This window comes from Paenibacillus rubinfantis, assembly GCF_001486505.1.
GTDB classification, from domain to species: Bacteria; Bacillota; Bacilli; order Paenibacillales; family Paenibacillaceae; genus Fontibacillus; species Fontibacillus rubinfantis.
Map to the genome: position 1 here is coordinate 1 of NZ_LN909065.1, position 57225 is coordinate 57225.

Sequence of the window (57225 nt, forward strand, 5' to 3'; positions counted from 1 at the left end):
GGATAAAAGCTACCCTGGGGATAACAGGCTTATCTCCCCCAAGAGTCCACATCGACGGGGAGGTTTGGCACCTCGATGTCGGCTCATCGCATCCTGGGGCTGAAGTAGGTCCCAAGGGTTGGGCTGTTCGCCCATTAAAGCGGTACGCGAGCTGGGTTCAGAACGTCGTGAGACAGTTCGGTCCCTATCTGTCGTGGGCGTAGGAAATTTGAGAGGAGCTGTCCTTAGTACGAGAGGACCGGGATGGACGCACCGCTGGTGCACCAGTTGTTCCGCCAGGAGCACAGCTGGGTAGCTAAGTGCGGACGGGATAAGCGCTGAAAGCATCTAAGCGTGAAGCCCCCCTCAAGATGAGATTTCCCAATTTAGTAAGACCCCTTGAAGACGACGAGGTTGATAGGCCTGAGGTGGAAGTGCAGCAATGTATGGAGCTGACAGGTACTAATCGGTCGAGGGCTTATCCAAACAACACCCCAAAAAGTGACGCGAGGCTTCGAAGGTAATTCCGATTACTTTTCGGGGACCCCGGGAACAAGTAGGGGCTAACACGCAAATCAAGTTTCGTATCCAGTTTTCAGGGAGCAAGTATGGATCTGATGTAACCCAAGAGGTTATTTCAGTGAAGTAGGCTCACAGCATTTGGCGATGCTGTTTCCTGTTACATATTTGATGAATCAAAACCCGTTTGGTGGCGATGGCGGAGGGGTTCCACACGTTCCCATCCCGAACACGACTGTTAAGCCCTCCAGCGCCGATGGTACTTGGACCGAAGGGTCCTGGGAGAGTAGGACGCCGCCAAGCAAAAGGAAAAGAGCATTACCGTTGATTCGGTAGTGCTCTTTTTGTGTTTCTGTGTAAAAAACTGCATTTTTACAGGTATTTCAATCAATCTGTGGATCGATGCTCAAAAAGCTGTATTTTTGCAGGAATGTTCCTTGGACCGATGCGACCGTTAGTAAAATAAGTGTGTATATGCAGTTATTTTCGGAGTATTCGCCGATTTTGGGGAAATAGATGCTACAGTGCATTTATTTTCGGCGATTCCAACGAATTCCGGCCCAATGTGCTAAATTAAGTGCATTATTGCAGCTATTGAGCCTAAATTGCCGGAAATGCGCAAAAATAGATGCACTGGTGCAACTATTTCAGTGCTAATGCAGCCAAGGTCAGCCATCGCTCCGAAGGAAAAGAAATTTGGAGGAAAAGAAACATGACTTCATTTCAAAAACTAGGTATGATGAGAATCGTGAAATGGAGGTTCGGCTATACTTTCATCTCCTGGGAAGCCATTCGTGATCTTCAGCGGAACGGCTTGACCTAAGCTACTATGGAACATCAAAGCACCTAATGCGGCACGCTTGCGCAACAAACGATAGAGAAGAAGCGTCTAACTTTATACATCGACAACTAGAGAGGTAGACAGATGAAAACAAAAGGAATGATGATTTTGGGAGCTGTTCTTGGCTCCTTTCTTATTTCAGCAGGAGGTGCGGCTGCGGCCGAACGGTTTTCGGATCTCCAACATGTGAAGTGGGCGGAAGACAGAATAAACTATATGGCTGACAGGGGGACTGTTGCCGGATATGGGGATGGGAAGTTTGCGCCAGACAAGCCAGTGACTCGAGCGCAAGCCGTAACTTTTATGGTGCGGGAGCTTTATCCAGAGCAACTGCAATCCGGAGCGGTTCGCACGAGCTATTCTGATGTTCCAACCACACATCCTTTTTATCGCGAAATTAGTGTTGCGGAGAAAAATGGACTGGCCAGCGGATTTCCCGACGGCACATTCCACCCCGATACGGCGATGAGCCGCGCGGAGACGGCTGCCTTTTTAACTCGCGCCTATGCACTTGTGAGTGGCAAGCAACCTGTAAACTTAACAGATGTCCATGATCATTGGGCCGCCGCGCCGATCCATGTCATGAGCTCTAACGGACTCCTTGGTGGATATCCAGATGGCACGTATCGTCCGGATCGAACCGTCACGCGGGCGGAGTTTTCCGTCTTTCTATCACGGGTGATTCGATTCGAACGCCAAACCGCCATCGTGGCGCAGGATTGGGACAAGCTGATCTCCTATATGACCATCAGCGAGCAAGTAGGCCAAATGCTAATGCCAGACATCAGGCAATGGAATGGCCAAGCGACAACAACAGTCAACGAAGGATTGAAGGACCGCATTCACGGTCAGGACCTCGGAGGACTTATTCTTTTTGATAAAAATATTATCGACGCACGTCAGATCGTAAAGCTCACCCATGATATACAACAAGAAGCAGGGGATATTCCTCTCTTTCTCGGCATTGATCAAGAAGGAGGCGTGATTAAGCGTATCCCAGGGGGAACCAATCTGCCGGGGCAAATGGCGCTTGGGGCAACCGGAGACGCGGCGCTGGCCGAAGCGGCCGGAAAGCTTACGGGAGAGGAGTTGAAGGCGCTGGGGCTACAGGTCAATTTTGCTCCGGTGCTCGATGTGAACAGCAATCCGGATAACCCCATCATCGGAATGCGTTCTTTTAGCTCGGATGCGGACCTGGTATCACGCCTTGGCCTTGCAACGATCCAAGGGCTGCGACAATCCGGGGTGATCGCGGCGGTGAAGCATTTTCCGGGGCATGGAGATACGACGGTTGACTCGCATTTGGGATTGCCTGTACTGACGCATAGTCGAGATCGGCTAGATGCGGTGGAACTCAAGCCATTTCGAGCGGCTATCGACGGTGGGGTGGAGATGATCATGACCGCCCATATCGCCTTCCCTTCGGTAGATCATGAACTTGTGACATCACTTAAGGACGGAAGCAGCGTACCGATTCCAGCGACTTTATCGAAGAAGGTGCTAACCGGCCTGCTCCGGGAGGAGCTTGGTTATCAAGGAATCATCATATCGGATGCCTTCACGATGAATGGGATCGCGGAGCATTTTGGGGAGAATCAAGCGGTAGAACGAGCCGTCAACGCCGGTGTCGATATCATCCTGATGCCGCAGGACCCAGCAGCGGCCCATCAAACGCTGGTTCAAGCGGTGAAGAAGGGAACGATTCCGGCCGAAACCATCCACGAGTCAGTGAAGCGTATCTTGGAGCTGAAATCGAAATACGGGTTGTTTGATCAAAAAGCAAGCCTCACGCAGAAGCTAGGCGCACTGAAAACTATCGGCTCTGAAGCGCACCGCGCGGTGGGAAGAGAAATTGCGGAACGTGCGGCTACCGTTTTGGCCAGCCGTGACGGTGCCCAGCCGGATCCGATTCGATCAGGAGACCGGGTCGTTATTGCCGCAGTCGATCAGGAGCAGGCGGAGCAGCTTCAGCGACAGTTGGCGAAAGCCAGCAGCAACCTTTCGCTAACAACAGAAATTTCCATCTTTGGTCAAGGCAAAATATCAGAGACCCTTCAAAGGATGGAGAAGGCGGATTACGTTATTTTGGCCTCCTATCAATTCCGTAATGTAGCTAGTCAATTCGGTTGGGCCGAGGTTCAGACGATGATTAATGACCTAAACAAGCAAAATACGCGGTACACGTTATTATCGCTTGGCAATCCGTACGAGATGATCTATGTGCAGAACATCAGGTCAGGGCTTGCCGTTTACGGAAAGCAAGAGCCTAATACCCATGCCGGGATCCAAGTGTTGCTCGGTCAGTTGAAAGCCAACGGGAGATTGCCCGTGAGTACGAAATAAATAGAAGCATCAAGGATAAGCCGCGCTTAGCGCGGCTTTATTTTATTACAGGGAAGGAAAAGGTCGGATGATGTGGAAATGGATTAGGTAGTCGCAAAGATGCTTCCGTTAACGATGGTATTTAAAGCGAGGAAATGCAGCGAGTGAGGGATGTAGCTTGAAAAGAAAAGTATTATATATCGAAGATAATGAGAAAATCGGCGGTTGGGTCAAAGAAGAACTGGAGCAGCGTGGATTCTTAGTGCAGTGGCTGCTGTCCGGGGAAGCTGCTGAACGAGAAGTGAGCCAGCATGACGTCGTCATTTTGGATATTATGTTGCCGGGATTAGACGGATTTACGGTGGGAAAACGATTAAAAAAGGCGGCTCCTGCCGTTCCTATTTTGCTGTTATCTGCTCGAACCTCGATAGAAGACAAGGTGGACGGGTTACAATTTGCGGATGACTATTTAACGAAACCTTTCCACACGGAGGAACTGGTGGCTAGATTGGAAGTATTAATTCGTCGAATGGGTGGAACCCCTTCCGAACGCATCTCATTAGGAAATCAGATTGAAGTTGACCCAGAAGGCCAGATGGTATATGACAAACACACCGGAGAGGAAATTATCTTAACCGGGAAGCAACATCAGATCTTGATGTACTTTTTGCGGCACCCCAATCAAGTTTTGCCCAAAGAACAGATCTATGAAGCCATTTGGCAAGAACCTTATATCACAGGGGATAAAACGATTATGGTGCATATCCATCGATTGCGTCAAAAGCTGGAGCGTTATCCGGATTCCCCGGAGATCATTGAAACGTTAAAAGGAATAGGGTATCGGGTGAAGTTATGAAGCAGAATGGATCCTTATTTCGTCGTTTTCTCAAATTACATTTTCTGTTTATCTTTCTTCCTCCAATCATTCTTATTAGCTTCAGCGCGTTTTTTGGGGTTTCCGGTATTCAAGTCCAAGAAATAAATACCTTAAACCTTTTTCACCTTACTGTACTGTTGTTTGGTTTTATTATTGTTGCCTTTGTGATCTTATCCTGGCGATTCTTCTTAAACCTGCAGCGACGTCTCGCCGATTTACAAGGAGTCATGTCACTTTCAGCTAGAAACAATGTGTTCCCTAGCCCCATTCCTGTTCTAGCGGATCGGATGGATGAGATCGACCAGTTAGGGAGTTCTTTTAATTGGATGATTCAACAGCTTGAAGATAGTCGCCGGCAAGCCCAGGAAGAGGAAGTATTGCGCCATCGACTGATTGCGAATCTATCCCACGACTTACGAACGCCACTGACCATTTTGAGAGGACATGTCACCCGATTAAATAAAGAAGTTGTAAGTATAGAAGGTCAGCTCTCATTAACCGAAATGAATCAGACGATTACCAGAGTCGGGGATTTAATGGATGATTTACTTTCCTATACCTTGCTAACCTCAGGGAAACATCCATTTGAACCCGTTTCCACCGACATGGCACGTTTAGTAAGAGCAGCGGTTGCTTCGTGGTATCCTGTTTTTGAAGACAACCAAATCCAGCTTGATGCTGATTTACCGGCGGAGGAGACTTTTTATTGGGAAGTTGATCCGAAATGGATGATCCGGGTCTTGGATAATTTATTTCAGAATATTGTTCGGCATGCAGCAGAGGGGAAATATGCGAACATTGGTGTTAATGTTGAAAATGAACAAATCATTGTTGCCGACAAAGGTCCAGGTATGGACAACACCTCCGATGAACGTGGAGCAGGCATCGGCTTATCCATTTGTCATACCATGTTGAAGAGAATGGGCCTGCAAGCCAACTTTACCTCTAATGAAAAAGGCACAAGAGTCGTTATTATTCGTGTTTAACCTAAAGGTAATCCAGAAGTAAACCTCACGATAGCCGCGATGTAACTTTGCTTCCTTATAATGGCAACCATAACAGGAAAGGAAGTGTTAGGGTTGATAGAAATTGAGAACTTAGTCAAACGTCGCGGAACACAAGAAATCTTATCTGGGATCAGTTTTAAAGCTAGACCAGGCAGAGTGACTGGTTTTTTAGGGCCAAATGGGGCTGGCAAAAGTTCTACCCTACGCATATTGCTTGGATTAGATCGTGCCACTTCAGGGACTGCGCTCATTCATGGCAAGCCGTTCGCTCAATTACATAATCCTCTAACTGCAGTAGGTGCTGCATTGGACGGATCTGGAGCCCATCGCAGCCGAACAGGGCGGGCCCACTTGCGTTGGATGGCTCATGCCGCAGGATTGCCTCGCGTCCGTGTCGAGGAAGTTCTGGAAATCGCAAGTCTTACGAAGGTAGCGAATCAAAGAGTGGGGAAATATTCCCTTGGAATGGGGAAGAGACTCGGAATCGCAGCTGCACTGCTGGGAGATCCCGAGATCTTGATTCTAGATGAACCGGTAAACGGGCTTGACCCGGAAGGCATCCGTTGGATCCGAACGTTTCTGCGTGAACGTGCGGCAGCCGGGAATACCGTGTTACTATCCAGCCATCTCATGGGAGAACTTGCGGAGACGGTTGATGACGTGGTTATCATCAAGCATGGAGTCATCGTTGCAGATGGAACGTTGGAGGAGGTCACCGCCAATTATTCCTCGTTGGAGGAAGCTTTTTTTGCGCTGACATCTGACAAAACAGGTGACGGTGTATGAGAGCATTTCACGCAGAAGTATCTAAATTGCTCTCCTTGCCGGGCATTTGGCTTGCCTTTCTGATTGGGGTTGTTGCTCCTGCATTTATTGCTGCCATGGACGGTCATGCCCAAAAAGAAGAGATTATCGCGGGAATCAGCACGCGGCTGTCGGAAGTGGGTTATATTGGACTAGCTCTTGGTGTGCAAGGTGTCATTATTCTCGGTGTGCTTGCTGTCAGCAGTGAATATTTGACCGAAAGCAGTGAATCCGGTGGAGGACAGCAAATTCGAACGAGTTTAACGGTAGTTTCATCTAGGTTACATTTCATTCTAGCCAAAGCAGCTGCGGTAGCTCTCATCAGCCTATTAATGAGTGTTATTGCGATTTCGACCACTTTGGCAGCCACTCATTTTATCCTTGGGGAATTTACCCCTGTGTTCGAATACTCCAAGCTGTTTGGGGTGGTTTGTTACTGGGTATTTACGGCTCTCTTGGCATTGGGTATCACGGTACTCACAAAGAATGGTATGATTCCGCTTGCGGTCCTCATCATGAATACCTCGTTTGTATCCTTTAGTTTCTTGCTTTCCAAGCTTACCAAGCTGGCGTTATATTTGCCCGACCGAGTTGGAATCGAAATGTTTATGGTAACGGGCGATAGCTTTCTTCCTCCGTTTATGGGAGGCTTAGTGATGTTCACCTGGGTATTGATCCTTTTCATTGTTGCTTCTATTGTCTTCAGTAGGAGGGATATTGCCTCATGAGGAAGCTGACGCGAATCCTGCATGCTGAACTAGCCAAACTCATATCATTACCTTCGGTATGGCTTACACTTATAGGTACATTTATTCTGAATTTAGGGATAATTGCAGCTTATGTTTCGCTTAGTCTTAAAGAGCCAGGAGGATCGAGAAATATACTGAATCTTGGGATTTCCTCTATGGGGTATCTTCAAGTAGGATTCATGATTCTTGGGATCTTGGTAGCTTGTTCGGAGTACAACGGGGGACAGATTCGAACGACCTTAGCGGCGATGCCATGGCGGGGGCTTCAATTTACCAGCAAGCATATAGCGGTAGCCATAATTACGATTCCCGCAGCGTTTTTGATGGTTGCCTCAAGTATGCTATATACATGGATCAGAGTGAGAGAAGGAGCCGCAGGGTTTGAAATCGATGCAATGATCGAGGTATTAGCAGGTGCAACAGGTTATCTGACATTATCTACATTACTCAGTGCAGCTATAGGTGCTTTACTCAGACGAACCACTCCAGCTTTAGTGATCTTGCTTGGCTATGATTTCATCATCAGTCCGTTGTTGAGGAATTCTCAGTTTAAGTCTAAAAACGTTCTACCGGATGCGGCCGGATCTTACATGTATAGGGTGCCTTCCCCTGTGGAGCTGAACGCTCTTACACCGTTGCAGGGGACAGGGGTGTTCTTGATATGGACACTTGTCTTTGTTGTGGTGGCTTTGGTGGTTTATCGTAAGATGGATGCGTAGGTGAAGTGATGAGCTCGGTTATTTGTCCTGGGGTCAAGGAACAATTCGGATTTTGAATAGAATTTTGTACAAAAACTTGTATTACCGGGAAGCAGCTTGTAAAGTTAAATAGATTGTTTTATTCTGTAGAAATGCTTATTTATTTGAAGAGAACGTTTGTGAACGAGGATCAAGATTGAGCCTTACGCGCAAGAAAGCAGAGGTATATGATAACGTGAAGCCGTACCCTTTTACCTATAACCCTGGCATCCCGTTTATTCAGCAAGTAGCGGATTGGGTAGCAGACGTATTTTATGAGCTGCTGCCTGCAGCCGGCTTTGAAGTGCGGGATGAGCAGATTTACATGGCGTTTCAACTAGAGAAAGCATTTGCCGACAAACAAACGATTTTCGCCGAAGCGGGAGTAGGTACAGGGAAAACACTGGTCTATCTTCTTTATGCGGTATGTTACGCGCGCTATACACGCAAACCAGCGGTCATTGCCTGCGCGGACGAGTCCCTGATTGAACAGTTGGTCAAACCTGAAGGCGATATCGCCAAGCTAGCCAGACATTTGGATTTGATCATTGATGCGCGGCTCGGTAAATCGCCGGATCAATATTTGTGTCTCCAGAAGCTGGATCAGGCGAGAGTTCAAGCGAATACGGATGTTGATTGGGAAGAAATCATGACAGGTTTGCCCAGCTTCGTTTATTCTTCTGCGCCCATGCAGTCGTTTCATGCATACGGTGACCGGAGAAACTATCCGCAGCTTACCGACGAACAATGGAATGCCGTTAATTGGGATCCTTTCCAGGACTGCTTCACCTGTGATCGCCGTCACCGTTGTGGACAGACGTTATCCAGGGACCATTACCGGCGAGCTGCCGACATTATCATTTGTTCGCATGATTATTATTTGGAGCATGTATGGACTTACGATGGACGTAAACGGGAGGGTCAACTGCCGCTCCTGCCTGAGCATTCCTCCGTCGTGTTCGACGAGGGACATTTGTTGGAATCGGCAGCCATGAAGGCGTTTGGCTATAAGATGAAGCATGTGATCTTTGAACAATTAATTACACGCCTCTTGCAAAATGAAATCCGAGAATCCCTGGCTGTATTGATTGATGAGGCCATTGTACAGAGCGAAGAGATGTTTAACGCGTTTGGACGATATAACCTTGCCATTGCAGGGTCTGAACGTAGAGAAATCGTCTTGACCGAGACACTGCTCAGCGAGGTGCGCCGGTTCCGAGGTTTGATATCTGCGATTGAAGAGGAACTCGTTTTTGAAGGGGAACTCTATACGTTGGATCACTATCAGCTTCGGATCGTCGAGGAGCATATGGAGATGATGCAACAAGCGCTCCTTCTGTTCGAGCATTCGGAATCGACGGTCATCAGCTGGGTGGAGGACAGCCCGGAAGGGCTTACGCTTACGGTCATGCCGGGTACGGTGAAAGAAATACTCGAAAAACAGGTGTTCCAGTTGCGTATGCCCATTGTATTCTCGTCAGCAACGATGTCGGTGGAGAGCTCTTTCCATTATCTCGCGGACAGTCTTGGTATTGATCATTATCTGTCCTTTTCGGTTGATTCACCCTATGCGTATCAGGAACAGATGGAGGTTATAGCACCACAATGGCCTCTGGCTGAAGGTTTTGAGGGCAAAATGAAAGAAGCGGCGCGCATGCTCCATCGCACCGGTGGCAGAGCGCTGATTCTGTTCCGGACTCGAAATGAGCTGCGTCAATTCAAGGAACAGGTGAAGGCTGAGCCCCTGCTTGACGGGATGTCGTTCTATTATGAAGGTGACGGAGAAATTAGCCACCTGATTTCAGCATTCCAGCAGGAGGAGGAAAGCGTGTTGTGTGCGGTCAGTCTATGGGAAGGACTTGATGTACCGGGACCATCGCTCAAGAATGTCATGGTTTGGTCGCTGCCTTTTCCACCGCTGGACCCTGTATTTAATGCCCGACGAAAAGCGGTTACTGACCCTTATCAAGAGATCGATATGCCGTATATGCTTCTGCGACTTCGCCAGGGGATTGGCCGGCTGATCCGTTCTCGGGAGGATTCCGGCATCATCGTATTGCTGGGGGAAGAGTTGCAAACCAATCCCGTGGTGATGCATAAAGTGATATCCGTACTTCCAAAAGGTGTTGAATTAAAGTCACATTGAAACATCGACCAGTCGAGAGCACGACCTTACTGAAGCTTTTTCCGTCTGAGTTACTTCCCATGATTTGATTGAGGGTATAGATATACGATAGAATTGACTTCATCAGTAGGTGAAACCCGAGGTGATTCGCGTGAGCATTTTAAGATATAGTTATCCTACGCTGTTAAAAAGAAGCAAAAGCTTGTCTTATCGACAGCAAGTTACTTCAATGACAACGGTACTCATGAACTTTTTAGTAGAGCACAAGTTGATTCTAGTAGAACCGTTCCATGAGGATGGTTCGCTCAAGGACGATTTGGTCCTGCACAGCACGGATTTAACGGATGTAGGAAATGAATTCTTCAAAGAGGTCTTCCCCAAATGGTCAGCATATATTGATCGTGGGGGAGATATTCAAAAAACAACTTTGCTACTACAGGGATTGAACAAGTTGCAAAGTAGCGATTAAGCACAAAGAAAAGCCGCTAATTTAGCGGCTTTCTTTGTGCTCATTTATCTTTTATCATTCCGTATGCCGATGTCTTTCATTAAGATATTTCCTTTGGGGGTCTGATCAAAAATAAAACTAATCTTGCGAATCTGTTCGGGCACTAGATGGGTGTTGGCTTTCATGAAATCATTCATATCGAACGCAAAGTTTTGAAAAATCGGTTCCTTTATCGTTTGAAAGAATCCTAACGGCCGCTTGGCAAGAACACCTTCGAACATGGGGAGAAGGGGGGAATATTGGCTAAGTGGCAAGTGACTCACGTTTCCATGTTTATCTTCAACGGAGATCGTTAGGTCGACCAAAGTGTCTGCTGCACGTGCTTCCGGCTTGGCGTCATGGTTAGCAATGGAAAAAACAAGAGTACTTGTGTCAGATATATCGATCCCCGAATCCGGAAGGATGACCTGATAGACCGGAATGGAGGAACCCGATGTGTTATCCCATTCTAAGAAAACCGCGCTAAACTGTTCATCTGACATTTCCATCTTTACTTTGTCTTCTTTCCAGGCTTTGAGGGAGTCTCCTTCCAAATGCCCGCCGGGTAACGTGGTTGTTCCTGGATCGGAATCTTCTTCATAATTCGCGAGGGGGGTAGTGTTTCCGTCCGAATAATTGCTGATGTACATGGTTTCGGGCAACCATTCCTTGCCATACCCAAGATCTTGAAATACCATCCGATAGGAATCATTATTCTTCAATGTGGCCTCTAAAAAAGATGATATCAATACTTCTGCAGCTTGAATTTGTTGTTCGCCAGGAAGGATCTCTGAGTTATTAAACAACAGGTTTCCGATCCCGGCAGCATCGGTTCTACCCCAAACCGTATTGAATTGTCCATGGTTTGCACCATAAATGTACACATAGGTTTTGAAATAGTTACGATCTTCAGTAAAGTGTGTACGATAATACTGATTCGCTCCAAGGAACGAATTGACGTCCATATCATGAGAGCCATGGAGAGACAAATAGTTGATATCTTTGAGCTCAATGGGTTGTCCACCTGGTTTGTATTGCATGTCGGTACCTGCGATCGAGACAAGGGATTGAATATTAAAATGGTAATCAAACTTGATGGTTGCATCTTCAGGATAGGTTGTCATTTGGTTGTATGCGGCTGCTGTCGTGATGGCCTCACCCCCACGGGAATGCCCCATCAGTGCGATATGCTGCATATCTACTTTGTCGTAGAACGGATTTCCTTTCGAAGCGTTCCATGACTCCCACGTTTTTAAATGTTCGAGTAATAACCAACCACGTGCACGATTTTCACCCTTCAATCCATCTAAAATGAACAGATCATCGTAAGGAGAAATGTTCAGAAAGTTCTCGTCGATCGAAGCGAAGATATATCCGCGACTGGCCAGCAATTTTCCCAGATAAGCATATCCGGGATCAGAGAACTCCGTCGCAAGATGGTTCCCATGGACAATAAGGACAAGCGGGAAGGGGCCGTCGCCTTCCGGATACCAAACCGTGCCATTCAGCGGCATTGCCTCTGGACCAAATCCAAAGGTGTTCGTACGTCGGGAAGACCAATTTCCTACAAATGCCGATCCATCCACAGTCTCTGTCATGAGATGGCCTGGGGTGCTAAGATCTTTGCGATACGTTGGATTGCTAGCATAGGTTATGGATTTTACCGGATAGGGCCCCGGTTCAGCCGGATTAGCCACGGAGGTTGAGTAATTGTCCGCAGTCTTGATAGATTGTAAAGGATGAGGAACTTCTAACTCAGCAAACCCGCGACTCGTAAGCCAATATCCGAGTGCACAAATGAAGATGATCGTCACAGCAATCCCCGTACTTGCCGCTACCTTTACCCACCTTGCAGCTTCGCGATACGAACCCTTTATGAATCGATATAACAAGGCTCCAAGTAAAGAAAAGGAGAAGAGCATGCATAAAAGAATGGATAGCGTGAACGGTAGGGGGCCTAAAAAACTAAGATACAATAAACAAATAGAAGCCAGCAGGACCCAAACATACCGAGAAGGCATTTTTCTAGCCCAATGCAACACGCCTGCAATCAGACCCGTGAGTCCAAGTACGGTCAGAATCGATAAGATTGTACCCACGAAGTAGTCCTGAATACCTCGTGACCCAAGGTAATAGAAAGCTTGCACGAAACAAATGAACAACGTAACGATAGAAACTCCCCAAATCGCTCCTTTCCATCCTGACGGAAGGGGAGAAGTACGTGGAAGAGGAAACTTCGACAGCCGTGTTCTGATTGTCTTCTTGTCATTTTTTAAATTAACGTTAAGCATAGGTTACCGCCTTTCAAGTTATCACCAGTCCGCTCACAGATGACTTTTAGCTAGATAAATACATGATAAAGATATTAACGGAGCTTCGTTCAGCTGTACAAGAAAGTATAATATCATGCAGTACTGAATAAAGCAAGGTAGTGAATGAAAAACCACACTTCTTACGGTATTGAGAAGCTTATCAAATGAGGTAAAGGAGAAGGGCTTCAGGATGAATAGAATTCTAACTAATCTCTTTCGGAGGATGGGGGAAGAAAGGATATGTAAAAGCAGATGTGCACGAGGGAGTAGAGGCTGTAATCACCAATGAAAAAATTCTTGTCCTTAAAGGAACAATGTTTTGTCCTCAGACAATCGAGCACAATAAATGTCAGAGGACAAGAACATAGTCACATATTAGCAGTTATCCTTGCGATCAGATGTTCTGACCACCCGAGACTTCGATTCTCTGTGCATTAACCCAGCGATTGTCGGATCCAAGCAGGTTGGCGACTACCGGACCGATATCCTCAGGCACGCCAACTCGGCCAAGGGCAGTCATCGAGGCGAACGCATCATTGTAAGCAGGGATGTCGCGTACAGAACCTCCTAAAAAATCGGTTTCGATTGCTCCAGGTGCAATGGTATTAGCGGTAATACCTCGGTGACCAAGTTCTTTGGCCATATAAATGGTTAGAATTTCAACCGCACCTTTCGCTGCAGAGTAAGCAGAGAATCCGGGATAGGATACACGAGTGAGACCCGTTGAAAAATTCACTATACGACCACCATCAGCAAGAAGCGGCAGAAGGGCCTGAGTCAAGAAAAACACGCCCTTGACATGCACATTGAACAAGCTATCGAACTGAGCCTCTGTTGTTTCTGCGAAATCTACCATTTCCCCGTGGCCGGCATTGTTCACCAGATGATTGAAAGTTGGGCGATCCCAAGTAGATTGCAAAGCCGAACGGACTGTGTTAGCAAAGGACGCAAAGCTAGCGATATTTCGAACACACAGATTACTGAGACTGGCATAAAAATTTGACTTCATCCATCTGAAACGCATTGGGTATACAGAATCTGAACAAAACGCAGAATCATCGGATGACAATAGGTCGATTAGGATATGTGAACAAAATACGGGTTTTGTGAAAAAGTCGATACGGAAAGACCGCAGGAACCTACATTTGAGGCTTTCCAGCGGTCTGATCGCTCCATGCTCTACTTGTCCATATTAATAACGGCTTTGCGCATTTCCTCATCCGTTAAGTGTGTGTAGATCATCGTTGTTTGGATTGACGAGTGACCTAGTTGGTTCTTCAGTCGTGGCACATCGTTGTTCTCCTGATGATAACGCGTCGCGAAGGAATGTCTTAACGAGTGTACCGTTAATGCGGGTTTACCATAAGCTGTCGCGTATTTCTCGATCAGCTTTTCAATAGATCTTGGTGTTAATCGCCGGCTTTTTCCTTTTCTGCCGATCGGCGCAGCCATAAACAAGTAGGTTTCTGATTTTTCCGGTTTATACCGGGCTTCACGAACCTTTATATAGTTGTCCAGATCCGCTTTGGCCTGTTCGCTAAAATACACGTATTGTTCCTTGTTGCCTTTGCGGATGACCCGCACCAAACCCTTGTTCATGTCGAGATCTTCCAGGTTGATGCCGGCGACTTCTGATAAACGCAATCCGGATCCGAGGATCAAAGAAACGATCGCCGTATCGCGTTCCCGGTTAAACTCGTGAAACTGATATAGCCGCTTATTGTCGCGGTTTTGCGCACCATAATCGTATGCGACAAACTGACGGAACAGTTCAAAATCATCCACGCGCAGAATTTTACCTTCAATCCGATTCGCGATCGTTTCTTGGGTTTCCTTCATGGCATTAAATTCTATTTTGGCCATGACATTACGCTCTAGATATGGCTTGAGTTCAGCAGTTTCGGCCTTATTCTGCAGGTAATCAAACAACGACTTTAGCGCCGACAGCTTCCGGTTGATCGTCAATTTGGAGTTACCTAATTGATATTCCAGGAACGTTAAGAAGCTTTCAATTTCACGAACCGTCAGTTTCTCAAGAACCGAGAGTTCGACGTCTTTACGGTTAGGAGCTGCAAAACGTTCGGCCACGAGCCAATCAAAAAAGATGATGTAATCGTGACAGTAATTCAATAACGTCGTATGCGACAGCTTGCGTTTACGCGTATCGATGTATTCGGCAACGTACCAAGGCAAATCCGTTAATTTCTCATCGATGCGGCTCATATATTGTGATTTCATCGTTTTATCCATTTCGAACGCGCACCTCCTGAACCTAGAATAATCCAATTATATAATTTCGTCAAATTATTATTTTACGTAATAATAATACATAAGAGTTATCCGAAGATTCTCTGTCCTCTATTGATTGAAAGCAAATATCCACTTTTTCTGGCGCGTCTCTTGAACGTTATATTCTTCTTCAGTACAGTATAATTTTGTCTTCTTTTTAGTGTATCACTGCTGCCATCTAAAGCTAAAAGTGAAACAATGGTTTCCTCCTTGTGGTTGTGTTACGCGACTTTTAAGCATCTATAGTCTTGTTACCCATATTCAAGAGTCGCCTCGTGAATTGAAATGGCAGAAAAAATGCAAATATTCCAGGAAATACTACATCAGTTACTGTCTATACAAAGTGGCTAGATTAATAAAAAAGCCCGATCGGTAAAGCAGCAAGAACCGCGCTATAGGATTGGTTATCGCGGACACTTCCCCCGTCCAGATGCACTTGTTGAGGAGCGACCTTTATGGTAAGAGTAGGTTTGATGAAGACAAATGATACAAGACGCAGACTAATAACCATGCCTAAAAGCTATTTTCAGCGTATAGGTAGATCACGGAATGGTATCGGAAATTATTATGGTTTAATTGCTTTAATGACAGCCGACAATGTATAATCCTCAATATTCGCACCTGGTACCCAGTCTTTAATAAATTCACGAGATTCGTCTTTAAGTTCGACAACTATATCTGTAAATCCGCTTAGATTTAACATTCCACTGATTTCATCAACCGTAGATGCACCGGATATACAGCTGGCCAGAGAATTAAGATCACCCTTAATTTCTTTCGGAAACTCTGCAGTCGCCACGACATCAGAAATGGCTAAACGACCACCCGGCTTTAACACACGAAATGCTTCACGGAAAACTTGAGGTTTATCCGGAGACAAATTAATCACGCAGTTTGAAATGATTACATCTACTGAGTTATCAGGCATAGGCAGATGTTCAATTTCGCCAAGTCGGAACTCAACATTCTTGTATCCATTAGTCTGAGCATTACTTCGTGCACGGCTCACCATTTCCGGTGTCATATCAACCCCATAAACTTTACCTGACTCCCCCACTTGCTTGGATGCCAAAAAGCAATCAAAGCCGGCCCCACTACCTAAATCGAGAACGACCTCCCCTGGCTTCAGTGACGCAATGGCCTGTGGATTTCCGCAACCAAGGCCAAGATTCGATCCTAGTGGAACGGCCGCTAGTTCTTCATCCGAGTATCCTAGTTTCGAAGATACTTCATTCGGAGTACCGCAGCAACCCGTTTCTGAAGAACTTGGTGTACAACAACTGGATGTAGAAGCACTTTCAAGCACAATCTGTTTGTAACGGTTACGTACATGCTGACGAACTTCATCATCTCTCGTTTGGCTCATCTCATATCTCTCCTTTAATAAATCAAGTTATTTTAATAAATCAATATCACGAAATGAAACCCACGATGTGGGATCATGAACAACAACCACCGCTTGGTCGATCGTCTATTTTCCGGAATATACAACACAGTTCAGGAGACAATAATCGATTTACTTCAGTATGATTTAACTCGTAATAACTCCATGTCCCTCTCGTCTCTCGAGTAATTAAACCCGCATCAAGTAAAATCTTTAAATGATAAGACAGTTTAGACTGAGGCATATTTACGATATCGACCAAGTCGCAGACACATACACTCCCCTTTTGAGTGAGCTCATACATAATCTGTAAACGCTTTTGATCAGCTAAGGCTTTGAACTTGGCTTCATACCCAGCAAAATCAACAGTATCTTGAGTCTGTGAAAGAGTTGGGATTTCTTTAATCACGCAATTACCTCCATTTAGCAGCAAGCTGGACAACACAGTTTACATACCGTTGTGTGTTTTTCGCTGAGGGATGCTTACATCAAATTATTTTGATGAAGGAATCTTAACATAATAATTTGGTAAATTCAAGTATTCATCAAATATATTTGATGAATTGCTTCTCTGGTCTTTCCCTTGCTCTGCGATCACAATTAGTTTTATCTATTTTCCAGGAACATTTTCAAATGTGTTCTCGTTAGTAGAATTAAGAATACAAAAAAAGACAAGCACGAATCATTAAGTGCTGGACCTAGGAGGAGGATTCATCATGAAGAAAAAGCCATCTGCTAAAAATATAACTGCCGCAGTTTTAATCTCAGGCGCAGCAGCTCTTGGATTTACTGGGGTAACGACGTACACGATGCCCCCGGTCTCTGCAGCAACCCATGCCCCAACCACAACAGCAGCTCAATCTAAAGCCAAAGCGGCTCAATCCGTGAACACATTCTTGAACAGCTTTTATAAACCGGCTCTGAAAGGTCAATTCCCGGATGATCTAAACAAGCTCTCCAAAGGACTCACCCTTGGAAAAACGAAACGGGATGAGGTGATCGATATCTTCGGTCAACCCTATGCATCGGGTACCGGGGCTAACGCATTTGATGAATACGAAAGCTCGATGGGCCAACCGGGTTTTGCCTTTTCTTATAAGAAGAACAAACTTCAAGAAATGCGCTATTTCGGTACGGGCGTAGAACGACAAACCAATCTGGGGAGCATCACTCAACACATGTTGATGAAGCAATGGGGAATGCCCAACTCGACTTCAACGATCAAAGCCGGTAAGATCACTCAGAAGAAAATGGTTTATATCCGCGGGAAGTACCAACTGGAATTTATTTTTAACAGCAGCACGGACCTGAATCATGTGAATCTGACTTTTAAAGGTGCGAAATAACCCTTATCACCACCAAAAAAGGAGAGGCCGTCATTGGCTTCTCCTTTTTGCTTCTTAGGATTCGCTTTGAACTGTCGCTAGCGAAACCATGACCGGGCCGGCAAACTCGGGGGCCTCTTCCCCTTTGGGATTGTGAAGAAGGAACCGGAAGGCTTCCCCCGTCGTGGACTTCCACACGATATAATCCTGGATGCCTTTCTCGCTGGAGGCTTGTAGATAAATCTCAGCAAAGCCCAACGGGTGCTCGATCAGCTCGCCGCTGTAGTCGGATACTTCGCCGAATGCCGCGAGCTCATCTCTGGCTTGGGGGATCAGCTGCGATAAGTCCTGATCAGCGGATAACTTTTCAATTTGAACATGGTATTCTGGATTGCTGTTCAGATATAGACGTCCTTCGTCCGCATCAAAACCGAAATGTTCAAAAACGTATAAGCTAAAGCCATCCCCTTGATGCAAGTTAGCCGTTAACGTCTGGTTCCCCTCCCCGGTCAGCAGTTCAAAAGTTTCGACTTCTGGGCGCGTGGATTCCGGGGCACTGCCGCCCTGTTCCGCGTTGCCATTCCCCTCCTCTGGGGCTGGAGTCGTAACCTCTTCTTGGATTGGCGGCGGATCTTCCACATTGGCCGAAGGTTTCGGCGTTCCTTCGGTACATGCTGTAAGCGATAAAATCATCACGAACAACCAAGGTTTCATACGTGTGATATACTTTTGAAGCATGATTAGTCTCCTCCTCCTCTTCATTCGTATCTTTCTAGCGTCTTATCTTCCCTTTCCCCAATACTCTATTCGATGTAACAGGCATTGATCAATAAATGTGCGTTATTTCCGTCCAATATATAAAAAGTGCTCCACTTCACGCATTCCTGCCCCTACAAATATCGCATTCCTGCCCTCGCTCCATCATGCATATTTCGTCCGGACGCGTCCCACACTATCGCGAAAGAACGTTTACGTTCTTCAAACCGCACTCATGAAAGGGGAATAAAGCTCCATGACCAAATCCAATCGAACCAAAGTTAATGCCATGAAAAGCCGCAAACAAGCGCAAAATCCGCATGGTCCCATCAAATCATTGGAGGAATTAGCGGAGGAATACGAACAGAATCCACCAAAAAAATAATCATCACACAACGGGATAAAAAACACCGCCTAACCAAAAAAATGCTGGCTGGGCGGTGTTTGAATTTCGTTCAATTATTTAAGTTTCAATGCAGTTTGAAGGAGTAACACCAGGCTGCTGCGAGTGACCTGGGCATTGACGTCAAGTCCAGCCCGATCCACTTCTTGACCAGAGAGTCTGGCGATCACTTCGGCGGCCTCTTTGACCGATACCGTGTTTTTAGGGAGGAAGGTTTGATCTACCAAGCCTTCAAGGGCGCCGGCCGACTTTAGCGCTTTTACCGCTGGCAAAGCCCAGTTCGGGACATCTGAAATGTCGGTGTATCCGGTAGACTCAGTGGACTCCGGGACATGAAAAGCACGGCTCAGCATAACTGCGAGTTCAGCACGTGTCACCTCTGCCGTTGGACGGAACGTGCCGTCCCCATACCCCTGAACGATCCCGGCTGCAGCTGCTTCTTCGATTAAAGCGGCATGGGGATCGGACGAAATATCACTGAATGTGACTGCCCCCGTTTCCGGAGTGGAGCCTAGATCTGCAGGTGCAGCACCGCCAGCTTCCGCAGGAAGCGCAGCGCCTTTCAGGTCCGTAATCCGGCTTTGAGCAGTTGCCTTCACCGTACCTACTTGATCCAGGTATTCGTGGAATACCTCATAATCCACCAAATTAAGTTCATAGAACCGACCATCGTCTTTCGCTTGTTTCATGGACTCGTAGAAATCCCCGCCCCCTGCCATAAACGAATTGGTCGCTACAATATAATATGCCTTAGGATCGAGATCCGAATAAGTGCCGTCATCGTTTTGGATTTGGATTTTGACGATGCGTTGACCGTTTTGTGTTTTCTTGCCCGTCACGTCATCGATGATTTCGCCCGGCTTCGTCGAATCGTAGTAGAAGCGCAGGCCCGAAACTTGCGGGAACCGCCCTTCCCCATTCTCGACGCCGCTGACGCCATTTTCAAGTGCCGCGGTAATCTCTGCCCCGGTCATCTTCAAGGCAGTCAAATTGTTGCCAAATGGCATTGTCGTCAGTAGATCCCCTAACGTGATGTCACCGGCTTGGATTGAAGCACGGATCCCTCCACCGTTTTGGATCGTGACATATCCTTGAACCCCGGTTTCCTTCACAATGCTCATGACTTTCGAACGCATCCCGTCCGCAATCAGGTCACCCAAATTGGTTTCCTGTTTACGGACGTTGCCTCGTTCGCCATCCAGAATTACTTCCGATTTGCCGATAACGGTTTTCTTCAGCTCTTCCAGCGGAGCGGCGTATTCCTTCAATTTAGCTTCCGCTCCGGCATCGCTCTTGATCACGAAATTGCCGGCGTCATCTTTGGTGTCCAACGCAATCAGCTGACCCTTCCAGGTTGTAAGTTTCCCGGTGGAGTCAAACGTGACATCCAGTTGGCCCAAATTTTGATTATATTCGCCCGTCTGCACAATCAGCGTGGGCTCTTGTTCGGCGTGGTGCACCTCCGGTGCAGCAAGCAGCGTATGGGAGTGACCGCCTACGATGATATCGATCCCATCGACGGCTTCCGCCAGGTCTTGATCCACGGTGTAGCCCAGGTGAGACAAGACGATGATTTTGTTTACGCCCTCCGCTTCCAGAGCATCCACTTGCTTCTGTGCACTTTCGACTTCATCGGCGAATTTGATGTCGGGACCCGGTGAAGATAATACGGAGGTTTCCGGCGTGGTTAAGCCGATAATCCCTACCTTCTCACCCGCGATTTCCTTGATGACGGCCGGATAAATCTGACCTTGCTCTCCCGGCTTGCCTAACCCGGAATGACTTAAGCCCTTCAGGTCAACATCGGCTGTAAAGTCCAGATTGGCGCTGACGAACGGGAATTTTGCCTGTTTGATGAACTCGGCCAAGACCTTGGGGCCTTTATCAAACTCGTGATTGCCAAACGTCATGGCATCATACTTTAGCTCGTTCATGAAGAACAGATCGGCCAATCCGCTAAACTGATTGAAATACAACGTTCCGGAAAAAACGTCCCCCGCATCCAGCAACAGCGCTTGATCGTTTCTGGCCGCGTTGATGGCCGTCACCCTGCGAGCAATGTTATCCAGGTGGGCATGCGTGTCATTCGTATGTAGGACGCGCAACTCGAAGTCTTTTGCCCCTGTGTTCACAGGATCGGCGGCGTTTGCCGGCAACCCGACCGCACCGGAAGCCAATCCCGCTACGATCGTACTGATCGCCAGAAGCTTGCCGAAAGCTTTGTTTCTCCAATTCATCAATCCCATTCCTCCTCTACCATTTATTGATGCACTACTCTATTAAATATAAGTAGTTGAGATTTGAAAGTAAATCATTCAAACCAAATTCATGATGAAATTTTACATTCCCGTGCATTTCACGGTGCATAGAGAATAAAAACGCCAAGAACCGGGTATTTTAGGATCGGCAGAAGAACAGAAACCTATTACGTACAGGAGGTTAGCCTATGAACAGTCAACGGGCAAAAGAGATTGTTGAATCCCCTTCCATGGTAGACGTGACTTGCGATGGCGTACCGATTTACATTCAACACGTTGACGAGAAGAATGACACCGCACGGATTTTTCCGTTGGGTCAACCGGAGAACGAAAAAGAAGTCGCATTATCTCAACTGAACGAGCAGTAAAAAACAATGGCAGAAGCTCAGGTCTTGGACCTCTCTTCTGCCATTCTTCTATCGCTCACGTTATTTAGTTTACATAACATTTGTTATGTCGTTATGATGCTCGCCAGCCAATATCATCGCATTAATTCCGTTTACAAAAGCTTGCCCGCTCGCTTTGATGATATCGGTATCCATGGCGCGCCCCGAATAGGTTTTGCCTCCCGCTTCAAGCTGAATGTTTACGCGTCCGACGGCTTCTTTGCCATGAGAGATGCTATTGATTTTATACGAAGTCAACTTGGCGTCAATCCCGGTTAACGACCGGATCACGCTATATAATGCGTCGATAGGGCCGTCTCCGATGGCGCTGCCTTTTCGCTCTTCCCCATGGATCGTTAAGACGACAGTTGCAGTTGGGCATACCTCGTTGGTGATCACCTGGAACGAAGTTAGTTCAAACAACGGATAGCCGGTGTTGTTCCGTTCTTCATGTTCGCTCAACAGATAGTATAGGTCATGGTCGTACACTTCTTTTTTGGCATCCGCCAAAGTCAAGAATCGCTGAAATAGCCGCTCAAATCCCACCGCATCGGAAGTATCGAAGCCCAGCTTCTCCACCGCATGCTTAACAGCATGCCGTCCGGAGCGAGCGGTTAGGATCAACTCCATGCTTTCGGCCCCCACTTCTTCCGGGGACATAATCTCATAAACCTGCTTATCTTTCAGTAAGCCGTCTTGGTGAATGCCGGAGGAATGGGCAAAGGCGTTGTCGCCGGTGATCGCCTTGTTGACCTGCACATCCAGACCCGTCAAATGAGTGAGCAGCCGCGACGTACGAGTCAGCTCCTTCGTATCGATGTTGGTGCGGCAGCCGTACAACGCCTCGCGGACTTTTAAGGCCATCACCGCCTCTTCCAGCGATGCGTTGCCTGCTCGTTCCCCAAGCCCATTGATGGTGCACTCGATTTTCTCCGCTCCGTTCTTGATGGCACTTAACGTATTAGCCGTGGCCAATCCCAGATCATTATGACAATGCACGCTTAAAATAACGCGATCGTCGAGGTTCTTAAGCCGCTCGTGAATACGCCGGATCAAGTGGCCAAACTCCTCCGGCTCTGCGTAACCCACGGTATCGGGAACGTTGATCATTGTAGCGCCGGCCTTCACCACGGCCTCAATGGTTTTCCACAAATATTCGAAATCCGCGCGGGAGGCGTCTTCCGTGGAATACTGGACATGCGGCAGCAGCGTTTTGGCAAATCTCACCGCATCCACGCCCATCTGCAGCACGGCATCTTGAGATCGGTTGAATTTCTTCTCCACATGGACATTGGATGCCCCCAGCACAATATGAATCAGCGGCTGTTCCGCCTCGCGGATACTTTCGTACACGGCTTCGATGTCGGATTTCACCGCTCGAGCCAACGCCGTAATGCCCACGCTATCCCCTACGCTACGGGCAATTTGCTGCACCGCCTCAAAGTCTCCTTGCGAGGAGGCGGGAAAACCCGCTTCAATGATATCGACGCGGAGGCGCTTCAGTTGCTGGGCGAACTCCAGCTTTTGCCGTACGTTTAACTTGGCACCGGGAACTTGCTCCCCATCACGTAACGTTGTGTCCAATACGATAATGTTGCGGTAACGGTCCATCTGTGCATTCCTCCTGCTTAATATGAGTTGATTGTGTTGAAGCCTTCACACTTGATTGCGACTAAGGATCTATATCAAGCGGGGTTGATTAAACCCGGAATTTAACCAACAAAAAAACCCCGTCTCTGTTATAGAGACGAGGTTGAACCCGCGGTACCACTCTAATTCATTTCATGGCATGAAATGATCTCCTTCGATGGCAAACACCATCTATCCTTGTAACGGCGGAATCCCGGCTTACCCTACATTTCAGGCAGCTGTTCATAGACGAGTTCAACATGACGGACGCTGCCGCTTCGCACCACCCAGCGGCTCTCTGAAAGGTCAAATCACATTTACTATTTCTAATCAACACATTTGGCAATATGGAATTATTGGTTATTATATGCACCTAGGGCTGAAATGTCAACAGGCAGCTTAATTCTCCAGTACGCCTTGCAGTTCCTTGATTTTTATGAGGGCTTGCTGTAATTGCTCTTCGTAATCCGCCCTGTTCTGTTCATCCTTCAGGTAGCTTGACGGGACGTTCAGATCTTGGCACAGCCGGATGACATCAATCATTAATTCCTGGTTATCTTTTGCAACCGTCCATTTTTTATGCGTATCGATCTCCCGGCTAACCCCATCCATGACACTGTTAGTTAATGTGATTAAATCATAGATGGAAGATCGAAGTTCAGCCGGAACGGCCAGATCCAGGGAAGGGCTATCTCCTCGATTTAGGGCGTAAAAAACAAACCAAGTATTTTCAGAGTACCCCTCGATTTTCCCTTGAATATAAGCCAATTCGGCTTCATTGAGCGGCTCTTTCATTAGGCTGCTTAAAATATCTGAAAAGAGATGAAGTTGATTCGAATACTGGTGGAATCATCGAGACTTATTGTAAATGATCTGTTGATACGTGCATGTAGCTCCTTGCTTCTTCCCACGGTACCGAATACGCTTGCCCCTTCGCGCAAAAAATCGAAGCCGAGGTATAGGCTGGATCCGCGTCCTTGTTGTAGTTCTTGCGCTCGATTACGATTTCAGCTTGATGACAAGGCTCGTAGCCGCCGGATTTCAACGTGATGGCCCCTTTCCCATGCGTCATGGAGGCTAGCTCAACGCCGTAATCCATAAAGGTGGCTACCGGGACGATGCCGGTGATGACCGCCGTCTCTGCTGCGGTTTCCGGTGGATCGAACCGGCCATGGGCTTGCTGGATATCGGTCAGCACTTTCCCCAACTGCTTCAAACCTACCTTGATTTTAAATTGATACACCGGCTCCAGCAGCACGTTCTCCGCTTGCTCCAGCGCTTGCCGCAGCGCACGGTGGGTGGCTTCGCGGAAATCCCCGCCGCTGGTGTGCTTGTTATGCGATCGGCCGGTTAGCAGCGTGACGCGGACGTCCGTGAGAGGCGAGCCGGTTAATAGGCCGTGATGCTCCCGTTCTAATACGTGCTGGCCAATCAGGTTCTGATAGCCAACGGACAAATCGTCGGCATGACAGGCGTTGACGAAGGTGACGCCACTTCCCTGTTCTCCCGGTTCCAATCGCAGGTGCACTTCGGCATAGTGCCCTAATGGCTCGAAATGTCCACAACCTACAACCGGAGCGGCGATCGTTTCCTTGTACAAAATCTCCGGCGTACCAAATGTGATGTTCATCTGAAACCGCTCGCGCAGCACCTGCTGCAAAATTTCCAGCTGGATTTTGCCCATTACGTGGATATGCAGCTCCTGCAAGGCTTCATTCCAGCGGGTCCCCAAAGTGGGATCTTCGGCATCCAGCAGCCGAAAGACACGAAGCACTTCCTTCAGGTGTAAGGGCGGTTCAAACTGCACCTTGGATTGCAACGTAGGCGTGAGTTCCGTGCGGATCGGGTCATTTAGCGCCCCAACCGCTTCGCCGGAACCCGCCTCGGTCAGCCCTGTCACCGCAAACAGCTCGCCTGCGCTGACTTGATCCGTTGGAACGAAGCGCTGACCGTTATATTTGCGAAGGCCGGTTACTTTTTCCGTACGCCGAACGCCTTCCTTTTCCGGACCATACGCCATTTCGTCCCGAACCCTTAACTCCCCCTGCAGCGCTTTGATAAACGTCACCCGGGTTCCTTGCTCGTCATGGCGGATTTTGTAGACACGTCCGGCAAACGGAAGCATGGGATCATAGGTGGTATGCGTTAAACGTTCCAACGTGCTGAGGAAGGTATCAATACCGATATCCAGCAGCGCCGAGCCCTGCAAGCAAGGAAAGACCCGTCCCTCTTGAACGAGCCGGGCCAGTTGCGTATCCCATTCCTCATCTGATCCAGATCCGTCCAGATAAGACTCCAGCAGCGCTTCTTCCCGTTCGGATAACCAAGCCTTGTGCGTATCCTCCCATTGGCCGCTCTCTGCCCAGCCGGATAACTCCAGGACATCGCCACTCAGCTCGGAGCGGATATCTTCCAGAACCCGGTCCGGGTCTGCTCCGGTTCGATCCGTCTTATTGATAAAGAAAAACGTCGGTATCCCATAAGCCCGTAGCAACTGCCAGACCGTCTCCGTATGGCCTTCCACGCCTTCCACCGCGCTGACGATGATTACCGCGTAATCGAGCACCTGAAGCGCGCGTTCCATTTCAGCGGAGAAATCGACGTGGCCGGGCGTATCCAGCAAAAAGTACGTAGATGCCCCGTACCTCATTTCCGCTTGATCGGCGAATACTGTGATGCCTCGAGCCTTCTCGATTTCATGGCTATCGAGGAAGGCATCGCGATGATCAACCCGGCCGCGGCTGCGAATCGTTTGCGTATGATAGAGCAGCGCTTCGGCGAAGGTCGTTTTGCCGGCATCGACATGCGCCAGCAGTCCAATCGTCTTGAACATAGCCGCGTCCCCCGCCGCTTAGTTCTTAAAGCTATGGATCGGCGCCGGAATCCGGCCACCCCGCTCGATAAACGGTGCGCAGTTGAAGGCGTTAACCGGCATAATCGGCGCGTAGCCCAGCAAACCGCCAAACTCCACAATCTCGCCGACATCCTTGCCGATCACCGGGATAATCCGAACGGCGGTCGTCTTGTTGTTGACCATGCCGATCGCCGCTTCGTCGGCGATGATGCCGGAAATGGTCGCGGCACTGGTGCTCCCCGGAATCGCGATCATATCGAGGCCGACAGAGCACACGCACGTCATCGCTTCCAGCTTCTCCAGTGTCAACGCGCCGCGCTGCACCGCTTCAATCATCCCGTGGTCCTCGCTGACCGGGATGAATGCGCCGCTCAGGCCGCCAACGTAGGAGGAGGCCATGACGCCGCCTTTTTTCACGTTGTCGTTCAAGATCGCCAGTGCCGCTGTCGTTCCCGGTGCCCCCGCTTCCTCCAAGCCCATCACCTGGAAGATCTCCGCGATCGAATCGCCGATTTCCGGCGTTGGGGCCAGCGACAGGTCGATAATACCAAACGGGACGCCAAGGCGTTTAGACGCTTCCTGTGCGACCAATTGACCTACCCGGGTTACCTTAAACGCTGTTCGCTTGATCGTTTCGCATAATGTCTCAAAATCCTTGCCCTTGACTTCCTCCAGCGCACGCTTCACCACGCCGGGACCGCTGACGCCCACATTGATGACGCACTCCTGCTCCCCAACGCCGTGGAACGCTCCCGCCATAAACGGGTTATCTTCCACCGCATTGCAGAATACGACCAGCTTGGCGCAGCCGATCGAACCCCGATCCGCCGTCCGTTCCGCGGTACGGAGGAGAATGTCACCCATCATTTTTACCGCGTCCATATTAATCCCGCTGCGCGAGGAGCCCACATTCACCGAGGAGCAAACGCGGTCCGTGACGGCCAGCGCTTCTGGAATGCTGTCGATCAGCACCCGGTCGCCGTTCGTAAAGCCTTTTTGCACAAGGGCCGAGAACCCGCCGATAAAGTTGACGCCCACTTCCTTGGCGGCCCGGTCCAGCGCTTCAGCCACCGGTACAAAGGTATTGGTCTTCACCCCGCCGGCGGCGATCGAAATCGGCGTCACCGAAATTCGTTTATTCACGATCGGCACGCCAAACTGCTTCTCCAAATCCTCTCCGGTTTTGACGAGATGCTCGGCCGTTCGGGTGATTTTGTCATAGATGTTCCGGTTAAAGACGTTCATATCCTCGTGGGCGCAGTCCATCAGGCTGATGCCCATCGTAATCGTGCGCACATCGAGGTTCATCTCGCGGATCATCGAATTGGTTTCTTGTACTTCCACGCGTGAGATCATGGTGTCCCCTCCCTTCCTTAGATCCGGTGCATCGTATTAAAAATATCTTCGTGCTGCAGCTTAATTTCGACCCCAATGGAGAGCCCCAGTTCCTGCAGTTCTTCCACCAACGTCTCGAAGTTCTTGGCAGGCGCAGAAATATCGACGATCATCATCATGTTGAAATAACCCTGAATAATCGTCTGCGAAATATCAAGAATGTTCACGTTGTTATCGGCCAAATACGTGCAAACCTTGGCGATAATGCCCACTTTGTCCTTACCCAGTACGGTGATAATCCCCTTCAACCCAAGCTCCCCCTTTAATTTAAAGACTCTCCGCAACGGCGGACGAGCCATCTGCTTCGCTTATTATGGCAAAAGAACGGAAAATCTTCAATAACGGCTTTCACTCGGTGACGCAGAAAAATAGCGTAATTCCGCCGGCGACATCGGTTTGGCCGAAGATCCGCCTATCCCGCTGTCCGTACGGGAGCTTTTTACGCCTTCGATCTCGCAATCCGTGGCACGGTATTTGCCCTGCTGCAGCTTCAGGTCGATAAAATCAACCACCTGCTGCAGCGAAGCGATTTGCTCGACGATGTTAGCCCGGTGCTGGACCATCTGTTCCACCAACTCCGGGTAATCCGCGGGATCGGCATCAGAGGACACCTTTAAGAAAGGCCGCATTTCATCCAGGGGCATTCCGGTTTTTTTCAGACAATTCACCAGCCGGATCGTATCCAGGTCCTCCTTGCGATAAACGCGGTGCCCGTTCTCCTTCCGCTTGGCTCGAGGTAAGAGTGCAATCTTCTCATAATAACGGATCGTATCCTCAGTAATGCCGGTGAGCTCGGCCGCTTGCTTAATCGTGAAGCTGTCTAGCTTGATGGATTGTGTTGCCATGGCTGGATCCCTCCGTATATCGTCTTTTTTGCATTATATAACTTGGAGTCAGCTCCAAGTCAAATCTTCACTGGGACCCCAAATAGAGGCTTGACTTGGAGTCGACACCAAGATCTAGAATCGGCCTGAATACAGGTAAGGCATCAACACCAATCAGGAGGGATCACAACTATGAACCAAGAAAGACAACAAATCGCATTAATTACGGGGGCCAGCTCTGGCATCGGACTGGAGTTAACACGGAGACTGATCAACGAAGGGTGGCAAGTCATCGGTTTGAACCGTTCCGACTGGCCGAAAGAGGATCAAACGCTCCAAATGGCGGCTCAAAGCCGACAGCTAAGAACGTACAAGACCTCGGATTTATCCGACTTTGCCAGCCTGCGGCAAGCACTGGAGCAGATCAAGGCCAATGAGGCGTGGATTGACGTGCTGTTCAACAATGCTGGCGGCAGCTTCCCGGAATTGGATTATTCGAAGCAAGGCCGCGAGCTCCACTATGAGCTAATGACGGTCGTGCCGTATATCATCACGATGGAACTTAAGGATTTGGTCAAGCGGGGCCATCTCAAAACCATCATTCAAACTTCATCCGCAGTCATTAGTAGAGTCAAAACGTTTGATCCGGAGCGGCTGGAGCGTCCGACCCAATTTCGCAAGCTGTTTGGTCCCTATGCCACCTCCAAGCTGGCGCTGTCGTTGTGGACAGAAGCCATCGCCCCGCAGCTTGCGGCGGAGGGCATTGAGATCCGCAGTGTGGATCCCGGGGGGAACAACACCTTGCGCAAAGGCAAACGCTCGGGTCTCCCCATCTTGCTGAAACCTATTATGAAACTGTTCTTCTCCCCGCCAACCCACGGGGCCGGATTGCTGTACGCCGGTGCTTTGGGCAAATATCGCGGGCAAACCGGTATCTTGTTGATCAAAGATCAGATCGTGGAGCCGAAGTTCCGGGAGCATGCCCAGACGGTGTTAAACCGGGTCCACACCCTTTATCAAGTTGAATTTCTTCAGGGGCGCCGCTAAATCCGCGGTGGTCCTTGAAGGGTTACCCCTTGGACGGGGATGGATCCATTTGCTCTTTGGTCCGTAACCGTTCAATAAACTGTCTAGTTTGCCGTTCCTTGCGCTTTCGTTCCTTATCTTCTCCATTAAGGGCCTTGAGCAAGGAGACGCACATCCCCAGCATAATAACGGCAAAAGGCAGCGCCGCAACGATTGAAGCGGTTTGCAACCCGTTAAGGCCTCCACTGATCAGCAGGGTTAAGGCAATTAAGGACTGCATGATCCCCCAGGTCAATTTGACCTTATTGCTGGGATTTAACGTTCCTTTAGAGGATAACATCCCTAAGACGAAGGTGGCCGAATCCGCAGAGGTAACAAAGAAGGTGATGATTAACAAGGTCGCGACCGCTGCGATCAACGTACCTAACGGCAGCTGCTCCAACATGAGGAACAAAGCGGTGGTCACGTCCTCCTGTACCGCTTGGGCCAAGCCGGCTTGCTTGAACATTTCCATATTCAGTCCGGTCCCGCCGAAGACAGCAAACCAAACGAACCCAAAGGCACTGGGAACAAGGAGCACCCCAAGCACAAATTCCTTAATGGTCCGTCCGCGAGAGACCCGGGCGATAAAAGTTCCAACAAACGGCGCCCACGCGATCCACCATGACCAGTAGAATAACGTCCAGTTGCCCACCCAGGTGCCTTGGGTGAACGGCGTCATACGTAAGCTCATGACCACTAGGTTTTGCAAATAGGCCCCCAGCGTTGAAGTAAAGGTATCGAAAATAAAAGAGGTGGGCCCGGCCACTAAGACGAACACCAGCAAGGTAACGGCAATGATCAGGTTGGTGTTGCTTAACAGTTTGATGCCTTTGTCCAGCCCAGATGTCGCGGACAACAAAAACAGGACGGTCACAGACGCGATGATGATGGCTTGCGTGATTAACGTATTGGGGATTCCGAATAAATGTTGAAGTCCCCCGCTGATCTGCAAGGTCCCCAATCCTAACGAGGTCGCTACGCCAAAGGCCGTTGCGATGACGGCAAGCACATCGATGGTTTTCCCCAGGAAGCCTTGGACTCTCTTCTCGCCCAATAAAGGAATGAAGGTCATGCTAATGAGACCGCGATACCCTTTGCGGAATTGGAAGTAAGCGAGGGCAAGCGAAATGAGCGTATATACGCCCCAGGGATGCAGTCCCCAATGAAAAAAAGAATACCGCATCGCCAACCTGGCGGCTTGCGCTGTCCCTCCTTCTGCCCCCTCGGGTGGCGTCAAATAATGCGACAAAGGTTCTGCGGCTCCCCAAAAGACTAGCCCGATTCCCATCCCCGCGCTAAAGAGCATCGCAAACCACGATAAGTTCGAATATTCCGGCTCATCGTCGTCATCGCCTAGTTTAATCTGGCCATGCTTGCTAAACGCCAAATAAAACGAAAAAACAAGAAGTCCCAGCGTGGTCATTAAATAAAACCAGCCGAAACTTCCGATGGAAAATCCTAATACCCGATCCGCCGTCGCTGCCAATTGGTCCGGAGCTAACGCCCCCCAAAGGACAAACAACAGGATGATCAGAAAGGAAATGATAAATACCATTGTGAACCCCCCAGCCTCAGTCAAATTCATATCCTTTTACAGTGTTTGTCGAGACTGGGGAATTATGCATGAATTGCTTTACCGGAACATTCGGTTCCGTTTCGCTTCATATTGCTTCTTCAACAGCGCAAAGAGGACAGCATCCACGAATTGATTCTTCTCGAAGAAGGTTTCCTTCAAATACCCTTCCTCATAAAAACCGATCTTCTCCAGCAAATACCTGGACCGAATATTATCCGGGTCGATAAACGCTTCGATCCGGTTCAGTCCCAAATCCTCGAACCCGAACCGCAGGATCTCCTGCAGCACTTCGGTCATGACGCCTTGACGCCAATAGTCCGGGCTGAGCTCATACCCGACCTCGGCTTTAAAGTGATCCTTTGACCAATTGTGAAACCCGCACGTACCGATGACCCGGTCGCTTTCGGCCTTCACCGTGATCGCCCAGCGAAAGCCCCGTTTCTCCAAATAGCGGCTGTTCCATTTTTGGATCAGCTCCTCGGCTTCCCGAAGCTCCACAAAACGATCCAGATCGTAATATTTCGTCACTTCGTCGTTGGAAAAATAATGGAACAAGTCGGCGGCGTCCTCCGTCGTCAGCCGTCTCAACACAAACCGTTCCGTTTCCAATTGAGGGAACAATTTCATAACGACCGGTCCTTTCCTAAAATATACGTAAATCTATTATAGGTGAAGGACCACGCCGAAAGGAAGAGTCAATTCCAGAGGAGCTGCCACTCTACGTTAAGTTTAGTTGGTAACCGTCAATCGAATGCCGATACCAAACGGATCGCTTAGCCGGAGTTCATTCCCCTCCCGCACATAAGTCACCTTGGCTTCGGCTAGTCGACTTTCGACAGCTTCCAGGGCAGGGACGTCCGGCAGCTCCGTCGTAAAGTAACGAATGCCGACCGCATCCTCCGGCGCTGGCGGCGCGCCTTTGCCGGCCCACAGGTTCAAGCCGATATGGTGGTGGTAACCGCCAGCTGAGATAAATAAGGCCGATGCCCCGAAGTGAAGAGTGACCTCAAACCCCAAAATACCGCAATAGAACTGTTCCGCCTGCTGCAAATCGCCGACATGAAAATGCACGTGACCGATGCGGGTTCCTTCCGGCAAACCGTGCCACTCCGCCTGCTCGGATAACGTCAGGAGGTTTTCGATGTCCACGGGGTCCGTCGTCATACGAATTTCACCAGATGTAGTTTTCTCCCAGGTTTCCCGCGGACGATCCGCGTAGATCTCGATGCCGTTCTGATCCGGATCGCTTAGATACAACGCTTCGCTGACCAGGTGATCCCCCTGTCCCACCGGGATTTGGTGGCGGATCAAATTGCGCAGCGCAAGGCCCAGCGTCACTTGATTCGGTACCAAGATCGCAAAATGATATAACCCGGACACAGACTGCTCGGGTAAAACACGATAACGGGCATCCGCCTCCAGAATCAGCAAGGGATGTTGGCCGTCCGCGGTTAATTCGGCAATGGAACCGCTCTGCCGCAGCACTCGGAAGCCGATCACTTCCTGATAGAAGGCGAGCGAACGGTCGAGATCCCGAACTTTGAGATGAACCACACCGATTTGAGCAGCGGGATGAATCGGTAAAGGATGGGCCATAATTTGATTTTTCCTCCTTCGGATAAAAGCATGATCTATGGATAAATTACGCAATAAAAGCCAGGTGTAACAAACGTTGTTACATTCAAACCATTGTAATCAGTATAGTTACAGGTATGGGAATTGTCAATTCAGCATCCAAAAAAGCCCCCTGCGATAGGGGGCTTATCTCCGCTTCTTGCCTAGGTTCACTTGCGTTACATGGATGGAGTGTTGGCTGAGATCTCATCCACAACATCCTGCAGCGTTACGGCTGCCAGCGTATTCTCCATCGCTTTTTGCGCCGAGGAGAAAATCGGTTCGATGGCCGATTGAATATTTTTGCCCACTGGACAATCCGGGTTGGGATGATCATGGACGGCAAACAAACCGTCTTCCTCCACGACATGCACCGCGCGGTAAACGTCAAGCAGCGTGATCTGATCCAGCTGCCGCGACAGCTTGGCTCCGGCCACCCCTGTACGGACTTCCACCAGGCCCGCTTTGTTTAGCATGCCCATGATCCGGCGGATCACCACCGGGTTCGTGTTGACGCTGCCGGAAATATATTCCGAGGTACTGACCCCGTCCTTGTTGATTTCAAGCAGGGACAAAATATGAATGGCCACGGAAAATCTGGAGCTGATCGTCATGTTAAGCCGATCCCCCTTTCCATCATCTTGTAACCATATTAGTTACTTAAGGAGGGGGATGTCAACCGCCTTTCTCACAAGAGGAGGATGGAATACCTTCCTCCCCTTCTATCTGCCGTCGAGCAAGTTGCCCAGACCACCTAACAAGCTGCCTTCATCCTTACGGCCCGAATACCGCGATGCGGACAACACCCGATCCGCCAAGCGACTGAACGGCAGCGATTGCACCCACACTTTGCCGGGGCCGCGCAGCGTGGCGAAGAACAGGCCTTCCCCGCCGAATAAGGCGGTCTTCACGCCTTTGACAAATTCGATGTCATAGTCGACCGAAGCCGACATGGCGACAAGACAGCCGGTATCGAGACGCAGCACCTCGCCAGGCGCTAAGTCTCGCTCGATCACCAAGCCGCCGGAATGCACAAACGCCAGCCCGTCGCCTTCGATTTTTTGCATGATGAAGCCTTCGCCGCCGAAGAAGCCGGTGCCCAGCTTGCGCTGGAACTCAATGCCGACGGACACCCCTTTGGCTGCGCAGAGGAAAGCGTCTTTTTGACAGATGATTTTTCCGCCGAGCATTTGCAGGTCCAGCGGGACGATTTTTCCGGGATACGGAGAAGCAAAGGTGACACCCTGCCGGTTGTATCCGGCGTTGGTGAATACGGTCATAAACAAGCCCTCGCCGGTCAGCAGCCGTTTACCTGCTCCCATGAGTTTGCCCATAATTCCGCCGCCGCCTTGATTGCTGCCGTCGCCAAAAATCGTCTCCATCCGGATATCCGGGTCCATCATCATAAAGCTGCCGGCTTCGGCAATGACGCTTTCTCCTTGATCCAGGTGAACCTCCACACACTGCATTTCGCTTCCGATAATCCGATAATCGATTTCATGTGCATTCATGGAACGAGTCGCCTCCAATGATTAATTTCTGATCATTTTATTATGTACGCTCAAGAACTACGCTTGTTTCAAAAGCGCCCGAATCACCGAATAGCTGATCAGGCTGCGATCCCGGTATACCGCCGCCACCGACTCGGAATGCTCGCCGAGGATGCCTTTTTGCAAAATGGCTGCGCCAAATTCGCGCTCCACCGCCCCGTTAAACGTGAACGTGACACAGTGTTCGGCGGCAAACCCGCAAACGACCACAAAATCGGTATCTCGTTCGCGCAGCAGCTGCTCCAGGTCGGTTTTCCAAAACGAATTGTTCCATGCCTTGGAAACCCGCAGGTCGGATTCGGTCACCTTCACCTCAGGAATAACCTCGTAGCCCGGCGTTCCGACGCCCCCATCCTGATCCTGGACCACAACGACAGGCCGTCCCACCTCTCTGAACAGGTCAGCGACAGCATTAATGTACTCGCAAACGCCCGGGATTTCACTTTGAATTCGCGGATGGTTCAAAAAGGCTTGCTGCATATCGATGATCAATAAAGCCGGTTTCATGCCTGCTCCTCCTCTATCGCCCGCATTCAGGCGCCCAATTTCTTACATTATACACGATCCGCAGACCCGTCGTCGTAATCGCTGCAGAAGAATTTTTTGCGATTCGGGAAAAAACGGTTGACCCTCACATTAATGTCAGGGTTTATAATGAGTCCAAGAAGGAAGGTGATTTGAACGCGATGAGAATCGGTGAACTGTCCAAAGCCACCGGGGTTAGCATCCGCTCCCTTCGGTATTACGAAGAGCAAGGGTTGATCTCCTCGCAGCGGATGGCCAACGGATACCGCGATTACCACAGCTTTTCGGCCGAACAGGTGAAGACGATTCAGTTCTATTTGAGCCTGGGGCTCACGACGGAGCAAATCGCCGGCTTTCTGCAATGTGTGATGACCAGCAAAGAGGCGTTCTGCCGCGAGATTATGCCCGTTTACCGCAGCAAGCTGAAGGAAGTGAATGACCAAATCGAGCTGCTGCAGGCGATCAAGGCTAATCTGGAGGAGCGGATCAGCCATATTTTAAGCGAGAATCCCGAAATGGAGATGAATGAGAATGGCAACGAAGCGGATTAAAGATGAACAAGAGTTTATGGAGGCGTTACAAGCACCGGGGCTTACGCTGGTTGACTTCGATGCGACATGGTGTCCGCCATGCAAAGTGCTGTCCCCGATCTTAGACGAGCTGCACGACGAGTACGGCGGTGCGGTGAATCTGCTGAAGGTCGACTGTGACGAGCAGCCGGCTTTGGCCGCCCAATTTGGGGTGATGTCGATGCCAACCGTGATCTTCTTCCATCAAGGCCAACCGGTGGAGAAGCTGATCGGGCTGCGGCCGAGAGAGGCCTACAGAAATCTGATCGCGAAATATCCTTCGCCAACCCAACCCGCCTAAATTAACAAGGAACGAACGAAAACCAGCCAGCCGCTGAAAGATCGATCAGCGAACTGGCTGGTTGATTTGTAAGCTTCTTCTCATTCATAGACATGAATATCACGGAGTTGCTTGGCCTGCTCGATATACGGCCCCTCCGACAAGTTATTAAATGCCAGATGGGTCGCCCGCAAACTCAGCAGTTGATCGCCCGGTTTGAGACCAAATTGCCGCCAAGTCGGCAACGGCAGCGTAAAATACCCTTTGCTGTTCAAGTACACCCAGCAGAACGAGCGTTCCTTGAAAGTAATGGCCTCCCCCTCCGGGGTGGCGAATTGCTGTAGCTGAGGAATGCTGGCGAATATGGTGGCAAGCGGTGAGTTGGCGATCTTCTCTTTGCATACGACACTAAAACCTCTGGCCGTATTCCGGCCCGTCATCAAAATAATGTTGGAGTCCGGGCGAATCTGGTACTCATGCAGGGCTTGATCCGGAAGGTAAAACGATCCGTCGGGAAGAATCTTGCTCCATGCGTAAAAGTACTTCCCGCCTTTGGCATGAACTGCCATGTATATCATCCCCCGAGCGTAATGAATATCGATCTAGCGGACATTCAGCAATCCTGATTCCGGCTTATTGAATGTCTACTTAATAGAATAATCATCGCCCAATAACAGGGGCCTGAGATATGATTTTAATCACCTTGGAAATCAATTGGAAAATCTTATTCGGTTAACTCCTCGATTTTTTCCGCAAAATACAGCTTATGCGCTTTGAGCACAATAATCTTCAGCATCATATAGACCGGAATCGCCAAAATCATCCCCAGGATGCCGCCAAAGTCCCCAGCCACCAGCAATAGGACAATGGTTGTTAAGGGGTGAATATTGATCGTCTTCCCATATATGTAGGGGGAGATCAAGTTGCCCTCCACCTGTTGCGCCAAAACCACAATCAGGATGACCCATACCACCATGGACGGGGATACGGTAAACGCCACGATCACACAAGGAATCGCTCCCAGTAAGGCGCCGAAATACGGGATGAAGTTAAACAGCGCCCCTACGACCGCAAGAAGCAGCGGATACGGCAAGCCGATCAGCCAAAACCCGATGAAGCTCATAAATGCCAGCAGCACGGCACTTATCATCCGTCCAGCAATAAAGCCTTTCAGCATGCTGTCGATTTCATGAATGACACCGGCTCCTTCACGTCGGTAGCGGACCGGCAGCATCCGCACCAGCGCGGGCGTGACGCGCTCGTCTTCCTTCAGCATGTAATAAAGCAGAATTGGAACGGTACCCACCACGATGACAAAGTCATTTAGAAAAGTCACCACATGCGATAAATAACCGGAGATGGCCTCCACCGCCGAGTTGAGATATTCCGTCACTTTGTTCATCAGCTCCGGGCTTGTCTCATTCGACACCATCGAGAAGAAACTGTTGTTGCGGAAATCGTTCATCTGCGATTGCACGCCGTTAACCAGCTTCGGCACGTTATTCATAAATTCGATGATCTGCTTGCGCAGCGGCGGCCAGACGACGATCAGGAAAATCGTGATCACTCCGGCAAACAACAGATAGATCAACAGGATGGAAAGCACCCGGCTCAGCTTCTTCCGTTCCAGGAACTGCACGATCGGCCGCAGCAGATAATACAGGAATCCGGAGATCGTCAACGGGACGATCAAGATGGACACCAACGTCACCAGTGGATTAAAGATAAAGCTGACTTTGGACAATAAATAAATGATGGTCAGAACCAGAATAATCCCCAGCGAAGTACGGTAAAACGGGTGTTGCCACACGGTTTGTTCCTCCTCCCCTACTCTTCCGTCCAAGCGGAAGTTTACGGATTAAGCCTCCGGCAACGTATCCAACGCCGCATCCAGCAAGGTATCAAACCATTCGTCGTCTTCCTCGAGCCGCGCGTCTACCGCAAGGAACTGTTCCTCGATGCCCGGCTCGCCGGCATAGTGAAGGCTGTAATCCCAATCCTTCCCCTTCTGGCTAAAGAACGTAATTTCATAACCCGCCTTGTGCGAGGCGACTTCAAAGACGGTTTTGCCGATGTAGGAGCCGTCCTCCTCCCGGCGCATTTCCGCGTGAACAATGGTCAATTCGCTCATATGTAACGTAACTCCTTTTTTAGGACAGTCTCATTGCAATATCGTACCATGTTTTAGGCGAATATCAAATGCGGAAACGGATGCTCCGCCTTCATTGTGCCATTACAAATTCAATCGCAAATGGTGTATGATAAGACAATAACCCATTTCCAAAGTATGGAGGAGACCCGTATATGTCCGATTTTCAAACGAAACTGGAAAAATATGCAGAATTGGCCGTTAAAATAGGCGTAAACGTACAGCCTGGCCAAAACCTTATCATCAACGCGACCATCGATTGTGCGGAGCTCGTCCGACTTATCGTTAAGCAAGCTTATGAAGCCGGCGCGAGATTTGTCAAAGTCAACTGGAGCGACGATGTCGTCACCCGCCTTCGCTATGATCTGGCTGCTGAGGAATCCTTTTTGGACGAACCGAAATGGTATGCTGGCGAAATGCTGGAATACGTGGAGAACGGCGCTGCTGTCCTGCATGTCATCTCGTCCGACCCGGATTTGTTGAAAGGCGTGTCCACTGAACGGCTCACCAACCATCAGAAAACGTACGGCAAAGCGATGAGCAAATACCGCGAAATGCAAATGTCCGACAAGTTCAGCTGGTCGATCGTTGCGGTTCCTTCCAAGGTTTGGGCAGACAAAGTGTTCCCTAACCTTCCCGAAGAGCAACGCGTTCAGGCGTTGTGGGAAGCGATCTTCCGCACGGTTCGCCTGGATCAACCGGACCCTATCGCGGCTTGGAAGCAGCACATCGATAATCTGACGCAAAAGTCCGATTATTTGAACGCCAAGCGTTATAAGAAGCTTCATTATAAAGCGCCTGGCACTGATCTCACGATCGAGCTGCCGGAAGGCCACCTCTGGGTTGCAGCCGAAAGCATCAACGCGCAAGGCAATACGTTCCTGGCCAATCTGCCAACGGAGGAGGTCTTCACCGCTCCGCTCAAAACCGGTGTAAACGGCACGGTGGCAGCGACGAAGCCGCTGAGCTACCGCGGCACCATTATCGACCGCTTCTCGTTGACTTTTGAGAACGGACGGATCGTCGACCATCAAGCAGAAGTTGGCGCCGATGTCCTGAAGCAGCTCGTGGAGCTGGACGAAGGATCGCATTATTTGGGCGAGGTGGCGCTGGTCCCTCATAACTCCCCTATCTCGCAATCGGGGATCTTGTTCTACAATACGCTGTTTGACGAGAACGCCTCCAATCACCTGGCCATCGGCAATGCTTACGCCTTTAACCTGGATGGCGGCAAATCGATGTCCCAGGAGGAATTGGCGCAACGCGGATTAAATTCCAGTCTGGCGCACGAGGACTTTATGGTCGGATCTGCCGAGATGGATATTTTCGGCGTTACCGCGGACGGCAAGGAAGAACCGATCTTCGCAAAAGGAAATTGGGCATTCTAAACCCACCCCAAAACACAAGCGCTCCCGGCAGAAATCTGCCTGGGGCGCTTTTTTGCAACTATCTGCTGAAAAATGACGGATAAATCACAATTCTGTTATAATTATGGTAAATCGTTCCTTTTCATAAGAATGTAGAGTAATATTGGAATAGAGCAATCTCTTGAACTAGGATTGGGACATGAGATGGAGATGGAGAGGTACTTTTATGGCTAGTCGGTTACGTTGTTTGCTTGCCGCTAATTATTTGGATCTGCCTGATCCTGTGCAGGAAGAAGTCTATTATGCTTATTTGGATTTGGTCTACGGCACGGTATTTTATATGGTTAAAGATCATCAAGCGACCGAGGATATTATCCAGGAAGCCTTCCTGATGGTGGTCCTCAAGAAGCCGGCCTTTGATAACGAAAATAGCCTACGCGCTTGGCTGAAGACGGTAACGAGGAATATGGCTATCACTTATTTGCGCAAAAATCGGAAGCATGACTGTACCGTCGACTCGGACAGCGCGATGCAGGAGATCGCCGCTACCGCATGGCATAAGGATTCCGTAGAGGGCTGCGTGGAGACCAAACTGCTGGAAGAGGCCATCTGCTCCTATTTACATCACATCAAACCGGAATATCGAATGCTGTTTGAATACCGCTGGAAGCAGGGGCTTAGCTATAAAGAGATTGCCGAACGGATGGGCGTATGCGAGAATCTCGTCCGGCAGCGGTTATACCGTACACGGGAAGGAATCAAAAAAATGCTGCATAGCGAATGGGACGAACAAAAACCGGATGCCTCGTTATAAGAGAGACATCCGGTTTGCTTTTGATTTAAGCGCCGGCTTCTTCCAACGGCAGCAGTTGCTGTCGAATGAGTTTGACGCGGGAAATTCTCTTGTTGTCGGTTTCCTCTACCATGTACGTATATTCGCCGTATTCTACGGTTTGCCCCACTTGCGGAGGCAGAATATCAATCCGAGAATATAACCATCCGCCAATGGTGTCATAATCGTCGGAATCCAGTTCAAGGCCGAATCGGTCATTGATGGACTCGATTAGCATCAAACCGTCGATGGAGTATTCATGGGTGTCCAACTGCTCGATTCCGGGACGCTCCTCGTCAAACTCATCCTGGATTTCACCGACGATCTCTTCAACGATGTCCTCCAACGTGACCATTCCGGAGGTTCCGCCATATTCGTCGATCAAGATGGCGATTTGTGTTCTTCCCCGCTGCATGCGCTTCATCAAATCGCTGATGGGGATCGATTCCGGCACGGCCATGATCGGTCGAATCAAATCGCGAAGATGGCGGGTTTGGGAGCGAATCAAATCCTTAATATGAATAAATCCGATAATATGGTCTTTATCCTGATTACAAACGGGGTAACGGGTTCTTGTGCCTTCTAAGGCGATCTCCAGGTTTTCTTCCAGCGAATGCTGGGTGTATAAACAGATCATTTCCGTTCGGGGGATCATGATCTCCCGAGCCGTCGTATCGGCGAACTCAAAAATATTGTCCACCAGCGACATTTCCGTACTGTCGATTAATCCGCTCTCGCTGCTCTCCTTCATCATGACACGGATTTCTTCCTCCGTATGAAGCGAGTCCTGCTCCGACACCGGTGCGATGCCAAACAACCGCAAGAGGCCGGCGGATAGCCCGTTGAGCAACCATATGAAGGGATACATCAACCGGTAAAAGAAGCGCATCGGCCAAGCAAACCATAAGGTGATGGTCTCGGCCTTGCGGACGGCGATCGTTTTAGGGGCCAATTCCCCTAGCACGATATGCAGAATGGCGATCAGGATAAACGAAACAGCGAACGAAACGACGATGACCGGCCTTTCGCCTAAGCCCATCATCTCAAACAGCGGGCCAAGCATTCGGGCCACCACCGGTTCGCCGAGCCAGCCAAGTCCCAGTGAGCTGAGCGTAATCCCCACCTGACAGGCCGACAAATACCCGTCCAACCGGTTTAACAGCTCTTTAGCGATCCTCGCATTCCTTCGCCCCTCCTCGGCTAAAGCCTCAATCCGGGAGCTCTTCACCTTCACGATGGCAAATTCAGCCGACACAAAAAATCCGTTAAGCAACACCAATAACACCATGAATCCTACATAATAAAGACTCGGTAAAGGGTCACCCAATACGTTTCCTATTCCCACCGTACCGGCGGTGAATAGGTGCACCTCCTTCGTGAGTTAAAGTCTTTGTGATTTCGTTTCTTTTCATATGAGAACTGCCGCGTTAATTTCCCAAGGGATCCATCTCCTTTTGCCATGCCATGTGCATCCTGTATGATGAATTCTTCTTAATTATATTATTATACACTACACAGTCAAACGCTGCGGTATTCCTGACGAACAGGCATGTCGAGCTCCAAAAATAAAAAGGCCCCCATTTCGAGGGGGACCTGGCTGAATCTTATCGAGTTGGCGGCGGGGAACCGATCACGCCGGGATATTGATAGACAAGCGGTTCGTCGAATGTCGCATAGTCGAAATTGACCATCAGCATGACCGTACGCACGCCGGTAGTGGGATCGCTGATGATGATATGGTCGCGGCCAGCAGCTTCCAGTACGCCTTTGAATACCTTTGCGTTCCATTCGCTGTTGTTTTCGTAAGTCATATAAAACGTCCCGATTTTGCCCAGATTCAAACGGAAGATATTCTCGATGTAAGATTGTTCAAAGTTCTGCATCGGCATGGGCATCACAGCGCCCCCTGGCGTCATCGGACTCCCGCTCGGAACTTGGGGCGGCATGCCCCCACCGGTTGGCTGCGGATATCCGCCTCCCATGGGCATTGTCGGATAAGTACTATGGCCTGCGGGATACGCGGCCGGCCGGAATGGCTGAGTAAACATGTAATTCATTCCTCCTCATGATTGGTGAAGCGAAACGTGAAATTAAAACACGGAAGGGCAATCCTCCTGGGATGGAGCAAAGAAACAGTGGGCTTTAAACCTGCCTGTATTTCGCTGGTTATACCAGGTTGCGGGACAATCTCCCGCCGGCCGGAAAAACCACAAAGCGTTGGAGGCCGGCCAGACCCGTTCGCCATTGATGACACGCTGAGCCATTCGAATGTCGCGATCCCGTGCCCGTTGGTAGAAATAGCCTTTCACCGTTGCCTCAAACCCGCCGGGATTCTGAAACACCATCCGATTCATGTCGCGGATATCACGAAAATCAAGACAATTGCCCAGAATTCGGTTCACGCCGACATTGCCGACCATCAACATGCCCTGTTCGCCTTCTCCTTCCGCTTCTGCGCGCATCAGGCGCGCCAGCAGCCTAACGTCTTCGGAGTTTGCTTTAATGACGGCCAAATTGGCTCCTCCTCCCTCTCTGCTGAACGCTATATTCTATGTGCATCCGCCTATGGAGGTGCTTGTAACTGGAAAAAAATCGGTGTCAAGTCTCTAGTCATTCGTTTACTTGTGAATACGGTTACAACCTTGAACATTTTGTGTCTATTTCTATGGACGCGCTTACATGAATAGCATATACTGTAGATGAATAATGTTTTTTTATATGTTTTTGCTGGTTTCTTTATAAAACGGTTGCTTCATTTTACCTTTTAGGAGGTTACCTCATGAGAATCGCGATTATTGGCGGCGGTCTGGCCGGGCTTACGGCTGCCGCATACCTGTCGGATCACAATGATACGTCCGGAACAGTGTTTGAACGGAGCCCGCAACTCGGCGGACGGGCTTTCACTTATGAGAAATCGGGATTTACGCTGAACTACGGAGCACACGCGGTATACGGTATCGACAGACATACGCTCCATACGATGGAAGAAGAGCTGCATTTGAAGTTTCAAAGCAAACAGGTGGATAAACGTAAAGTGATGTACGCCAAGCACGGACGTTTAACCCCTGCCCCGCTCGATTTCTTTAATATTATGAAGACGGATGTCCTGAGTGCAAAGGAGAAAATCCGGTTCGTCGCTGAAATCGCGGCCGTCATTGGTAACATCCATCATTTGAAGCAGCATCGGACCCTCGGTGATTATCTGGACCACTCGCACGCTTCGGCGGACGTAAAGGAGCTGTGGGAGCATCTCGTCTGCTCCAACTTTTTTATCACACCGGAGGAAGCGCGCAAGGTATCCGGTGAAGTGATCGCGGAATATTATCATAACCTGTTCCTCTCCGGCCGGCCGGTTAGCTACATTTTAGGCAGCTGGGCGACGATTACCGATCAGCTGATTCATAAAATCGGCGAGAACAAAGACTGGGAGATCGCCGTGAAGGAACCGGTCGAATCGATTACGATGGAAGACGGGAAATTCGTACTGAATACGAAAACCAGACAGCAGCTCGTTTATGATCAAGTGATCTTCGCCATGCCGGTCCAACAAGTGACCAAACTGCTGGAGAATACGCCATGGGCCAGTTCGCTGGAACCGTTTAAGGACTGCTCCTCAACCGAGGTGCTCGTTTACGACGTGGGCTTCTCCAAAGTCGTTAACCGTCCGTTCCACTATATCAGCGATATGGATCATAAGATTTTTATCAGCGACGTCTCAGCCACTGATTACACGGTCGCGCCTGTGCACGGTCAGCTGCTGCAAGGAATCGCCTACCTAAATGACGACTTCACCGATGAGGAACAGAAGAAGCAATACCTGGAGCAGAAGACCCAGCAAATGGAGGCGTTGTTCGATACGTACTATCCGAACTGGCGCGAGTTTGTCGAGGTCAAACGCGTGTCTAAGAAAGCGATGGTCGCCAGCGTCAAAAACATCCATACAAACAAGCTGCTGCCCAACCGTGTGGCAGGCGTGCCTTTCCTCTTCTGCGGAGACGGCTGCGAAGGCAAGGGCGAGTTAGCCGAACGCGCCTTCTCCAGCGGCCGCACTGTCGCCCAGGCGATTCTGGAGCAAGCCCAAACTAAGGCCTTATCCTATTAAATCAAACAAAAACAGAAGCGTATCCGCAAAAGTCGTTTTGTTCGACTCGTCGTTACGCTTCTGTTTTTTTCTGTCCGGCCTGTTTCAATCTTGCCCTGCCTGCCTTTCTTGTTAGATTCGGTTCTCAGACTCATATTACCCGGAGCTATGCGATTTCCGGTATTCCTGCAGCTCGGTCCGATAGGTTCGGCCCGCCCGCTCGAATCCATGGTAACGGCGACCCTGGAACGTCAGCTTGCCTTCGTCCCCCTCCGCACATTGCCCGTATTCGATTCCAGACACGGCAAACTCTAAGCGATCGCCGCTCTCGACCTCGAAGGTCACATAATACTTCGTGTCGGAACGATTCACCGAGGTGTCGGTGTCATGACGGTGGCTGACCTCGGTCCGCTTCCCGACAATGACGGACTGAACGCTAAGCACCGGCTGTCTGTTGTTTCCGATGGAGCGAATAAAGCCTCCGGCTACCGTTACTGCCAAGATCCCGATGATGACAATGAACAAGATCGGCAGCGCCGTTTCCACCACGCCAAACATTTCCGTCCAAGACTGCATCGCGTTATCCCTCCTTCAAGAGGTTGCTCCGTACCGTCGTACTCCCCTTTCCCCCTAAGTATATGCGGCCCGAAATAAAACTTGTTATTCAACGTGTCCAGAAAATATGCCACTCTTGTCCAAGATTCCGATAGAAAAACCAAAAACCCCCAATTCGCACTTGCGAATCGGAGGTTACTTGGGGGCGGATCCGGATCGTTTTGAATCAAGCATAGTATTCGAACAACAGTTGACGGGTCTCTTCGGCACCATCGGCTTCCACTTCGAATGCCTCGTCAAGTCCTTTCTCTGCCCAGCAAGCTTTGCATTGTTCCTCGGTCGTACACAGGTGAGCGTCATCGCAATTGTAGCAAAACTGCAGGTAGTTACGGGTTACGGTTTCTTCATGAGCTGTTTTCATTTCTATCCACTCCTATCGTAATGGGAGCGTGAGCTCCGTTTTGTTCTTGCCTTTGTTCCTGATCTTCCTTACAAGTTAAATATATCACAAAGTCCGAGGAACGCACGTGATAATTTTCACAATATGATGAACGTCACAAGATTTCTTTATTCTATTGCAATCGGGTAGGAGGCTACCCATTAATTGAGTAGCCGACCTCCCACACCACCGTACGTACCGTTCGGTATACGGCGGTTCCTAAGTTTACGCAGTTACTTGTCGATAATAATCCGAGAAGAAGAGAAATCCTAAGCCCTTGAGGGTGTTATTTCCGAGGGACTTCGAGAGGACGGGGCTATTGGAGATTCTCCAGTAGCCCTTTCTCGTGTTTGCGTATTCCCATGCTTTTTGTCCTTGGATTCCGAGCGATTGCAGTTTCTCGAATTTCGTCCTCACTCGTTTCCACTGCTTCCAGAAGATCATGCGAATCCGCCTTCTCATCCATTCATCCGTGGATTGGAGCATACTTTTCATATCCGCTATTTTGTAGTAGTTGATCCACCCCATGATGTAGCGTCTAAGCTTTTCGGCTCGTTCTTCATTTCCCATCCCGTTGCTTCTGGACGTGAGCTCCTTTACTTTGACTTTCATCTTGGCAGCGGATTTCGGATGAATGCGGACTCGTGTCTCTCCTTTCCTTTTGTAGAAGGAGAACCCAAGAAATTTAACCTTCCACGCCTCGTCCACCACTGTCTTTTCCCGGTTCACTTTGAGAAACAACTTCTTTTCAATGAAGGGAAGAATGTTCTCCAGTGTCCGTTCCGCGCTCCTTTTGCTTTTGCTGAAGATCAGGAGATCGTCCGCATAGCGCACGAAGCGGTGCCCGCGGCTTTCCAGTTCCTTGTCCAGTTCGTTCAGCATAATGTTGCTGAGAATTGGACTCAGATTGCCCCCTTGCGGTACGCCGATTTCCGTATCCTCGAAGCGGTGCTTCACGACAACGCCGGCTTTCAGGTACTTGTGGATGAGCGAGATGACCCGCCCGTCTTTAATGGTTCGGGATAAGACTTCCACCAATTTGCTTTGGTTAACGGTGTCAAAGAATTTCTCCAAGTCCATATCGACCACGTATTTGTACCCTTCTTCGATGTTTGATTGGCTTCTCTGAATAGCGTTATGTGCGCTTCTCTTGGGTCGGAATCCGAAACTGTTCTCCGAAAACTGTTTTCCGTAGATCGGGGTAAGCACTTGAGCGATCGCCTGTTGGATAACTCGGTCAACAACCGTAGGAATTCCCAGGTTTCTCTTCTTTCCGTTCTCTTTCGGGATTTCTACCCTTCGAACAGGATTCGGACGGTAGGTTCCGTCCAGAATGGATTCCTTGATGGTTTCTCCGTTCTCTCGGAGATATTGTAGAAGTTCATCTACTCCCATCCCGTCGATTCCGTGAGATCCTTTGTTAGTTTTGACCCGCTTGAACGCTTCGTTCATGTTGTCTCTGCTAACGATTTTCTCAAGCAACTCGTCCTTCGACTCGGTTGCGTCGGTGCTGTCGGTTTCAGGTATCCGCTCAGGACTGTGCGCTCCCGCATATTCTCCATGTTCCGCATGTACGTTTTGCGTCGAGCCTTCTCTTCGAAGTTGGCTGCACTTGACTCCTGTTTCGGTACCATTCATTAACCCACACCTCCTTAGGTTCAGCCCTTCCCTCAAGTTGTCGACTAACCGAGGTACTATGGCGTCTGCTGACTTCTCATGATAAATCTTGTTTCAACCATGATTTGAAATTCATCTCCTCACGTCCATGAGACCTCCCACGGTAAGACGCGTAACTTTCATCCCGTATACCCGCCGCATTTACATCCGCGTGTCCGTGCAGTTTATTGGATTTCGTCTTGTTTAGCAGACTCATCCCACTTTGGATGCCTGATGCGATTCGTGTTCCTCAGGCCGGGACTTTGCCTCCAGCTTCCTTCAGATTCCACCTCACGATGGACACCCTTGCTCTTGGCTAATGGTTGGCAACTGCCAGCCCCCATAGCGGACTTTCACCGCCTAGCTACGCGCCATGCGTGGCGCACTAAAAAAGCACGACACCCTGTGCCGTGCTTGATCTCATCGTCATCCTACAACACTTGCCAGCTCTGTCCCCCATCCTTCGTTTGCATGAGCAGCGAGCGTTGCTGATCTTCTTTGGCCACGAGCAGCCAACCCACCCGAGAGTTGAAGAATTGAAGCTTCACGATTTCGGGATAACCCTTCAGCGTCTCCATCAACTTCTCGCTCTCCGGCAACGCCTCCCAGCTTGCCCCTTGGTCTGTCGTATGATAGACCGTTGAATCCAGAATCGTCCACCCTTCATCCCGGGTCAAGAAGGTGGGCGTGAGCTTTTCGTTTAATCCGGTTTGCCAGGATAATTTAAACGGAGCTAGAGTCCAAGTATTGCCGGAATCATCCGTAAAATAGCCGTTAAATTTCGTTGAATTGCCTCGGCTGCAGCCAACGGGAATCCAGCCCTCCCTCCCATTGCCGGAGAAGAACGATACCGTGCCAATCGTAAAGCTGTCACAGGTGGAGTACTTGTCCAAGTTGAAGAAGCGATCGTTCCGCGACCAGGTGAGTCCCCCGTTCTGTGTGATATATAAGCTTGGGAGTCCTTCCTTGATCTCGCTGACAAATCCTCGCAGCGGACTCGTAAAAGCCATGGAGGAATGTAGACCGGGAGCCCCGCTTGGGTTATCCGATGATAAAAGGCTCACCGGGTCTGTTCCACCCAGCAAAGCTTCGAAGGATTGGGCCCCGTCGTCCGTCGCAAATAAAGACCGCTGACCATTCTCTCGCGAATTCCCCTCGGATAAGATCCATCCGTTAGACGGATCGGCGAACACCATCGCCTTAACTTCCCCATTTCCAGGGAAGGAGGTTACCTTCCACGTGACTCCGCCATCGGTTGTTCGCAGAACGATCGTATCTCCGGAGCCCGCGGGATTACGTACGATAAAGCCATGATTCGGGTCCAGGAAAAAGATATCCTTGCCATACTCCGGTGTGGTCGGAAACGGCACGGAAGCCGCGGGTGAAATATTCGTCCAGGTTTTGCCGTTGTCTTCCGTAATATAGAGCCTCAGCTCATTGCGCGTGCAGCCCCAGGCTAGACCGGTTGTTGCACTTAACAATTGAAAATCAGTTAGACGGGTTTGGATCTGGTAGCGATTGTTTTTGTTCTCCGCCGAAGCGGCGGCGGGATTTCCCTGGTTTTCGGACGATACCGGATTAATCACCGTGATCGTCTGCCCTTCTTCGGCAGGCTCATCCTGCGTTGGGGCGGATGTCGGAGGCGGCTCGGAGGTGCAAGCCGTCAGAAGCAGCGACATGACCAGGGCGGTTCCGGCCAACTTTTGCCACAAGGTCAACCCGAACCACCTCGCTTTCTGCATAAACTTGTATGTACATCATTATACCACAGGTGAAATCCGCGGCTACAGCCGCGGATCATTCCCGAAATTGACGGTAACATGCTGATCGGGTTTATATACGGCAAAGGCATAACCTTTGCTTTGCAGATATTCGATAATCTGCGGCAGAACCTTAACGGTTTGCGCTTTTTCGTGCAGCAGAATCACTTCCGTGTTTCGGTGCGTTTGCCGCTTTACCTCCTTCAGGATCGTGCTGGGGCTGTCCGGATATTTCCAATCCTTCGAGTCCACGGTCCAGTCCCACATCCGAAAACCGGCCTTGGCGATATCGCCCCGAAACTTCTTGTCGATCGCCGGTTTGCTTCCGTAAGGCGCGCGAATCAGCGTAGGCTTCGTCCCTGTCAGCTTCTCGACTAATTTCTGTTCCTTAATGAATTCTTCGATGAACTGAGCCGCCCCTTTCCCTTCATACAACTTCTTCTTGTTGTGACTCATGCTGTGCAAACCAACATAATGACCGGCCTCCACCACATGATTTACGGTTTCCTTGTGGCTGCTAAGCTGATTTCCGATCATAAAAAACGTGCCGTGGATCTGATAACGCTCCAAAATATCCAGCAGCGATTCCGTATATTTGCTAGGTCCATCATCAAAGGTTAAGTAGATGACCTTTTGCTGCTTCGCTGGTGTTTGGACTTTCTTATCGGGTGTCACTGGCGTTTGCGTCTCGGGTGCTTGCGTTTCGACGGTTGGCTGAACAGCAGGTGCCGGCTCAAGTTCTGTCGGAGATACGCTGGGTTCCACGGTGGGCTGGGAATCGACCAGAGTCACGTTTTGTTCATCCCCCACCTCTCCTGCGCTTGCCAGTTTGGCCGGAAGGACTACCCGGGTTGGCTTGGATGACTGAAACGGGAGCGAGTCATGCAGCATCGGAGTGACCGCAACCGCAGTCAGCGCCAGAGATGACGCCGCTAGGACAATCGCTGCCATCATGACGAATTTCACCTGGCGCGTTGCGCCGGTACGCGCAGAGCGGCCTCCATGTTTTTCACTTCGTCTTCTGTAAGGCGACATATCGTTCACCGGATTCCTCTCTCTTTTTCTATTTACTAGAATAATATAAAGCGAGAGTTTCGTCCTTACAGAATCGTTAATCGCTGGTTACAAAGTGATAACAAGTTTCAAATTCGCCATTAAGTTTACATAATATATTTTATGTAACTTCTCTATCAAAACTGAATATTCCACATTTTACTTTAAATTTTGAGCTTCTTTCAGGTACAATGAGTTTGGGCGAAATACATATCGCGCTTCTTCCGGGAAGCGGCGAAGCAGCCTGAACGCATGCGCTGTACCAGGTTAAGAATGCCTGCAATGGCGCAAGCTAAGGTTCGGAGAATATGACGAGGAGATGAAAAAATGAAAAACAAACTGCGTTCCAGCCGGGTCGTGATCATCGGCACGGGGGCGGTTGGCGCAACGACCGCTTATACGCTGCTCTTAAGGGAGCGGATTTCTGAGCTGGTATTAATCGATGCCAATAAGGAGAAAGCGCTTGGCGAAGCGCTCGACATGAACCACGGCCTTCCATTTACAGGTGGAGTTAAACTATGGGCCGGCGATTACAGCGATTGCGCCGATGCCGACGTCATCGTTATCGCTGCGGGTGCCTCCCAACGTCCTGGTGAGACAAGAATCGATTTACTCAAACGAAATGCCGGCATTTTCGACAGCATCATTCAAAATATCGTCAAGTATAACGATCACGGAATTATCCTTGTGGCCACGAACCCGGTTGACATTCTGTCTTATGTCACTTTGAAAAAGAGCGGATTCCCGTCCAATCGCGTCATTGGCTCCGGTACCTTGCTCGACAGTGCGCGTTTCCGTTATTTGATCGGACAGAACAAGAAGATTAACCCGCGCAGCATCCATGCGCACATTATCGGCGAACATGGGGACTCCGAGCTTCCGCTGTGGAGCTTGGCGAACGTAGCGGGAATCGGGCTGGAATTCTCCGATGCGGATCGCGAGGAGATTTTCAACAGCACGAAGAATGCGGCTTACGAGATCATTAACGCCAAAGGTGCGACTTCCTATGCCATCGCTCTGGCGTTGGACCGGATTATCGTCTCCATTCTGCAGAACGAGGCATCCGTACTGAACGTATCGACGCTGCTGACTGATTATAACGGGGTCTCCGACGTTTATCTTGGCGTACCTAGCATCGTTGACCGCTCGGGTGTTCGCGAAGTGCTGGACCTGAAGCTGAGCAATGACGAGCTGACTCAATTCCACGCCTCTGCCAATAAACTGAAATCAGAAATCGCCAACCTGGATCTATAATTTTCGGCGAACTTCGTTCTCTTCAGCGATAAAACAACAAATGTCCGGGCTCGCTATTCTGCGGTCCGGACGTTTTTGATCTAAATAAATTCATGCGGTTAATCATAAGATTTCATGCTATTAACTCTGATCTCTTCAATGACCTGAATTTACAGCATCCACATGTTTGACATGCTTATGATTGAGGGCGATAAAAAACACGGCCAGCAACACGAACCCGGAGCCAACGAGGAACGGTACATGGGGATTAAACCATTCCGCCAGCTTGCCGGCCATAAACGGTGCCAACGCCCCGCCCAGAAACCGCAGGAAGCTGTAAGCGGCCGAAGCCGTGGAACGCTCGGCCGGCGAGGCGTTCATCACTGCCGTTGTAATCAAGGTGTTATTGTTCCCTAACAGCGCCCCGGCGACGATGACGGCAGCGATGATGACCCAAGGAATATCCGTCCAAATCCCCATTGCCAGCAGCATCAGAGCGAATAAGAACAGCATCATCCCCATCGATTTTACCGTGCCGAATTTCTCCTGGAGCTTAGGCGCAGTAAATACGGAAGTGATGGCCAGCAGTACCCCCCATGCCAGGAACACATATCCCAAACCATGTTCATCCAGTCCCATGACAAACGGTGCATACGCCATCAGCGTAAAGAAACCGATGTTATAGAAGCAAGCCGTTAATCCCAACACGACAAGGGAACGATAGCGCAAAGCCCGGAACGGGGCCAATAAGGAAGTACGCGAAGCTTTGGAATCTTTGGAATCGCCGCTGGACTTCTCGGACGCTTTTGGCATCAGGAGGCTAAGTCCAGCAAATGCAATCACCATCAATCCGGCTACGCCAAGGAATGGTCCACGCCACGAGATGGCGCCCAGCCAGCCGCCGACAAGCGGGCCAACTGAAATGCCAAGGCCAACCGCTGCTTCATACAAAATAACCGCTTTGGCCGTTCCGCTGCCGGATAAAGTGACGATGGCTGACAAGGCCGTAGCGACGAATAAGGCGTTACCGAGCCCCCAGCCGCCGCGCAGTCCGATAATCGTCCACACGTCACCGGCCATGCCGCCTAGGGCGGAGAACACCGCGATCACTATGATGCCGGCAAGCAAGGTCCACTTGATGCCGATGCGCGAGGAAATCGCCCCGGTAATCAGCATGGCGACCGCCATCACCGCATTATAGCTGGTGAACAGCAGCGTGACTTCGCTGGGCGAGGCGTTTAGACTGCTGGCTATCGCCGGCAGAATCGGGTCAACCAGCCCCAAGCCCATAAAGGCGATGATCGAGGCAAAAAAAACAGCCCAAACGGCTTTGGGTTGTTTTAATAAGCTGGCGCTTTCAAGTTCCAAACGTTCTGTCTTTTCCGAGAGATTTGCTGTATTTGACGATGATGACATAAAAACTCCTTCCCCGGGTTATAAGAATGATTTAAAGGAATGCCGGATCACATCTCCCCGGCTGATAATTCCGACCAGCACTCCGTTGCGTTCGACCGGGAGCTTCTTGATTTGCTTCTTCCCTAGAATCGCTGCAATGTTCTCAATTTCTTCATCCCATGAAACGGTGTACACTTTTTTCTTGCCGATCTCTTTGACGTTGAGGTCAAGCAGTCGTTTGGCGCGTTGTTCAAAGTCCTCCTGATCCCCTTTAAATACGGCGACGTAGTAAATCGAATCTACCACGACATCGCGATGTTTGCCGATGTAACGCATAATGTCGCCGTCACTAATATAGGACACGATTTCATTCCGTTCGTTGACCACGGGCAGCCCGCTGATGCGGTATTCCATGAATCTCTCGATGACGGAACGTACCGTATCGGTCTCTTTGACTTTGTACACCTGCTTGATCATGATCTCATGCGCTTGCATGCATATCCCCCTCGTATAATTGTATTATACAACTACATAAATTGTTGTCAATTCCTTGGAATGCGTAAAAGCGCTTCCCTTTCACGAAAGCCCGCATTCATTTATTTTCATCTCCATTCTATGATACGATAAACCTATCCTATTGGCTGTGAGGTATTCGAAATGTTGGATGACAAATCGCTCGAAACGATCGAACTGGAGATGGCTGTCCTCTATCGGCGAATCACCACCGTGACCGCTTCCAGAAAAAACGGGAATCTAGACCGTTCCGCCTACCTGCTGCTGCACCGGATCCATGCCCACGGTGCGGTTGGCGTCAAATCGTTGGCCGACGAGTTTCAATTGGACATCTCTACCGTCAGCCGCCAAGCTGCTGCGCTCGAGCAAAAAGGTTATGTGCGGCGAATTCCCGATCCGGCGGACCGCCGCGCTTTTTTTATGGAGATCACGGAGCTCGGCATTAAAGAGTATACGATCTACAAAGCTGCTCGGCTAGCACGAATTCGAGAATTGCTTGCGGACTGGCCTAAGGAAGAGACGGAGACGTTTGCAGCCTTGCTGCAGAAATTTAATCATGCCCTGCTAAATTTCAATTCTTAGCAATACAACAGTTAGTTAACATAATATATATTACGTTAATCTATAGGAGGTAACCCTGATGAATGATATCGATTTGCCTGTTGAAATCATCGAACGTGCGGAAACGCCCCGAGGTGAAATCCAATTGCAGCGGCGTGGCGATGCGTTCGAGATCATCAGCAATGGCACCTTTCTAATGGCGACGTACAATGGTGAGTCGGAGCGCTTGCTGGTTCGCCGTGCGCTGGAATTGGTTCCAGCTCCCGATAAGGTCCTGATCGGCGGACTTGGCGTAGGCTTCTCGCTGCAGGAGGCTTTATGCGACTCCCGTGTTCGGGAGGCCACCGTCGTTGAGATTGAAGCGAAAGTGATTGAATGGAACCGGTCCGTCTTGGCCCATGTGAATGGACAGGCCTTGGAGCATGCGAAGACGCGGTTGATCCATGCGGATTTGATTGCTTGGATTCGCGAAACGGCGGAGTCGTTTGATCTGATCTGCCTCGACATCGATAACGGTCCGGATTGGAAGGTGTTCGACGCGAACGCTTCGTTGTACGATGAAGCCGGCTTGGCGGCACTTCAAAGCCGCTTGCGGCCCGGCGGTTGCCTGTCGTTCTGGAGCGCAACTCCTTCCCCGGATTTTGCTCAGCGATTGCGGGAGGCATTTGGGAACGTGGAGATCCGCGAGGTTCCGCAAACTCACGGCGATCCGGATTATATTTTTTACGTACGTTGATAAGAAAGCCGGACGTTCAGGAGGGACCGATATGAATATCCAAAAAGCCATCGATCGCCGGAAGCTGGACGAGAAGATAGTACATATGCCTTGGTTCGTGCAGCAATTTATCGATTACAAGCTGCCTGATCTCTCCCCTTCTACGCTGCTTGAATATGTTCGGGACTATGAACAGTTCTTCGGCTGGCTGCGCGCAGAAGGATTATCGGCAGCGGAGACGAACGCTCAAGTCACGCTCCTGGAGCTAGAGACGCTACACATGGAGAGCATTGTAGGTTACCGTCTTCACTTAACCACTCGGACTGAGGGCACTAACTCTAAAATTACGGTTTCGCGAAAAATGTCGTCATTGCGCTCGTTATTTCATTACTTGAGCCAAATTGCTGAGGACGAGAACTTCTACCCGCTGTTAAAGCGTAACATCATGGCCAAAGTGGAAATCAAACGCATCCATAAACCCAAGGACACGGCAGCCAAGCTCAAGGGCAAAATTTTGGAAGAAGACGAATTGATGGATTTTATCGCCTATATCGCTGAGGGGTACGGCCTGGATGTGGCGGACAACAAGCAGGCGTTGTATGCCTACGAGCTGAACAAAGAACGCGATGCTTGTATTGTCAGCCTGATCCTGAACTCCGGGTTGCGCGTCTCCGAAGTCGTGAACTTGAATGTAGATGACCTGGATCTCGCGAATAAACTTATCTACGTTTATCGGAAAGGCCACAATGATGAGACGTTCAAAACTCCCGTTTACTTTCGGGAACAGTCCAAAGATGATTTGGCTGCCTATATGACGCTTCGACAGATACGGTACCACACGCCCAAACGTGAGAAAGCCCTGTTTGTCGCCGTTCCGAATGGACAAAAGGAAGGCAAACGGATGACCAAACGCGCGATGCAGGCGATGATCATCAAGTACGCCAAGCGATTCGGCAAGCCGTACCTGACCGTCCATAAGCTGCGGCATTCCTTTGCGACCGACTACTATTTGCAGAACGATATTTATAAGACGAAGGAGCAGCTCGGCCACGCCTCAACGGAAACAACCGAGGTTTATGCGCATCTTACGGATAAGACAATGTCCGAGGCGATTGAACGCCGGGTCAACGGCTGACGCCGGATGAGAATACGGCTACACTGCCAACAACAAAAAGGACTTCCTGCAGTTTATGCGGGAAGTCCCTTTTACGTTGATTTGCGTTGAAGAAGCTACAACCAGGTTTGCCGAATGTATTCGGCAATGGGCTCGATTTCGTCGCGTTGGAACCGAGGGAGACCATTCTGCCCGGAGGTCCCCGCCTCTTTCTGAACGATTGCGAAGACCTGGCGTAATTCCCGAACCAACGGTTCATCCTCCGCGGAACGCAACAACACCATTTTCGGGTAGGCTTCCTGTTTAAACCCTTCGACTAAGATCAGATCATAGCTGGCAAAATGCTCGACCAGCTCGGCCAGCGGCGTCTCCCGCTCTTCGAAGATCGCCGTACGCCAAGGTGACGTGATCGCCGCCGCTGCCGCTCCAACCTCCCGAAAGCGGTATGAATCGGTCCCCTCTCGATCTGCTTCAAACCCGTGCAGGTCGTGTTTGATCACGGCTACCCGAAGATTCATGCTATTAAATAACTTCGCCAGCCGAGTAATTAACGTCGTTTTTCCGCTGTTTTTGTACCCCACGATTTGTATCACCGGTGCCACGCGGATCCCTCCTTCGTCCTTCCAACGATTGTGACTGTATCAGAAGCTGCCACCCGGCAGCTTCAATACACGGACTTGAACGCCCGCCTCCATCCCCTTGTTGGAAGGTGGAATGATGATCAACGCATCGCTGTCTTTGATCGTGATCATCACGCCCGATTCGTCCAGCTCCGCAGGAATAGCGTAGAGCTTGCCGTCTCGAAGCTCCAAGCGACCGCGTACAAACCGGGTAAAGTTGTTGATTTTTCCGTAGGGCCGAGCCAGCTCGGCTGTCAACTCCGGAAGAAACGGGTGAGGAATCCCCATCATTCTGCCGATCGCCGGGCGAGCGAACAGCTCGAAGCCAACAAAACAAGCGCCGGGATTGCCGGACAATGCAAACAGCAGCTTGCCGTCCTTCACCGCCGCGGTCGTTACGCTTCCCGGACGCATGGTGACTTTGTTGAACAGCATATCCACGCTGCCGCCCGACACCAAGTCAGCCATGATATCGTAGTCGCCCACGGATACGCCGCCGGTGGTCACGACCATGTCGTAGTTGGCGAAAGCCGCTTCCACTTGCGCTTTGGCTTGCGCCAAGTCATCCTCGATCGCATCGAACAAAATTGGTTCTCCGCCCGCTTCAATGATTTGGCTGTACAGCATATACGTGTTGCTGTTGCGGATTCGGCCATCCTGCAGCGGTTCATCTATGCGCAGCAGCTCCGAACCGGTGGAGAAGACCGCGATCCGCGGCCGCTTCCTCACGGGAACTTGGTGTAGGCCAAACGTGGCCAGCACCGAGATTTCGCCGGCCGACAGCTTGCGCCCCGCCTCCAGAATCACGTCGCCTTGCGACAGTTCTAGGCCAACCGGTGTGATGTTTTTACCTTTCTCGATCTCCCGGATCAGGCGGATATAGGTTTTCCCCTCCTGGACGACGGATTCGGTCATTTCAAACATCACCACGGCGTCCGCTTCATCGGGAACTTTCGCCCCGGTCATAATCCGGGCCGCTTGACCCGACGTCAGCTTCACCTTCGGAACGGATCCGGCGGGGATCTCGTCCACCACCTCCAGGAGCACGGGTTGTTCCGCGTGGCAGCCTGTTGTATCGCCGCTTAAGACAGCGAATCCGTCCATTCCCGAACGGCGGAAATGCGGGTACGGATGCGGCGCAGTAACACGCTCCGCCAGAATCCGTCCCAACGCTTCCGGCAGCGGGACGATTTCCGTTTCCGTTTCTTTGGCGTAGGGCATAATTCGCGTTTGGGCTTCGGCTACGGGCAACGCTTTACGGCGAAATTTAGCCTGATCTGCTTCGTTCATCGGCGATCCGCTCCATTCGCTTGCTGCTCTAGCAAATATTCATCTAACATTGAAGAGGTTCGCTTGGCGATCTCCATGATTTCTTCTTTGCTTAAATTATCGTAATGAATCCCCATGACCACGGTGACGGTTCGTCCCAGCGCCGCCGATGCGCGGCGGGCATAATCCTCGCTAAGGGTGTGCTCCTTATGTCCCGGTACAGCGGAGGTCAGCGCCTCAATTCGATCCCCAGCCGGATAGGCCGTGGATGCCGCTCCGATATGAGAGACGCCTCCGGTCATCAACAGCAGCAAATCGCGGCCCACCGGGATCGCTTCCAGCTTTATATCCTCAAATGACAATTGCCGCAGCTCCTTCCACAACAGTATGCCCTTTATTTTATAGGATTCCGCGGATTTCGTCCAAGGTTTGGATGCCTTCACGGCTCATCCATGCCGTCAGGTCATCG

The 57225-nt window shown here is 50.0% G+C and carries 57 protein-coding genes, 2 rRNA genes and 1 other annotated feature (1 of these 60 only partly in view); of the genes, 23 read left to right on the plus strand and 36 right to left on the minus strand.

Annotated elements, in window-relative coordinates; translation table 11 throughout:
- From BN3277_RS11390 to BN3277_RS11435, 10 genes are all read left to right on the plus strand, one after another.
- Positions 1-465: ribosomal RNA gene (locus BN3277_RS11390) — 23S ribosomal RNA — on the plus strand; the annotation flags it as partial.
- Between the two features lie 219 nt (positions 466-684).
- Positions 685-801, plus strand: a 5S ribosomal RNA gene (rrf, locus tag BN3277_RS11395).
- A 622-nt stretch (positions 802-1423) separates the two neighbouring features.
- Positions 1424-3682, plus strand: coding sequence for a glycoside hydrolase family 3 N-terminal domain-containing protein (locus BN3277_RS11400; protein WP_059042777.1), 2259 nt, complete (start codon positions 1424-1426; stop codon positions 3680-3682).
- Positions 3683-3839: 157 nt separating this feature from the next.
- Positions 3840-4517: a response regulator transcription factor gene (locus BN3277_RS11405; protein WP_059042779.1), complete on the plus strand. Its 678-nt coding sequence runs from the start codon at positions 3840-3842 to the stop codon at positions 4515-4517.
- On the plus strand, positions 4514-5524 hold the full coding sequence (locus tag BN3277_RS11410) for a HAMP domain-containing sensor histidine kinase (RefSeq protein ID WP_059042781.1): 1011 nt from the start codon (positions 4514-4516) through the stop codon (positions 5522-5524). Before BN3277_RS11405 ends, BN3277_RS11410 begins: the two co-directional genes overlap by 4 nt.
- Positions 5525-5584: 60 nt before the next feature.
- Complete coding sequence (locus tag BN3277_RS11415) at positions 5585-6331, plus strand: ABC transporter ATP-binding protein (protein ID WP_232436402.1); 747 nt, start codon at positions 5585-5587, stop codon at positions 6329-6331.
- Positions 6328-7077 (plus strand): ABC transporter permease, encoded by a 750-nt coding sequence (locus tag BN3277_RS11420; RefSeq protein ID WP_059042783.1) that lies wholly within the window; start codon positions 6328-6330, stop codon positions 7075-7077. The genes BN3277_RS11415 and BN3277_RS11420 overlap by 4 nt, the downstream gene beginning before the upstream one ends.
- Complete coding sequence (locus BN3277_RS11425) at positions 7074-7817, plus strand: ABC transporter permease (RefSeq protein ID WP_059042785.1); 744 nt, start codon at positions 7074-7076, stop codon at positions 7815-7817. Before BN3277_RS11420 ends, BN3277_RS11425 begins: the two co-directional genes overlap by 4 nt.
- Before the next feature lie 214 nt (positions 7818-8031).
- A complete protein-coding gene (locus BN3277_RS11430; protein ID WP_059044732.1) occupies positions 8032-9981 on the plus strand; it encodes an ATP-dependent DNA helicase in 1950 nt (649 codons plus the stop codon).
- 121 nt (positions 9982-10102) lie between these two features.
- A complete protein-coding gene (locus BN3277_RS11435; protein ID WP_187380069.1) occupies positions 10103-10429 on the plus strand; it encodes a hypothetical protein in 327 nt (108 codons plus the stop codon).
- 44 nt (positions 10430-10473) lie between these two features.
- Here the strand turns inward: BN3277_RS11435 and BN3277_RS11440 are convergent, their stop codons facing one another.
- The 5 genes from BN3277_RS11440 to BN3277_RS25060 form a co-directional block, all read right to left on the minus strand.
- Positions 10474-12738, minus strand: coding sequence for an alpha/beta hydrolase (locus tag BN3277_RS11440; protein ID WP_059042786.1), 2265 nt, complete (start codon positions 12736-12738; stop codon positions 10474-10476).
- A 415-nt stretch (positions 12739-13153) separates the two neighbouring features.
- The gene (locus BN3277_RS11445) at positions 13154-13768 is read right to left on the minus strand and encodes an SDR family oxidoreductase (RefSeq protein ID WP_232436403.1); all 615 of its coding nucleotides are present in this window, start codon (positions 13766-13768) and stop codon (positions 13154-13156) included.
- A gap of 170 nt (positions 13769-13938) precedes the next feature.
- Positions 13939-15009, minus strand: a complete 1071-nt coding sequence (gene xerS, locus BN3277_RS11450; protein ID WP_059042787.1) for a tyrosine recombinase XerS — start codon at positions 15007-15009, stop codon at positions 13939-13941.
- A gap of 604 nt (positions 15010-15613) precedes the next feature.
- Entirely contained in the window at positions 15614-16414 is an 801-nt protein-coding gene (locus BN3277_RS11455) for an arsenite methyltransferase (RefSeq protein ID WP_059042789.1), read from the minus strand.
- A gap of 73 nt (positions 16415-16487) precedes the next feature.
- Complete coding sequence (locus BN3277_RS25060; protein WP_269147772.1) at positions 16488-16838, minus strand: ArsR/SmtB family transcription factor; 351 nt, start codon at positions 16836-16838, stop codon at positions 16488-16490.
- Positions 16839-17148: 310 nt separating this feature from the next.
- Here BN3277_RS25060 and BN3277_RS11460 point away from each other — a divergent pair, with 310 nt between their 5' ends.
- Positions 17149-17778 carry a YjgB family protein gene (locus BN3277_RS11460; RefSeq protein ID WP_059042792.1) on the plus strand — a complete coding sequence of 210 codons (630 nt, stop codon included), beginning with the start codon at positions 17149-17151 and terminating at the stop codon, positions 17776-17778.
- A 54-nt stretch (positions 17779-17832) separates the two neighbouring features.
- Here the strand turns inward: BN3277_RS11460 and BN3277_RS11465 are convergent, their stop codons facing one another.
- A complete protein-coding gene (locus BN3277_RS11465; RefSeq protein WP_059042794.1) occupies positions 17833-18495 on the minus strand; it encodes a hypothetical protein in 663 nt (220 codons plus the stop codon).
- Between the two features lie 274 nt (positions 18496-18769).
- Here BN3277_RS11465 and BN3277_RS26025 point away from each other — a divergent pair, with 274 nt between their 5' ends.
- Positions 18770-18898, plus strand: a complete 129-nt coding sequence (locus BN3277_RS26025) for a DUF6254 family protein (RefSeq protein WP_222860915.1) — start codon at positions 18770-18772, stop codon at positions 18896-18898.
- A gap of 74 nt (positions 18899-18972) precedes the next feature.
- Here BN3277_RS26025 and BN3277_RS11470 read toward each other — a convergent pair whose 3' ends face one another.
- Positions 18973-21153: a 5'-nucleotidase C-terminal domain-containing protein gene (locus BN3277_RS11470; RefSeq protein WP_059042796.1), complete on the minus strand. Its 2181-nt coding sequence runs from the start codon at positions 21151-21153 to the stop codon at positions 18973-18975.
- Between the two features lie 209 nt (positions 21154-21362).
- Here BN3277_RS11470 and BN3277_RS11475 point away from each other — a divergent pair, with 209 nt between their 5' ends.
- A complete protein-coding gene (locus BN3277_RS11475) occupies positions 21363-21542 on the plus strand; it encodes a small acid-soluble spore protein H (RefSeq protein ID WP_059042798.1) in 180 nt (59 codons plus the stop codon).
- Between the two features lie 69 nt (positions 21543-21611).
- Here BN3277_RS11475 and BN3277_RS11480 read toward each other — a convergent pair whose 3' ends face one another.
- The 6 genes from BN3277_RS11480 to BN3277_RS11505 form a co-directional block, all read right to left on the minus strand.
- On the minus strand, positions 21612-23171 hold the full coding sequence (locus BN3277_RS11480; protein WP_059042800.1) for a 2-isopropylmalate synthase: 1560 nt from the start codon (positions 23169-23171) through the stop codon (positions 21612-21614).
- A 129-nt stretch (positions 23172-23300) separates the two neighbouring features.
- Positions 23301-23532, minus strand: a binding site (T-box leader).
- 56 nt (positions 23533-23588) lie between these two features.
- Entirely contained in the window at positions 23589-23984 is a 396-nt protein-coding gene (locus BN3277_RS11485) for a hypothetical protein (protein WP_059042802.1), read from the minus strand.
- A gap of 64 nt (positions 23985-24048) precedes the next feature.
- Positions 24049-26022: a GTP-binding protein gene (locus tag BN3277_RS11490; RefSeq protein ID WP_059042804.1), complete on the minus strand. Its 1974-nt coding sequence runs from the start codon at positions 26020-26022 to the stop codon at positions 24049-24051.
- Between the two features lie 18 nt (positions 26023-26040).
- Positions 26041-27396, minus strand: coding sequence for a PFL family protein (locus BN3277_RS11495; protein WP_262362892.1), 1356 nt, complete (start codon positions 27394-27396; stop codon positions 26041-26043).
- 20 nt (positions 27397-27416) lie between these two features.
- On the minus strand, positions 27417-27686 hold the full coding sequence (locus BN3277_RS11500; protein WP_059042808.1) for an ACT domain-containing protein: 270 nt from the start codon (positions 27684-27686) through the stop codon (positions 27417-27419).
- Positions 27687-27773: 87 nt separating this feature from the next.
- Positions 27774-28283 carry a MerR family transcriptional regulator gene (locus BN3277_RS11505; RefSeq protein WP_059042810.1) on the minus strand — a complete coding sequence of 170 codons (510 nt, stop codon included), beginning with the start codon at positions 28281-28283 and terminating at the stop codon, positions 27774-27776.
- Positions 28284-28454: 171 nt separating this feature from the next.
- On the opposite strand from BN3277_RS11505, the gene BN3277_RS11510 reads away from it, so the two are divergent.
- Positions 28455-29309: an SDR family NAD(P)-dependent oxidoreductase gene (locus BN3277_RS11510; RefSeq protein ID WP_059042812.1), complete on the plus strand. Its 855-nt coding sequence runs from the start codon at positions 28455-28457 to the stop codon at positions 29307-29309.
- A gap of 22 nt (positions 29310-29331) precedes the next feature.
- On the opposite strand, the gene BN3277_RS11515 is transcribed toward BN3277_RS11510, so the two are convergent.
- The 6 genes from BN3277_RS11515 to BN3277_RS11540 all read right to left on the minus strand — a co-directional run bounded on the left by BN3277_RS11515 (position 29332) and on the right by BN3277_RS11540 (position 34577).
- The gene (locus BN3277_RS11515; RefSeq protein ID WP_059042814.1) at positions 29332-30885 is read right to left on the minus strand and encodes a glycine betaine uptake BCCT transporter; all 1554 of its coding nucleotides are present in this window, start codon (positions 30883-30885) and stop codon (positions 29332-29334) included.
- Between the two features lie 78 nt (positions 30886-30963).
- A complete protein-coding gene (locus BN3277_RS11520) occupies positions 30964-31533 on the minus strand; it encodes a GNAT family N-acetyltransferase (RefSeq protein ID WP_059042816.1) in 570 nt (189 codons plus the stop codon).
- Positions 31534-31635: 102 nt separating this feature from the next.
- Positions 31636-32502: a VOC family protein gene (locus BN3277_RS11525; RefSeq protein ID WP_059042818.1), complete on the minus strand. Its 867-nt coding sequence runs from the start codon at positions 32500-32502 to the stop codon at positions 31636-31638.
- 197 nt (positions 32503-32699) lie between these two features.
- Positions 32700-33134 (minus strand): Rrf2 family transcriptional regulator, encoded by a 435-nt coding sequence (locus BN3277_RS11530; RefSeq protein WP_059042820.1) that lies wholly within the window; start codon positions 33132-33134, stop codon positions 32700-32702.
- 108 nt (positions 33135-33242) lie between these two features.
- Complete coding sequence (locus BN3277_RS11535) at positions 33243-34031, minus strand: TIGR00266 family protein (RefSeq protein WP_059042822.1); 789 nt, start codon at positions 34029-34031, stop codon at positions 33243-33245.
- Positions 34032-34088: 57 nt separating this feature from the next.
- Positions 34089-34577 (minus strand): cysteine hydrolase family protein, encoded by a 489-nt coding sequence (locus tag BN3277_RS11540; RefSeq protein WP_059042824.1) that lies wholly within the window; start codon positions 34575-34577, stop codon positions 34089-34091.
- A 179-nt stretch (positions 34578-34756) separates the two neighbouring features.
- Here BN3277_RS11540 and BN3277_RS11545 point away from each other — a divergent pair, with 179 nt between their 5' ends.
- Positions 34757-35146: a MerR family transcriptional regulator gene (locus BN3277_RS11545; protein WP_059044736.1), complete on the plus strand. Its 390-nt coding sequence runs from the start codon at positions 34757-34759 to the stop codon at positions 35144-35146.
- Entirely contained in the window at positions 35127-35465 is a 339-nt protein-coding gene (gene trxA, locus BN3277_RS11550) for a thioredoxin (RefSeq protein WP_059042826.1), read from the plus strand. The genes BN3277_RS11545 and trxA overlap by 20 nt, the downstream gene beginning before the upstream one ends.
- Positions 35466-35545: 80 nt before the next feature.
- Here the strand turns inward: trxA and BN3277_RS11555 are convergent, their stop codons facing one another.
- The 3 genes from BN3277_RS11555 to BN3277_RS11565 all read right to left on the minus strand — a co-directional run bounded on the left by BN3277_RS11555 (position 35546) and on the right by BN3277_RS11565 (position 37575).
- A complete protein-coding gene (locus BN3277_RS11555; RefSeq protein ID WP_059042828.1) occupies positions 35546-36013 on the minus strand; it encodes a hypothetical protein in 468 nt (155 codons plus the stop codon).
- 155 nt (positions 36014-36168) lie between these two features.
- The gene (locus tag BN3277_RS11560) at positions 36169-37254 is read right to left on the minus strand and encodes an AI-2E family transporter (protein ID WP_059042831.1); all 1086 of its coding nucleotides are present in this window, start codon (positions 37252-37254) and stop codon (positions 36169-36171) included.
- Positions 37255-37302: 48 nt separating this feature from the next.
- Complete coding sequence (locus BN3277_RS11565) at positions 37303-37575, minus strand: hypothetical protein (protein WP_059042832.1); 273 nt, start codon at positions 37573-37575, stop codon at positions 37303-37305.
- 173 nt (positions 37576-37748) lie between these two features.
- Here BN3277_RS11565 and BN3277_RS11570 point away from each other — a divergent pair, with 173 nt between their 5' ends.
- Both BN3277_RS11570 and BN3277_RS11575 read left to right on the plus strand, forming a co-directional pair.
- The gene (locus BN3277_RS11570) at positions 37749-38981 is read left to right on the plus strand and encodes an aminopeptidase (RefSeq protein ID WP_059042835.1); all 1233 of its coding nucleotides are present in this window, start codon (positions 37749-37751) and stop codon (positions 38979-38981) included.
- Between the two features lie 205 nt (positions 38982-39186).
- Complete coding sequence (locus BN3277_RS11575) at positions 39187-39774, plus strand: RNA polymerase sigma factor (RefSeq protein WP_059042836.1); 588 nt, start codon at positions 39187-39189, stop codon at positions 39772-39774.
- A 25-nt stretch (positions 39775-39799) separates the two neighbouring features.
- On the opposite strand, the gene BN3277_RS11580 is transcribed toward BN3277_RS11575, so the two are convergent.
- The 3 genes from BN3277_RS11580 to BN3277_RS11590 form a co-directional block, all read right to left on the minus strand.
- Entirely contained in the window at positions 39800-41080 is a 1281-nt protein-coding gene (locus tag BN3277_RS11580) for a hemolysin family protein (RefSeq protein ID WP_187380070.1), read from the minus strand.
- Between the two features lie 316 nt (positions 41081-41396).
- Positions 41397-41840: a spore coat protein GerQ gene (gene gerQ / locus BN3277_RS11585; protein ID WP_059042838.1), complete on the minus strand. Its 444-nt coding sequence runs from the start codon at positions 41838-41840 to the stop codon at positions 41397-41399.
- A 42-nt stretch (positions 41841-41882) separates the two neighbouring features.
- Positions 41883-42305, minus strand: coding sequence for a cell wall hydrolase (locus BN3277_RS11590; protein WP_059042839.1), 423 nt, complete (start codon positions 42303-42305; stop codon positions 41883-41885).
- A gap of 266 nt (positions 42306-42571) precedes the next feature.
- On the opposite strand from BN3277_RS11590, the gene BN3277_RS11595 reads away from it, so the two are divergent.
- Positions 42572-43894 carry an FAD-dependent oxidoreductase gene (locus BN3277_RS11595; protein ID WP_059042842.1) on the plus strand — a complete coding sequence of 441 codons (1323 nt, stop codon included), beginning with the start codon at positions 42572-42574 and terminating at the stop codon, positions 43892-43894.
- Between the two features lie 135 nt (positions 43895-44029).
- On the opposite strand, the gene BN3277_RS11600 is transcribed toward BN3277_RS11595, so the two are convergent.
- The 5 genes from BN3277_RS11600 to BN3277_RS11620 all read right to left on the minus strand — a co-directional run bounded on the left by BN3277_RS11600 (position 44030) and on the right by BN3277_RS11620 (position 49237).
- Positions 44030-44449, minus strand: a complete 420-nt coding sequence (locus BN3277_RS11600; RefSeq protein ID WP_059042844.1) for a DUF2500 domain-containing protein — start codon at positions 44447-44449, stop codon at positions 44030-44032.
- 205 nt (positions 44450-44654) lie between these two features.
- The gene (locus BN3277_RS11605; protein ID WP_059042846.1) at positions 44655-44849 is read right to left on the minus strand and encodes a hypothetical protein; all 195 of its coding nucleotides are present in this window, start codon (positions 44847-44849) and stop codon (positions 44655-44657) included.
- Between the two features lie 243 nt (positions 44850-45092).
- The gene (gene ltrA, locus BN3277_RS11610) at positions 45093-46505 is read right to left on the minus strand and encodes a group II intron reverse transcriptase/maturase (RefSeq protein WP_059042847.1); all 1413 of its coding nucleotides are present in this window, start codon (positions 46503-46505) and stop codon (positions 45093-45095) included.
- Between the two features lie 449 nt (positions 46506-46954).
- On the minus strand, positions 46955-48241 hold the full coding sequence (locus tag BN3277_RS11615) for a WD40/YVTN/BNR-like repeat-containing protein (protein ID WP_232436404.1): 1287 nt from the start codon (positions 48239-48241) through the stop codon (positions 46955-46957).
- A gap of 66 nt (positions 48242-48307) precedes the next feature.
- Positions 48308-49237 carry a polysaccharide deacetylase family protein gene (locus BN3277_RS11620; RefSeq protein WP_232436405.1) on the minus strand — a complete coding sequence of 310 codons (930 nt, stop codon included), beginning with the start codon at positions 49235-49237 and terminating at the stop codon, positions 48308-48310.
- A 426-nt stretch (positions 49238-49663) separates the two neighbouring features.
- Between BN3277_RS11620 and BN3277_RS11625 the strand changes: the two genes are divergently transcribed.
- Positions 49664-50590 carry an L-lactate dehydrogenase gene (locus BN3277_RS11625; protein ID WP_059042850.1) on the plus strand — a complete coding sequence of 309 codons (927 nt, stop codon included), beginning with the start codon at positions 49664-49666 and terminating at the stop codon, positions 50588-50590.
- Positions 50591-50725: 135 nt separating this feature from the next.
- Here the strand turns inward: BN3277_RS11625 and BN3277_RS11630 are convergent, their stop codons facing one another.
- Together BN3277_RS11630 and BN3277_RS11635 are read right to left on the minus strand one after the other, a co-directional pair.
- Positions 50726-51985, minus strand: coding sequence for an MFS transporter (locus BN3277_RS11630; protein WP_059042852.1), 1260 nt, complete (start codon positions 51983-51985; stop codon positions 50726-50728).
- An 18-nt stretch (positions 51986-52003) separates the two neighbouring features.
- Complete coding sequence (locus BN3277_RS11635) at positions 52004-52459, minus strand: CBS domain-containing protein (protein ID WP_059042855.1); 456 nt, start codon at positions 52457-52459, stop codon at positions 52004-52006.
- 162 nt (positions 52460-52621) lie between these two features.
- On the opposite strand from BN3277_RS11635, the gene BN3277_RS11640 reads away from it, so the two are divergent.
- The 3 genes from BN3277_RS11640 to xerS (BN3277_RS11650) are packed head-to-tail and all read left to right on the plus strand — an operon-like array spanning position 52622 to position 54888.
- Positions 52622-53059, plus strand: a complete 438-nt coding sequence (locus BN3277_RS11640) for a MarR family winged helix-turn-helix transcriptional regulator (protein WP_316244808.1) — start codon at positions 52622-52624, stop codon at positions 53057-53059.
- Between the two features lie 58 nt (positions 53060-53117).
- A complete protein-coding gene (locus BN3277_RS11645; RefSeq protein ID WP_059042857.1) occupies positions 53118-53774 on the plus strand; it encodes a spermidine synthase in 657 nt (218 codons plus the stop codon).
- A 31-nt stretch (positions 53775-53805) separates the two neighbouring features.
- Positions 53806-54888, plus strand: a complete 1083-nt coding sequence (xerS, locus tag BN3277_RS11650) for a tyrosine recombinase XerS (RefSeq protein WP_059042859.1) — start codon at positions 53806-53808, stop codon at positions 54886-54888.
- A 95-nt stretch (positions 54889-54983) separates the two neighbouring features.
- On the opposite strand, the gene mobB is transcribed toward xerS (BN3277_RS11650), so the two are convergent.
- The 4 genes in view from mobB to BN3277_RS11670 are tightly spaced (at most 39 nt apart) and all read right to left on the minus strand, a layout consistent with a single transcriptional unit that may run on beyond the window.
- Complete coding sequence (gene mobB, locus BN3277_RS11655; RefSeq protein ID WP_059042860.1) at positions 54984-55469, minus strand: molybdopterin-guanine dinucleotide biosynthesis protein B; 486 nt, start codon at positions 55467-55469, stop codon at positions 54984-54986.
- Positions 55470-55508: 39 nt separating this feature from the next.
- A complete protein-coding gene (locus BN3277_RS11660; RefSeq protein WP_059042862.1) occupies positions 55509-56777 on the minus strand; it encodes a molybdopterin molybdotransferase MoeA in 1269 nt (422 codons plus the stop codon).
- Positions 56774-57118 (minus strand): prenylated flavin chaperone LpdD, encoded by a 345-nt coding sequence (gene lpdD / locus BN3277_RS11665; RefSeq protein WP_059042863.1) that lies wholly within the window; start codon positions 57116-57118, stop codon positions 56774-56776. Before lpdD ends, BN3277_RS11660 begins: the two co-directional genes overlap by 4 nt.
- A gap of 37 nt (positions 57119-57155) precedes the next feature.
- On the minus strand, positions 57156-57225 hold the end of the coding sequence (locus tag BN3277_RS11670; protein WP_059042865.1) for a dihydroorotate dehydrogenase. 863 nt of this gene lie beyond the right edge of the window; the window shows 70 of its 933 coding nt (coding positions 864-933); its start codon lies off the right edge, out of view — the gene reads right to left on this strand; it ends in the stop codon at positions 57156-57158.

What these genes read in the sequence shown, in the direction of transcription:
- BN3277_RS11400 (WP_059042777.1), top strand. Translation starts at nt 1,424, where the DNA reads ATGAAAACAAAAGGAATGATGATTTTGGGAGCTGTTCTTGGCTCCTTT.
- BN3277_RS11410 (WP_059042781.1), top strand. Translation starts at nt 4,514, where the DNA reads ATGAAGCAGAATGGATCCTTATTTCGTCGTTTTCTCAAATTACATTTT.
- BN3277_RS11415 (WP_232436402.1), top strand. Translation starts at nt 5,585, where the DNA reads ATGGCAACCATAACAGGAAAGGAAGTGTTAGGGTTGATAGAAATTGAG.
- BN3277_RS11420 (WP_059042783.1), top strand. Translation starts at nt 6,328, where the DNA reads ATGAGAGCATTTCACGCAGAAGTATCTAAATTGCTCTCCTTGCCGGGC.
- BN3277_RS11425 (WP_059042785.1), top strand. Translation starts at nt 7,074, where the DNA reads ATGAGGAAGCTGACGCGAATCCTGCATGCTGAACTAGCCAAACTCATA.
- BN3277_RS11440 (WP_059042786.1), bottom strand. Translation starts at nt 12,738, where the DNA reads ATGCTTAACGTTAATTTAAAAAATGACAAGAAGACAATCAGAACACGG.
- BN3277_RS11445 (WP_232436403.1), bottom strand. Translation starts at nt 13,768, where the DNA reads ATGAAGTCAAATTTTTATGCCAGTCTCAGTAATCTGTGTGTTCGAAAT.
- xerS (WP_059042787.1), bottom strand. Translation starts at nt 15,009, where the DNA reads ATGGATAAAACGATGAAATCACAATATATGAGCCGCATCGATGAGAAA.
- BN3277_RS11455 (WP_059042789.1), bottom strand. Translation starts at nt 16,414, where the DNA reads ATGAGCCAAACGAGAGATGATGAAGTTCGTCAGCATGTACGTAACCGT.
- BN3277_RS11460 (WP_059042792.1), top strand. Translation starts at nt 17,149, where the DNA reads ATGAAGAAAAAGCCATCTGCTAAAAATATAACTGCCGCAGTTTTAATC.
- BN3277_RS11465 (WP_059042794.1), bottom strand. Translation starts at nt 18,495, where the DNA reads ATGCTTCAAAAGTATATCACACGTATGAAACCTTGGTTGTTCGTGATG.
- BN3277_RS26025 (WP_222860915.1), top strand. Translation starts at nt 18,770, where the DNA reads ATGACCAAATCCAATCGAACCAAAGTTAATGCCATGAAAAGCCGCAAA.
- BN3277_RS11470 (WP_059042796.1), bottom strand. Translation starts at nt 21,153, where the DNA reads ATGAATTGGAGAAACAAAGCTTTCGGCAAGCTTCTGGCGATCAGTACG.
- BN3277_RS11475 (WP_059042798.1), top strand. Translation starts at nt 21,363, where the DNA reads ATGAACAGTCAACGGGCAAAAGAGATTGTTGAATCCCCTTCCATGGTA.
- BN3277_RS11480 (WP_059042800.1), bottom strand. Translation starts at nt 23,171, where the DNA reads ATGGACCGTTACCGCAACATTATCGTATTGGACACAACGTTACGTGAT.
- BN3277_RS11485 (WP_059042802.1), bottom strand. Translation starts at nt 23,984, where the DNA reads ATGAAAGAGCCGCTCAATGAAGCCGAATTGGCTTATATTCAAGGGAAA.
- BN3277_RS11490 (WP_059042804.1), bottom strand. Translation starts at nt 26,022, where the DNA reads ATGTTCAAGACGATTGGACTGCTGGCGCATGTCGATGCCGGCAAAACG.
- BN3277_RS11505 (WP_059042810.1), bottom strand. Translation starts at nt 28,283, where the DNA reads ATGGCAACACAATCCATCAAGCTAGACAGCTTCACGATTAAGCAAGCG.
- BN3277_RS11510 (WP_059042812.1), top strand. Translation starts at nt 28,455, where the DNA reads ATGAACCAAGAAAGACAACAAATCGCATTAATTACGGGGGCCAGCTCT.
- BN3277_RS11515 (WP_059042814.1), bottom strand. Translation starts at nt 30,885, where the DNA reads ATGGTATTTATCATTTCCTTTCTGATCATCCTGTTGTTTGTCCTTTGG.
- BN3277_RS11520 (WP_059042816.1), bottom strand. Translation starts at nt 31,533, where the DNA reads ATGAAATTGTTCCCTCAATTGGAAACGGAACGGTTTGTGTTGAGACGG.
- BN3277_RS11525 (WP_059042818.1), bottom strand. Translation starts at nt 32,502, where the DNA reads ATGGCCCATCCTTTACCGATTCATCCCGCTGCTCAAATCGGTGTGGTT.
- BN3277_RS11530 (WP_059042820.1), bottom strand. Translation starts at nt 33,134, where the DNA reads ATGACGATCAGCTCCAGATTTTCCGTGGCCATTCATATTTTGTCCCTG.
- BN3277_RS11535 (WP_059042822.1), bottom strand. Translation starts at nt 34,031, where the DNA reads ATGAATGCACATGAAATCGATTATCGGATTATCGGAAGCGAAATGCAG.
- BN3277_RS11540 (WP_059042824.1), bottom strand. Translation starts at nt 34,577, where the DNA reads ATGAAACCGGCTTTATTGATCATCGATATGCAGCAAGCCTTTTTGAAC.
- BN3277_RS11545 (WP_059044736.1), top strand. Translation starts at nt 34,757, where the DNA reads ATGAGAATCGGTGAACTGTCCAAAGCCACCGGGGTTAGCATCCGCTCC.
- trxA (WP_059042826.1), top strand. Translation starts at nt 35,127, where the DNA reads ATGGCAACGAAGCGGATTAAAGATGAACAAGAGTTTATGGAGGCGTTA.
- BN3277_RS11555 (WP_059042828.1), bottom strand. Translation starts at nt 36,013, where the DNA reads ATGGCAGTTCATGCCAAAGGCGGGAAGTACTTTTACGCATGGAGCAAG.
- BN3277_RS11565 (WP_059042832.1), bottom strand. Translation starts at nt 37,575, where the DNA reads ATGAGCGAATTGACCATTGTTCACGCGGAAATGCGCCGGGAGGAGGAC.
- BN3277_RS11570 (WP_059042835.1), top strand. Translation starts at nt 37,749, where the DNA reads ATGTCCGATTTTCAAACGAAACTGGAAAAATATGCAGAATTGGCCGTT.
- BN3277_RS11575 (WP_059042836.1), top strand. Translation starts at nt 39,187, where the DNA reads ATGGCTAGTCGGTTACGTTGTTTGCTTGCCGCTAATTATTTGGATCTG.
- BN3277_RS11580 (WP_187380070.1), bottom strand. Translation starts at nt 41,080, where the DNA reads ATGGTGTTATTGGTGTTGCTTAACGGATTTTTTGTGTCGGCTGAATTT.
- gerQ (WP_059042838.1), bottom strand. Translation starts at nt 41,840, where the DNA reads ATGTTTACTCAGCCATTCCGGCCGGCCGCGTATCCCGCAGGCCATAGT.
- BN3277_RS11595 (WP_059042842.1), top strand. Translation starts at nt 42,572, where the DNA reads ATGAGAATCGCGATTATTGGCGGCGGTCTGGCCGGGCTTACGGCTGCC.
- BN3277_RS11600 (WP_059042844.1), bottom strand. Translation starts at nt 44,449, where the DNA reads ATGCAGTCTTGGACGGAAATGTTTGGCGTGGTGGAAACGGCGCTGCCG.
- BN3277_RS11605 (WP_059042846.1), bottom strand. Translation starts at nt 44,849, where the DNA reads ATGAAAACAGCTCATGAAGAAACCGTAACCCGTAACTACCTGCAGTTT.
- ltrA (WP_059042847.1), bottom strand. Translation starts at nt 46,505, where the DNA reads ATGAATGGTACCGAAACAGGAGTCAAGTGCAGCCAACTTCGAAGAGAA.
- BN3277_RS11620 (WP_232436405.1), bottom strand. Translation starts at nt 49,237, where the DNA reads ATGATGGCAGCGATTGTCCTAGCGGCGTCATCTCTGGCGCTGACTGCG.
- BN3277_RS11625 (WP_059042850.1), top strand. Translation starts at nt 49,664, where the DNA reads ATGAAAAACAAACTGCGTTCCAGCCGGGTCGTGATCATCGGCACGGGG.
- BN3277_RS11630 (WP_059042852.1), bottom strand. Translation starts at nt 51,985, where the DNA reads ATGTCATCATCGTCAAATACAGCAAATCTCTCGGAAAAGACAGAACGT.
- BN3277_RS11635 (WP_059042855.1), bottom strand. Translation starts at nt 52,459, where the DNA reads ATGCAAGCGCATGAGATCATGATCAAGCAGGTGTACAAAGTCAAAGAG.
- BN3277_RS11640 (WP_316244808.1), top strand. Translation starts at nt 52,622, where the DNA reads ATGTTGGATGACAAATCGCTCGAAACGATCGAACTGGAGATGGCTGTC.
- BN3277_RS11645 (WP_059042857.1), top strand. Translation starts at nt 53,118, where the DNA reads ATGAATGATATCGATTTGCCTGTTGAAATCATCGAACGTGCGGAAACG.
- xerS (WP_059042859.1), top strand. Translation starts at nt 53,806, where the DNA reads ATGAATATCCAAAAAGCCATCGATCGCCGGAAGCTGGACGAGAAGATA.
- BN3277_RS11660 (WP_059042862.1), bottom strand. Translation starts at nt 56,777, where the DNA reads ATGAACGAAGCAGATCAGGCTAAATTTCGCCGTAAAGCGTTGCCCGTA.